The organism is Haemophilus haemolyticus (genome assembly GCF_003490935.1).
Lineage (GTDB): Bacteria > Pseudomonadota > Gammaproteobacteria > Enterobacterales > Pasteurellaceae > Haemophilus > Haemophilus haemolyticus_M.
The window spans coordinates 1-57,671 of the sequence record NZ_QQGD01000002.1; the positions used below are offsets into that span (position 1 = coordinate 1).

47 protein-coding genes, 1 rRNA gene and 1 other RNA gene (1 of these 49 running past the window's edge) are annotated in these 57,671 nt (G+C 39.0%); 19 read left to right on the forward strand and 30 right to left on the reverse strand.

The window, feature by feature from the left end; genetic code table 11:
- Window positions 1–433, reverse strand: a 16S ribosomal RNA gene (locus tag DV417_RS02335); the annotation flags it as partial.
- Window positions 434–783: 350 nt separating this feature from the next.
- The gene (gene birA, locus DV417_RS02345; protein ID WP_192878545.1) at window positions 784–1,692 is read right to left on the reverse strand and encodes a bifunctional biotin--[acetyl-CoA-carboxylase] ligase/biotin operon repressor BirA; all 909 of its coding nucleotides are present in this window, start codon (window positions 1,690–1,692) and stop codon (window positions 784–786) included.
- 129 nt (window positions 1,693–1,821) lie between these two features.
- On the opposite strand from birA, the gene guaB reads away from it, so the two are divergent.
- The 3 genes from guaB (at window position 1,822) to guaA (ending at window position 5,808) form a co-directional block, all read left to right on the forward strand.
- A complete protein-coding gene (guaB, locus tag DV417_RS02350; RefSeq protein ID WP_118878440.1) occupies window positions 1,822–3,288 on the forward strand; it encodes an IMP dehydrogenase in 1,467 nt (488 codons plus the stop codon).
- Window positions 3,289–3,388: 100 nt separating this feature from the next.
- Complete coding sequence (locus tag DV417_RS02355) at window positions 3,389–4,066, forward strand: hypothetical protein (RefSeq protein WP_118878442.1); 678 nt, start codon at window positions 3,389–3,391, stop codon at window positions 4,064–4,066.
- A 170-nt stretch (window positions 4,067–4,236) separates the two neighbouring features.
- A complete protein-coding gene (gene guaA / locus DV417_RS02360; RefSeq protein WP_118878444.1) occupies window positions 4,237–5,808 on the forward strand; it encodes a glutamine-hydrolyzing GMP synthase in 1,572 nt (523 codons plus the stop codon).
- Window positions 5,809–5,949: 141 nt separating this feature from the next.
- On the opposite strand, the gene rarD is transcribed toward guaA, so the two are convergent.
- A complete protein-coding gene (gene rarD / locus DV417_RS02365; RefSeq protein ID WP_192878533.1) occupies window positions 5,950–6,840 on the reverse strand; it encodes an EamA family transporter RarD in 891 nt (296 codons plus the stop codon).
- Between the two features lie 119 nt (window positions 6,841–6,959).
- Here rarD and DV417_RS02370 point away from each other — a divergent pair, with 119 nt between their 5' ends.
- Window positions 6,960–7,421, forward strand: a complete 462-nt coding sequence (locus DV417_RS02370) for an Lrp/AsnC family transcriptional regulator (RefSeq protein WP_046939028.1) — start codon at window positions 6,960–6,962, stop codon at window positions 7,419–7,421.
- Between the two features lie 159 nt (window positions 7,422–7,580).
- On the opposite strand, the gene rlmB is transcribed toward DV417_RS02370, so the two are convergent.
- From rlmB to yedE, 3 genes are all read right to left on the reverse strand, one after another.
- Window positions 7,581–8,321, reverse strand: coding sequence for a 23S rRNA (guanosine(2251)-2'-O)-methyltransferase RlmB (gene rlmB / locus DV417_RS02375; RefSeq protein WP_118878446.1), 741 nt, complete (start codon window positions 8,319–8,321; stop codon window positions 7,581–7,583).
- 54 nt (window positions 8,322–8,375) lie between these two features.
- Window positions 8,376–10,724 (reverse strand): ribonuclease R, encoded by a 2,349-nt coding sequence (rnr, locus tag DV417_RS02380; RefSeq protein ID WP_118878447.1) that lies wholly within the window; start codon window positions 10,722–10,724, stop codon window positions 8,376–8,378.
- Window positions 10,725–10,827: 103 nt separating this feature from the next.
- The gene (gene yedE / locus DV417_RS02385; RefSeq protein WP_118878448.1) at window positions 10,828–11,886 is read right to left on the reverse strand and encodes a YedE family putative selenium transporter; all 1,059 of its coding nucleotides are present in this window, start codon (window positions 11,884–11,886) and stop codon (window positions 10,828–10,830) included.
- Between the two features lie 228 nt (window positions 11,887–12,114).
- Between yedE and gss the strand changes: the two genes are divergently transcribed.
- Both gss and DV417_RS02395 read left to right on the forward strand, forming a co-directional pair.
- Window positions 12,115–14,004 carry a bifunctional glutathionylspermidine amidase/synthase gene (gss, locus tag DV417_RS02390; protein WP_118878449.1) on the forward strand — a complete coding sequence of 630 codons (1,890 nt, stop codon included), beginning with the start codon at window positions 12,115–12,117 and terminating at the stop codon, window positions 14,002–14,004.
- 207 nt (window positions 14,005–14,211) lie between these two features.
- The gene (locus DV417_RS02395) at window positions 14,212–18,729 is read left to right on the forward strand and encodes a S6 family peptidase (RefSeq protein ID WP_118878450.1); all 4,518 of its coding nucleotides are present in this window, start codon (window positions 14,212–14,214) and stop codon (window positions 18,727–18,729) included.
- 196 nt (window positions 18,730–18,925) lie between these two features.
- On the opposite strand, the gene brnQ is transcribed toward DV417_RS02395, so the two are convergent.
- Window positions 18,926–20,236: a branched-chain amino acid transport system II carrier protein gene (gene brnQ, locus DV417_RS02400; protein ID WP_118861731.1), complete on the reverse strand. Its 1,311-nt coding sequence runs from the start codon at window positions 20,234–20,236 to the stop codon at window positions 18,926–18,928.
- Window positions 20,237–20,462: 226 nt separating this feature from the next.
- On the opposite strand from brnQ, the gene nhaA reads away from it, so the two are divergent.
- The gene (nhaA, locus tag DV417_RS02405; protein ID WP_118861730.1) at window positions 20,463–21,629 is read left to right on the forward strand and encodes a Na+/H+ antiporter NhaA; all 1,167 of its coding nucleotides are present in this window, start codon (window positions 20,463–20,465) and stop codon (window positions 21,627–21,629) included.
- A 318-nt stretch (window positions 21,630–21,947) separates the two neighbouring features.
- Here nhaA and DV417_RS02410 read toward each other — a convergent pair whose 3' ends face one another.
- Window positions 21,948–22,265 carry a DUF4298 domain-containing protein gene (locus DV417_RS02410; protein ID WP_118801311.1) on the reverse strand — a complete coding sequence of 106 codons (318 nt, stop codon included), beginning with the start codon at window positions 22,263–22,265 and terminating at the stop codon, window positions 21,948–21,950.
- Window positions 22,266–22,547: 282 nt separating this feature from the next.
- On the opposite strand from DV417_RS02410, the gene DV417_RS02415 reads away from it, so the two are divergent.
- Window positions 22,548–28,199 carry a YadA-like family protein gene (locus DV417_RS02415; RefSeq protein ID WP_118878451.1) on the forward strand — a complete coding sequence of 1,884 codons (5,652 nt, stop codon included), beginning with the start codon at window positions 22,548–22,550 and terminating at the stop codon, window positions 28,197–28,199.
- Between the two features lie 361 nt (window positions 28,200–28,560).
- On the opposite strand, the gene clpB is transcribed toward DV417_RS02415, so the two are convergent.
- The 4 genes from clpB to DV417_RS02435 all read right to left on the reverse strand — a co-directional run bounded on the left by clpB (window position 28,561) and on the right by DV417_RS02435 (window position 32,583).
- Window positions 28,561–31,131, reverse strand: coding sequence for an ATP-dependent chaperone ClpB (gene clpB / locus DV417_RS02420; protein ID WP_118878454.1), 2,571 nt, complete (start codon window positions 31,129–31,131; stop codon window positions 28,561–28,563).
- 128 nt (window positions 31,132–31,259) lie between these two features.
- Window positions 31,260–31,823 (reverse strand): 5-formyltetrahydrofolate cyclo-ligase, encoded by a 564-nt coding sequence (locus DV417_RS02425; protein ID WP_116962839.1) that lies wholly within the window; start codon window positions 31,821–31,823, stop codon window positions 31,260–31,262.
- Window positions 31,824–31,837: 14 nt separating this feature from the next.
- Window positions 31,838–32,035, reverse strand: a non-coding RNA gene (gene ssrS / locus DV417_RS02430) — 6S RNA.
- 245 nt (window positions 32,036–32,280) lie between these two features.
- On the reverse strand, window positions 32,281–32,583 hold the full coding sequence (locus tag DV417_RS02435; RefSeq protein WP_005632126.1) for a cell division protein ZapA: 303 nt from the start codon (window positions 32,581–32,583) through the stop codon (window positions 32,281–32,283).
- Window positions 32,584–32,731: 148 nt separating this feature from the next.
- On the opposite strand from DV417_RS02435, the gene polA reads away from it, so the two are divergent.
- The 3 genes from polA to DV417_RS02450 are packed head-to-tail and all read left to right on the forward strand — an operon-like array spanning window position 32,732 to window position 37,188.
- Window positions 32,732–35,539: a DNA polymerase I gene (polA, locus tag DV417_RS02440; RefSeq protein ID WP_118878456.1), complete on the forward strand. Its 2,808-nt coding sequence runs from the start codon at window positions 32,732–32,734 to the stop codon at window positions 35,537–35,539.
- Between the two features lie 11 nt (window positions 35,540–35,550).
- Complete coding sequence (locus DV417_RS02445) at window positions 35,551–35,865, forward strand: cupin domain-containing protein (RefSeq protein WP_118878458.1); 315 nt, start codon at window positions 35,551–35,553, stop codon at window positions 35,863–35,865.
- A gap of 18 nt (window positions 35,866–35,883) precedes the next feature.
- Window positions 35,884–37,188, forward strand: coding sequence for an L-cysteine desulfidase family protein (locus tag DV417_RS02450; protein WP_118878459.1), 1,305 nt, complete (start codon window positions 35,884–35,886; stop codon window positions 37,186–37,188).
- 113 nt (window positions 37,189–37,301) lie between these two features.
- Here the strand turns inward: DV417_RS02450 and DV417_RS02455 are convergent, their stop codons facing one another.
- The 11 genes from DV417_RS02455 to DV417_RS02505 form a co-directional block, all read right to left on the reverse strand.
- Complete coding sequence (locus DV417_RS02455) at window positions 37,302–38,063, reverse strand: HugZ family heme oxygenase (protein WP_118878460.1); 762 nt, start codon at window positions 38,061–38,063, stop codon at window positions 37,302–37,304.
- 177 nt (window positions 38,064–38,240) lie between these two features.
- A complete protein-coding gene (locus DV417_RS02460; RefSeq protein WP_118878461.1) occupies window positions 38,241–39,884 on the reverse strand; it encodes an ABC transporter substrate-binding protein in 1,644 nt (547 codons plus the stop codon).
- 153 nt (window positions 39,885–40,037) lie between these two features.
- Complete coding sequence (locus tag DV417_RS02465) at window positions 40,038–41,426, reverse strand: MDR family MFS transporter (RefSeq protein ID WP_118878462.1); 1,389 nt, start codon at window positions 41,424–41,426, stop codon at window positions 40,038–40,040.
- On the reverse strand, window positions 41,423–41,938 hold the full coding sequence (gene mobB, locus DV417_RS02470; protein ID WP_118878463.1) for a molybdopterin-guanine dinucleotide biosynthesis protein MobB: 516 nt from the start codon (window positions 41,936–41,938) through the stop codon (window positions 41,423–41,425). Before mobB ends, DV417_RS02465 begins: the two co-directional genes overlap by 4 nt.
- Window positions 41,939–42,091: 153 nt before the next feature.
- Complete coding sequence (locus DV417_RS02475; RefSeq protein ID WP_053465596.1) at window positions 42,092–42,313, reverse strand: hypothetical protein; 222 nt, start codon at window positions 42,311–42,313, stop codon at window positions 42,092–42,094.
- Between the two features lie 111 nt (window positions 42,314–42,424).
- Window positions 42,425–42,859 carry a SoxR reducing system RseC family protein gene (locus tag DV417_RS02480; RefSeq protein ID WP_118878464.1) on the reverse strand — a complete coding sequence of 145 codons (435 nt, stop codon included), beginning with the start codon at window positions 42,857–42,859 and terminating at the stop codon, window positions 42,425–42,427.
- Window positions 42,853–43,626 carry a class I SAM-dependent methyltransferase gene (locus DV417_RS02485; RefSeq protein ID WP_118878465.1) on the reverse strand — a complete coding sequence of 258 codons (774 nt, stop codon included), beginning with the start codon at window positions 43,624–43,626 and terminating at the stop codon, window positions 42,853–42,855. The genes DV417_RS02480 and DV417_RS02485 overlap by 7 nt, the downstream gene beginning before the upstream one ends.
- Window positions 43,608–44,699 (reverse strand): tRNA (uridine(54)-C5)-methyltransferase TrmA, encoded by a 1,092-nt coding sequence (trmA, locus tag DV417_RS02490; protein WP_118878466.1) that lies wholly within the window; start codon window positions 44,697–44,699, stop codon window positions 43,608–43,610. Before trmA ends, DV417_RS02485 begins: the two co-directional genes overlap by 19 nt.
- Window positions 44,700–44,842: 143 nt before the next feature.
- A complete protein-coding gene (locus DV417_RS02495; RefSeq protein ID WP_005626449.1) occupies window positions 44,843–45,178 on the reverse strand; it encodes a MaoP family protein in 336 nt (111 codons plus the stop codon).
- A 61-nt stretch (window positions 45,179–45,239) separates the two neighbouring features.
- A complete protein-coding gene (dsbA, locus tag DV417_RS02500; RefSeq protein WP_118878467.1) occupies window positions 45,240–45,857 on the reverse strand; it encodes a thiol:disulfide interchange protein DsbA in 618 nt (205 codons plus the stop codon).
- A gap of 12 nt (window positions 45,858–45,869) precedes the next feature.
- Window positions 45,870–46,136, reverse strand: coding sequence for a YihD family protein (locus tag DV417_RS02505; protein ID WP_005631120.1), 267 nt, complete (start codon window positions 46,134–46,136; stop codon window positions 45,870–45,872).
- A gap of 64 nt (window positions 46,137–46,200) precedes the next feature.
- Here DV417_RS02505 and mobA point away from each other — a divergent pair, with 64 nt between their 5' ends.
- Window positions 46,201–46,791, forward strand: coding sequence for a molybdenum cofactor guanylyltransferase MobA (gene mobA, locus DV417_RS02510; protein ID WP_118878468.1), 591 nt, complete (start codon window positions 46,201–46,203; stop codon window positions 46,789–46,791).
- Between the two features lie 21 nt (window positions 46,792–46,812).
- Here mobA and DV417_RS02515 read toward each other — a convergent pair whose 3' ends face one another.
- From DV417_RS02515 to DV417_RS02535, 5 genes are all read right to left on the reverse strand, one after another.
- Complete coding sequence (locus tag DV417_RS02515; protein WP_118878469.1) at window positions 46,813–47,673, reverse strand: Dam family site-specific DNA-(adenine-N6)-methyltransferase; 861 nt, start codon at window positions 47,671–47,673, stop codon at window positions 46,813–46,815.
- A gap of 1 nt (window position 47,674) precedes the next feature.
- Entirely contained in the window at window positions 47,675–48,763 is a 1,089-nt protein-coding gene (aroB, locus tag DV417_RS02520; protein ID WP_118878470.1) for a 3-dehydroquinate synthase, read from the reverse strand.
- 19 nt (window positions 48,764–48,782) lie between these two features.
- Window positions 48,783–49,325 (reverse strand): shikimate kinase AroK, encoded by a 543-nt coding sequence (gene aroK / locus DV417_RS02525; RefSeq protein ID WP_005626436.1) that lies wholly within the window; start codon window positions 49,323–49,325, stop codon window positions 48,783–48,785.
- Window positions 49,326–49,611: 286 nt separating this feature from the next.
- Complete coding sequence (gene nadN / locus DV417_RS02530) at window positions 49,612–51,423, reverse strand: NAD nucleotidase (protein WP_118878471.1); 1,812 nt, start codon at window positions 51,421–51,423, stop codon at window positions 49,612–49,614.
- A gap of 24 nt (window positions 51,424–51,447) precedes the next feature.
- On the reverse strand, window positions 51,448–52,227 hold the full coding sequence (locus DV417_RS02535) for an amidohydrolase family protein (RefSeq protein ID WP_118878472.1): 780 nt from the start codon (window positions 52,225–52,227) through the stop codon (window positions 51,448–51,450).
- 310 nt (window positions 52,228–52,537) lie between these two features.
- Here DV417_RS02535 and rpsP point away from each other — a divergent pair, with 310 nt between their 5' ends.
- Genes rpsP through rplS form a run of 4 tightly spaced genes read left to right on the forward strand, consistent with a single transcriptional unit; the run spans window position 52,538 to window position 54,523 of the window.
- Window positions 52,538–52,786 carry a 30S ribosomal protein S16 gene (rpsP, locus tag DV417_RS02540; RefSeq protein ID WP_005626429.1) on the forward strand — a complete coding sequence of 83 codons (249 nt, stop codon included), beginning with the start codon at window positions 52,538–52,540 and terminating at the stop codon, window positions 52,784–52,786.
- Between the two features lie 44 nt (window positions 52,787–52,830).
- Entirely contained in the window at window positions 52,831–53,358 is a 528-nt protein-coding gene (gene rimM, locus DV417_RS02545; protein WP_005626427.1) for a ribosome maturation factor RimM, read from the forward strand.
- A gap of 37 nt (window positions 53,359–53,395) precedes the next feature.
- Window positions 53,396–54,136 carry a tRNA (guanosine(37)-N1)-methyltransferase TrmD gene (gene trmD, locus DV417_RS02550; RefSeq protein WP_118878473.1) on the forward strand — a complete coding sequence of 247 codons (741 nt, stop codon included), beginning with the start codon at window positions 53,396–53,398 and terminating at the stop codon, window positions 54,134–54,136.
- 36 nt (window positions 54,137–54,172) lie between these two features.
- Window positions 54,173–54,523 carry a 50S ribosomal protein L19 gene (gene rplS / locus DV417_RS02555; protein ID WP_005626422.1) on the forward strand — a complete coding sequence of 117 codons (351 nt, stop codon included), beginning with the start codon at window positions 54,173–54,175 and terminating at the stop codon, window positions 54,521–54,523.
- 51 nt (window positions 54,524–54,574) lie between these two features.
- On the opposite strand, the gene DV417_RS02560 is transcribed toward rplS, so the two are convergent.
- Both DV417_RS02560 and ispB read right to left on the reverse strand, forming a co-directional pair.
- Complete coding sequence (locus DV417_RS02560; protein ID WP_009500118.1) at window positions 54,575–55,312, reverse strand: epoxyqueuosine reductase QueH; 738 nt, start codon at window positions 55,310–55,312, stop codon at window positions 54,575–54,577.
- Between the two features lie 50 nt (window positions 55,313–55,362).
- Window positions 55,363–56,352 carry an octaprenyl diphosphate synthase gene (ispB, locus tag DV417_RS02565; protein ID WP_118878474.1) on the reverse strand — a complete coding sequence of 330 codons (990 nt, stop codon included), beginning with the start codon at window positions 56,350–56,352 and terminating at the stop codon, window positions 55,363–55,365.
- Window positions 56,353–56,565: 213 nt separating this feature from the next.
- Here ispB and rplU point away from each other — a divergent pair, with 213 nt between their 5' ends.
- The 3 genes from rplU to DV417_RS02580 all read left to right on the forward strand — a co-directional run.
- Entirely contained in the window at window positions 56,566–56,877 is a 312-nt protein-coding gene (gene rplU / locus DV417_RS02570; RefSeq protein WP_005626416.1) for a 50S ribosomal protein L21, read from the forward strand.
- A gap of 20 nt (window positions 56,878–56,897) precedes the next feature.
- Window positions 56,898–57,155: a 50S ribosomal protein L27 gene (gene rpmA, locus DV417_RS02575; RefSeq protein ID WP_005626413.1), complete on the forward strand. Its 258-nt coding sequence runs from the start codon at window positions 56,898–56,900 to the stop codon at window positions 57,153–57,155.
- Between the two features lie 80 nt (window positions 57,156–57,235).
- Window positions 57,236–57,671 carry the 5' end (the start) of a DMT family transporter gene (locus DV417_RS02580; RefSeq protein ID WP_118878475.1) on the forward strand. The gene runs 485 nt beyond the window's last position, so only the first 436 of its 921 coding nucleotides appear in the window; it begins with the start codon at window positions 57,236–57,238; its stop codon lies beyond the right edge, outside the window.

Here is a 57,671-nt window from a genome sequence, read left to right on the forward strand (position 1 = left end):
CTTTACAACCCGAAGGCCTTCTTCATTCACGCGGCATGGCTGCGTCAGGGTTCCCCCCATTGCGCAATATTCCCCACTGCTGCCTCCCGTAGGAGTCTGGACCGTGTCTCAGTTCCAGTGTGGCTGGCCATCCTCTCAGACCAGCTAGAGATCGCAGGCTTGGTGAGCCATTACCTCACCAACTACCTAATCCCACTTGGGCTCATCTCATGGCATGCGGCCTTGCGGTCCCGCACTTTCATCTTCCGATTCTACGCGGTATTAGCTACAGTTTCCCGTAGTTATCCCCCTCCATAAGCCAGATTCCCAAGCATTACTCACCCGTCCGCCACTCGTCAGCAAGAAAGCAAGCTTTCTCCTGCTACCGTTCGACTTGCATGTGTTAAGCCTGCCGCCAGCGTTCAATCTGAGCCATGATCAAACTCTTCAATTCAAGTTCAATCGCTCAATAAACTGCTTAGCTATAAATAAAACACTACTTAAAAAGTAATTATGAATTTTCAGTTAAGCACCTATTAAGACTTCAAAATTAAAATATTTTAAAACAAGTCAATCAACAAGTGCCCACACAGATTGTCTGATACATTGTTAAAGAGCAAAAAACAACGACGCACGTGGAAACTTAAATACTTCACAACAGTGCGTCGTTGTGTGCGGTGCATTATAGGGATTTTCAAATCCCTTGCAAGTACTTTTTTGTAAAAATATTTAAAAAAATGATCTTTTGATTGAAATATAAACATCTCATCAAAAATTGCGGTTGGAGTGCTCAAATTTTGACCGCTATAATTTCTTACGCAATGAAACTTCACCACCATTAAACATCTGGATTTTATTGCCACATAATACTTTTAAATAACCACGTTCATTTATGCCTTGTTCAATGCCTGAAATAGCACCTTGTTCAGTAAGCACATTTACTTCATTATTTGAAAACGCATTATATGATTGCCATGCCTGTTGAAATTCCGTATTAATACCATTTTTCTCAAAGATATTTAAACGTGTATATAAATGTTGTATGAGTTTTGGTAATAAAGTTTGTCGCTCTACATTAGGATCAATTTCACATACTTCCGCATAAGGCTGACTAATTTCTGTTTGTTTTGGCAACGACACATTAATACCTACGCCAATCACTAAATTGAGCATACCATTTTTATGGTTAGCAATTTCAACTAAAATGCCACCTAACTTTCTTCCATCAAACAAAATGTCATTTGGCCATTTCACTTGCACGTTTAACACCTCAGCAATCGCCAAACCAATGACCAAACTCAAGCCTTCGATAGATTTTCTCGGATCAAACGCCCAATAAAAACTAAACATGATTTGCCCTGCAAAAGGTGATAACCATTGACGTCCACGTCGACCGCGTCCTGCAGTTTGATATTCTGCCACACAAAGATCGCCTTTTTTTAAGGAAGGAATATTTTGTAGTATCCATTCATTTGTAGAGGAAATAATCGGCTGATAATGGATACTATAAGGAAAAAGTGCGGTTGAAATTTGCTGAGGATTTAATAAAGGAAGGCTAGGCACTAAGCAATAATTTTGGTCATCAGCGACAATTTCCAAGCCTAGCTCACGTAATTGTTTAATGTCCTCTTCAATATCTGGAGAAAACTTTTCCAATTCAAACCGCACTTTCGGCTGACAATCAGATAAATATGTCAATAAAGCGAAATTCATCATTTATTCCTTGTAGCAAACGGAGCGAAAATCATAGCACAAATCCAAAAATTTCGTTTTCAAAATCAAGTAAAATCTGTATAATCCCGCCGCAATATTTTTTAACCTCAACTTAGCGAGAATATTGCAATGTCATTACGCATTAAACAAGAAGCTCTTACTTTTGACGATGTTCTACTCGTCCCAGCACATTCAACTGTTCTTCCGAACACTGCCAACCTCTCAACTCAACTCACCAAAGAAATTCGCTTAAATATTCCGATGCTTTCTGCTGCGATGGATACAGTCACAGAAACCAAATTAGCGATCTCTTTAGCACAAGAAGGTGGCATTGGCTTTATTCATAAAAATATGGCGATCGAACGCCAAGCAGATCGTGTTCGTAAAGTGAAAAAATTCGAAAGTGGTATCGTTTCTGAACCAGTAACTGTTTCACCAAATTTAACGCTTGCCGAACTTGCTGAAATGGTGAAGAAAAACGGCTTCGCTGGCTACCCTGTTGTCGATAGTGAAAATAACCTAATCGGTATCATTACTGGACGCGACACCCGTTTCGTAAAAGATTTGAGCAAAACTGTTTCACAAGTAATGACGAAAAAAGAAGAGTTGGTGACAGTAAAAGAAGGAGCTAGTCGCGAAGAAATTTTGGAATTAATGCATCAACACCGTGTTGAAAAAGTATTAGTGGTTAATGATAGCTTCAAACTTAAAGGTATGATTACCGTTAAAGACTTCCAAAAAGCGGAACAAAAACCAAATGCATGTAAAGATGAATTCGGTCGTTTACGCGTGGGTGCCGCTGTAGGTGCTGGCCCAGGTAACGAAGAACGTATTGATGCATTAGTGAAAGCCGGCGTAGATGTGTTGTTAATCGACTCTTCTCACGGTCACTCAGAAGGCGTGTTACAACGTGTTCGTGAAACTCGTGCAAAATATCCAAACTTGCCTATCGTTGCGGGTAACGTAGCGACTGCTGAAGGTGCTATCGCACTTGCAGACGCAGGCGCAAGCGCAGTGAAAGTAGGTATCGGCCCAGGTTCAATTTGTACAACTCGTATCGTAACCGGTGTAGGTGTTCCACAAATCACCGCTATCGCTGATGCAGCGGCGGCATTAAAAGATCGTGGTATTCCAGTTATTGCAGACGGTGGTATCCGTTTCTCTGGTGATATTGCAAAAGCCATCGCTGCAGGCGCAAGCTGTGTAATGGTTGGCTCTATGTTTGCTGGTACTGAAGAAGCACCGGGTGAAATCGAACTTTACCAAGGTCGTGCATTTAAGTCTTACCGCGGTATGGGTTCATTAGGTGCCATGGCGAAAGGTTCATCAGATCGTTACTTCCAATCTGATAACGCTGCAGACAAACTCGTACCAGAAGGTATCGAAGGCCGTATTCCATACAAAGGTTACTTAAAAGAAATCATCCACCAACAAATGGGCGGCTTACGTTCTTGCATGGGCTTAACTGGCTGTGCAACCATCGAAGAATTACGTACAAAAGCAGAATTCGTTCGCATCAGTGGTGCTGGTATTAAAGAAAGCCATGTTCATGATGTAACCATTACTAAAGAAGCGCCAAACTATCGTATGGGGTAATCCGTAGGGTGGGCTCTAGTCCACCTTTTGTTGTTTTAAAGTGCGGTTGATTTTATAAAAGTTTTGGCAGAGTTGATCTCTTATGAAATAGGAAATAAATATGTTTTGCAATAAAAATAATTATTACAAGGGATATACTAAAGGATTTAAAGATGGAACTTCACATAATTCTAAAAAAAAATCTTTAATACCTAACTTAATAAATATTATTATTGCTATTCCTGCATTTATTACTGCATTTTTTGCATATAAAACATGGCAAGATGCTAGATTCATAACTAAAACAGATAATATTATTGACTCATATTACGAGATATTTATTCCTTCAATAGCTATTGGAGATATAACTTTGGAGATGCATCATACCTTCACGTCAATTAAAGATATTAATCTAAATCAGCTATCTAGAAATAAGGAACTTAGTAAATTTATTGAATCTTTCCCTAAAGACATTGATTTTAATGAATTGAAAGAAAAAAAGGCTGATTTTTATAGAACCAAAGTTATAGAAAAAATACATAAAGCTAATCCCAATTCAAGTAAACTTATTTCTTCGCTAGAAAAAATAAAACCTTTTTTATCTAATTTCATGATAAATAAAATAGAAGGTTTTATTGATTTAGTAAAACAAACTGAATTTATAATATATCAAATAAAATTTTCTCCTGATAGTTTGGAAGATAAAGACAATATCTACGCATTACTTAATCATATATATGAACAAGATGAACAATTTAATAATTTAATGAACGAAATAAGACATGAACTAGGAATGTAAACTTTTTTAACAAATCTTTCTACTAAAAAAACAGAGCTTCGATGCTCAAAGCCATCATCTTCGATATCAGAGGTGTAATAGAATCTGATTAAATAGCATTCAATATAATTGTCACCATGACGTATCAATAATCTATACAAATTAACTCGTTAATTTTAATAAGGCAAAAAATGACAAACATCCACAATCATAAAATCCTGATCCTCGACTTTGGGTCACAATATACTCAACTGATTGCACGTCGCGTACGTGAAATTGGCGTGTACTGCGAACTTTGGGCTTGGGATGTAACCGAACAACAAATCCGTGAATTTAACCCAGACGGTATTGTTCTTTCTGGTGGTCCTGAAAGTACCACTGAAGAAAACAGCCCACGTGCACCTGAATATGTATTTAATGCAGGTGTGCCAGTATTAGGCGTTTGCTATGGAATGCAAACTATGGCGATGCAACTTGGCGGCTTAACCGAAACGTCAGATCATAGGGAGTTCGGCTATGCTTCAGTTTCTCTTGAAAATTCCACCGCACTTTTTGCAAATCTTAATGATAACTTGACAGCAAATGAGCCGACTTTAGATGTTTGGATGAGCCATGGTGATAAAGTAACGCGCTTACCTGAAAACTTCCAAGTTACCGGTACAACTCCAACCTGCCCAATTGCAGCAATGTCTGACGAAAATCGTCGTTTCTACGGTGTGCAATTCCACCCTGAAGTAACACATACTAAAAAAGGCTTGGAATTATTAACCAACTTCGTAGTGAACATCTGTGGCTGCGAAACTAAATGGACAGCTGAAAACATCATTGAAGATGCCGTTGCTCGTATTAAAGAGCAAGTGGGCGATGATGAAGTGATTTTAGGCTTATCTGGTGGTGTAGACTCTTCTGTGGTTGCATTACTTTTACACCGTGCTATCGGCAAAAACTTACACTGCGTATTCGTGGATAACGGCTTACTCCGCTTACACGAAGGTGACCAAGTCATGGAAATGTTTGGCGATAAATTCGGCTTGAACATTACCCGTGTTGATGCTGAAAGCCGTTTCTTAGGCGAACTTGCAGGCGTATCTGATCCTGAAGCGAAACGCAAAATTATCGGTAAAGTGTTCGTGGATGTATTCGATGATGAATCGAAAAAACTCACTAATGTGAAATGGTTGGCGCAAGGTACGATCTACCCAGACGTAATCGAATCTGCGGCAAGTAAAACAGGTAAAGCACATGTGATTAAATCACACCACAACGTAGGTGGCTTACCAGACTATATGAAACTTGGCTTAGTTGAACCACTACGTGAGTTATTTAAAGATGAAGTACGTAAAATCGGTTTAGCATTAGGCTTACCGGCTGAAATGATCAACCGCCACCCATTCCCTGGCCCAGGTTTAGGAGTCCGAGTACTAGGCGAAGTGAAAAAAGAATACTGCGATTTATTACGCCGTGCTGATGCGATCTTTATCGAAGAATTACGCAACAGTGGTTGGTATGAAAAAACCAGCCAAGCCTTCAGCGTATTCTTGCCAGTGAAATCTGTAGGTGTGATGGGCGATGGCCGTAAATACGATTGGGTTATCTCACTACGTGCAGTAGAAACCATCGATTTTATGACCGCACATTGGGCTCACTTGCCTTACGATTTATTAGGCAAAGTGTCTAACCGTATCATCAATGAAGTGAACGGCATTTCCCGCGTGGTGTATGACATTAGCGGAAAACCCCCAGCAACTATCGAGTGGGAATAAAAAATCACTTTTCCAGATACTTTCTAATTATTTCAGTAACTTTAATAAGGTCTTGCATATCAAGGCCTTATTTATATTATCCTTACTCCAATGTCGTGATATGACTAAATAAGATGAAGATTCATAATGTGCGGTTAATTTTCACCGCACTTTATTTTTGTTTAAAATCCCTTCTATACCAATCACAATGAGACTTAACCAAATAGGCACATAAGTAAAATAGTCGCTTGTAGTTATTTGATTATCTAGCACAAAGACAGCTATTAAAAAAAGCAATATGGGTTCGATATAACTCAACACTGCAAAAATACTGACTGGAATTTGTTGGCTAGATTTTAAGTTGGCTGAAAGCGAAATCGCACTCACAATGCCAAGTGCTGGTAGCAATAACCAATAACGATATTCTTGCGTAACCAAAGAAAGCGTATCACTTTGAGAAAGAATATAAATAAAACAAGGAATCGAAATTAAAATAATATCCAATGTAATTCCTTGTAGAGCAGGGATTTTCATTAATTTACGGCTTAGATAATAAAATGGATAAACCGTGCAAACCCACAAGCTTGTCCATGAAAAACTTTGAGTGTGCCATAATTCATGAGCAACACCGCAGGCAGCCAGTAAAAGCGCGATTTTCTGAATAAATGATAAGCGTTCTTTTAACCAAGCCCATCCTAAAATAGCCATGATCAGCGGAAAAAGGAAATATCCCATCGCAATATTTATCCCTTCGCCATTTATCGGTGCCCACATAAAGAGCCAGAATTGACTTCCCGCATCTAATGTCCCCAATAAAAATAAAACCCAACGCGTCCAACTTTTTCCTAAAGTTATCATGATAAGAGACAAAAGAGAGCGGCAACCAATAGTCGGGAATAAAATTAAAAGTAGCCCAAAGATCATGGTTAACATACGCCACGCAAACACATCTGTTCCGCTAAGTGGTTGGAGCCATATGCTAAATAAATATAATATGCCAAATAAACATTGCGAAAAAATGCACAATAATACGCCTTGAGTGACTACTTTCATCTTGGACCTCATCTCATCAATATGATTATTATAAAACCCCAAGACAATAAAAAATCTCAACTTTATTTTTATTGTGATAATATTTTTCTCAATAGTTACACTTTTGAGGAAATTATCTTATGCAGACACTGGATAAATTAGATCGTAATATTTTGAATGTATTACAACAAGATGCCATGATTCCGTTAAAAGAACTGTCAGAAAAAGTGAATAGTTCCGTTGCAACCTGTCAACGACGAGTACAAGCATTAACTGATTCAGGCGTTATTACAAAACGAGTTGCAGTCGTTTCCCCAAAAGCCGTTGGGCGTACGATTAGCGTATTTGTCATGGTCGAAATGGATAATCAACACTCTTATTATCAAGAGCAATTTGAACGAAAAATGCGCCAAGAAGACGAAGTGGTGAGCTGTTACGAAATCTCAGGGGACTATGATTTTATGTTGCTACTCCATGCAAAAGATATGGAAAGCTATCACGCATTCACGCGTCGAGTATTGACGGGGGAATTTCATGTAAGAACTTATAAAAGTTTATTTATAATGAATTTTACTAAAGCAGATAGTGGAATTATCTTATAGAACAGCACGGTAAATTTTGGTCTTCCCCCACAGAGAGGGACTCAATAATTACTGATAAATTCAACTGAAATTAAAAGGACTGGGTTCAATACAATATCGTCGTCAGTCCTTAAGTAAATAGTCTAATTTTGAAGGTCAAAGAAAATTTGTCGCACTTTTTTATGAACCTAAACGCTGACGCACAATTTCAAATAAACATACCCCTGTTGCGACAGATACATTTAATGATGAAACTGAACCAGCCATTGGAATGCTAATCAGTTGATCGCAATGTTCACGTGTTAAACGACGCATCCCTTCGCCTTCTGCTCCCATAACAAGTGCTAGTGGCCCTGTCAGTTTGCTTTGATAAATGGTTTCAGTTGCTTCGCCAGCAGTGCCAACCACCCAAATATTATGATTTTGCTGTAAATCGTGTAGTGTACGAGAAAGATTGGTTACACGAATTAACGGCACGGTTTCTGCTGCGCCACAAGCAACTTTACGCGCGATAGATGTTAATTGTGCTGATTTATCTTTTGGTACGATCACGGCCACTGCGCCCGCTGCATCAGCTGTTCGCAAACATGCTCCCAAGTTGTGCGGGTCAGTCACGCCATCCAAAACTAATAAAAGCGGATTTTGTTTATTCGCAAGAATTTCATCAAGATCATTTTCATTAAGTTCTTTTGCCGCTTGTACTCGAGCAATGACACCTTGATGAACCTCACCATCGGCTTTTTTATCGAGTGTTTGTCGATTAACGAATTGCACACCAATTCCTAGGGAATAAAGCTCGTTTAAGAGTGGCTGTAGACGTTTATCTTCACGGCCTTTAAGTACGAAGACTTCAATTAAACGTTCTGGTGAATGAGTTAAAATACTATTAACAGCATGAATGCCGTAGATTTGTTCTGACATAAATTTCTCTTTTTCTTATTTGAATTTTTAATTCATTACATAATGGGAAGTGAATTATTTTTGTTTTCTAGATGTTTTCTTAGAAACTTCTTTCTTTTTTACCGCACTTTTTCGTTTCTTGGATGCTTTAGACGGTAGTTCTTTAAAGACTTTCTTGGCTTTTTCTTTCGCGGTTTTTCCAGCACGACGAGGCTTACGTTCACTCCCTATCAGCGAGAAATCGACCATTTTATTTTCTAAATGTACAGCTTCAACTTTGATGCGAACTTTATCGCCTAAGCGATATTGCATTCCGCTATTCTCACCGATTAAACGTTGTTTTGCTGCATCGAATTGGTAATAATCATTTTCTAAAGTCGAAATATGGACTAAACCATCGATGAATAAATCATCTAAGCGTACAAATAAACCAAACCCCGTCACAGATGAAATAACACCGCTAAATTCACCGCCAACATGATCTTGCATATATTCGCATTTCAGCCAATCTGCCACTTCACGAGTGGCGTCGTCAGCACGGCGTTCCGTCATTGAACAGTGATTGCCAAGTAAATCCATTTCATCAAAAGAGTAATGATAACCGCCTGTCTCGGTGGTTTTACGTTTAGCGCCTTGTTCTTTAGCGAGTAAATATTTGATGCCTCGATGAAGTGTTAAGTCTGGATAACGGCGAATTGGCGAAGTAAAGTGTGCATATTCTTCCAAAGCTAAACCAAAGTGCCCGATATTATCAGCATGATAGACAGCTTGGCTTAATGAACGTAGCAACATTGTTTGAATAAGTTCATGATCAGGTCGTTCTTTAACTTTTTCTAAGAGAGCAGCATAGTCTTTTGTGGTTGGTTTTAATCCGCCTTCTAAAGTTAAACCAAACTCACTTAAGAAAGTGCGGAACGATGTTAATTTTTCTTCGCTCGGGGTGGCATGAATACGATATAACGCAGGCTCTTTATGTTTTTCCATAAAATTGGCAGCTGCGATATTCGCAAGAATCATACATTCCTCAATGATTTTGTGAGCATCGTTACGAACAACGGGTTCAATGCGTTCAATTCTTCCCATTGCATTGAAAATAAACTTAGTTTCAATGGTTTCAAAATCGATCGCACCACGTTGATGACGCGCACCAAGCAAAGTCTGATAGAGTTTATAAAGTTCTTCTAAATGAGGCACAAGCGTAGAATAACGAGTGCGTAATTCTTCATCGCCTTCAAGCATTTTTGCTACTTTAGTATAAGTGAGGCGGGCGTGAGAATTCATCACCGCTTCATAAAAGCGATAATCTGTGAGCTTACCTTTGGCAGAAATTTGCATCTCACACACCATACACAAACGATCCACTTGTGGGTTAAGAGAGCATAAGCCGTTTGATAAAATTTCAGGTAGCATGGGTACAACTCGATTCGGAAAATAGACCGAGTTACCACGATTATGCGCTTCTACATCCAAAGCAGAACGTAAACGTACGTAATAACTGACATCCGCAATCGCGACCCAAAGGTTCCAGCCTTTGCCATGTTTTTCACAATAAACAGCATCGTCAAAATCGCGCGCATCTTCACCATCAATGGTCACAAGCGGCAAATTGCGTAAATCCACACGACCTTTTTTTGCTTCTTCAGGGACTTCTTCAGTGAATTTTTTTACGTATTTTTCTACCGCACTTGGAAACTTATGGGGAATATCGTGGTTACGCAAGGCGATTTCCACTTCCATTCCTTTCGCCATATTATCGCCTAGGATCTCAGTGATTACGCCAATTGGTTGGTTAAAACTAGCAGAACGTTCTTGCAATTCGACAACGACAACTTGTCCCATACGAGCACCATTACGATGTTCATTTGGCACGAGAATATCTCGGCCAATTCTGCTGTCATCAGGCACCACATAGCTAAAACCGTTTTCTAAGAAAAAGCGACCCACAATTTGTTTTTTACGACTTTCCAATACGCGCACAATTCGCACTTCACGTCGACCACGACGATCTAAGCCTGCAGGTTGCGCTAAGACAAAATCCCCATGCATGACTCTTTGCATTTGATGGTTCGGAATAAATAAATCATCTTTTTTGCCATCGACCTGTAAAAAACCAAAACCTTCTCGATGACCAATTACCGTGCCTTTAAATAAATCTAATTTTTCTGGTAAGGCATAGCGTTTACGTTTGGTGAACACTAATTGTCCGTCATTTTCCATCGCTCGTAATCGGCGACGCATCGCTTCTATTTGATCTTCATTTCGAATGGAAAGTGAGGTCAAAATTTCATCCCGATTCATTGGCGCATTATTGTCTCGAATAACACTTAAAATGAACTCACGGCTCGGGATTGGATTGCCGTATTTTTCCAATTCTCGTTTGTAATGAGGATCTTGGTTGATTAAGTTTTTACGTTTTTTTGTCATTATTTTTTACAGTTTTAAAAAGTGCGGAGAGTTTGACACTGTAAGGGGGATAATGCAAGGAAAAGAAAATCTGCACTCGTGATGAGTGCAGATAGAAAGTGAATTAAGCCGATTTTTTGGTAAAGCCAATATAGACACAGAATATAAATCCAAGAACTAAAGCGTAAGGGGTGAATTCACCAATGCCAGAGCCTGAAGCTGCAAGGCTTAAACGATGCGCAGCAGCTGCACCTAAAAGCATACCAAGCACAAAAATAGCGGAGTCATTATCGCCTTCACCAAGATGAACTAAATGTTTGCCAGGACAACCACCGCCAAGGGCGAAGCATAAGCCGCAAAGTGCCATGCCGAGGAAGTTCCAAAGATACTGATTATGTGCACCAGGTTGTTGTTCAAACCCTAAATGGAATTGGCCAAGTAAAGCATTGGTAATAGCAGCAAATACCACTAGAGCGATGACACCGTTCAATAACGAAGAATCACGGAATAAAATAAAATTACGGAATGCGCCAATTGAGCAGAAACGTGATTTTTGCATTAATACGCCTATGATTAGCCCGCCTGATAAAGATAACGCCCAAAATGCATGTTGTGTGCCAGGGCCTTTTTGTGAGAAATAAAGCGGTAAACCTTCGCCAAAACTAAATTGGGTGATAACGCCAATAAGTAATAATCCCGCAATAATGACAGAAATCCAACCTGTAGCAGGGGCTTGTTCTTTTGCTTTGCCGAGCGAAAATCCTCGATTGCTAAAGAAAATTCCACCTAGTACGCCGACAAATAAACCGACAATCCCTGCAATCGCAGATAAATCGCCGCCGCCTAGACGCAAATATGCGCGCCATGGACAGCCTAAGAATGTTAGGGCACCAATCATAGCAAATGCCCCTAAAATTAAGCGAATGAATGGCGATGAGCCACCACGAGCACGGAATTCTTTTGCAAATAACGCACTCGCTAACGCACCGAAAATTAATCCGATAAGTTCGGGGCGGATGTATTGAAGTGGAGCGGCTTGATGTAAGCCAATGGAACCAGCTGTATCGCGTAAGAAACAGGCTGCGCAGAATCCCATGTTGCCAGGATTTCCGCTATAAGTAAGTAGTGGAGCGATGATACCAAGTGCAGCACCTGCAACCACAGGCCATTTTGATCCTTTCATAATGAAACCCTTGTGATATCTAAAGTTAAACTAAATTGTGTACTCTCGAATACTCGAAAAGCACGTTCATTTTAATCTAAGAAGTTAAATGGTAAAGAATGATTTGATGAAAAGATGAGATAAATCAAAAATTTGCTACGAAAAAAGTGCGGTAAAAATTTTATTGATTTCCGTAATAAAAATAAAAGATCTATACTAACCGCATTCATTTTTTACTCGGAAGATACTATGACAGAACGTTCAACCAATATCATTACCCACGATCCTTTTGGTAGCTTGCTTGGATATGCGCCTGGTGGCGTGGCAATTTATTCCTCTGATTACAATACTGCAGATGATAAAGAGTTCCCGAATGATGCCGCATTTCGGAGTTATCTAGGGCGAGAATATATGGGCTATAAATGGCAGTGTGTGGAATTTGCACGTCGTTATTTATATCTCAATCATGGCGTTGTGTTTGCCGATGTCGGTATGGCGTACGAGATCTTTTCTTTACGTTTTTTACGCCAAGTGGTGAACGATGCCTTGTTGCCCTTGCAAGCATTTGCTAATGGTTGCAAACGAAAACCTCAAGCAGGCTCCTTATTAATTTGGCAAGAAGGGGGAGAATTTAAACACACGGGGCATGTGGCAATTATCACCGAGGTATTGCCTGATCGCGTTCGAATCGCCGAGCAAAATGTGATTCATTCCCGCTTGCCAAGCGGTCAGCAATGGACACGAGAATTGCCGATGATTGTTTCAGAACAAGGTTATTTTCTACAAGATACTTTTGATGATACTAAAATTCTTGGCTGGATGATTCAAACAAACGATACTGAATTTTCAGAACCCCAACCTTTCCCAAAATCAACCGCACTTCGGTTACAAGCTCATCATGTTGATAATCACGGTCAATTTAATGGGAAATGGTTAAATGAAAATGAGCCATTTGACGCGGCATATATTAAGGCTATGCACGGGCACAAAGTGAGTCATTCTGATCAATATCGCTATTTTGCTATGTCCGAAAGTGCTCAACAAGAATTGATTCACGCCACTAATGAACTGCATTTAATGTATTTACATGCGACAGACAAGGTACTTAAAGATGATAACCTGTTACAGTATTTTAATATTCCGAAGCTCCTTTGGCCACGCTTAAGACTTTCTTGGCAAAATCGCCGTTATCAGACGATTACAGGTCGTTTAGATTTCTGTATGAGTGAACGAGGTTTGAAAGTCTATGAATATAATGCCGACTCAGCTTCTTGCCATGCTGAGGCAGGCGATATTATGAATCGCTGGGCAAAACAAGCTGGTGGCGTATTGGGAGAAAATCCGTCCGATGGTTTGCGTAATGCGTTAGCTGATTGTTGGCAACATAGTCAAGCCTCAAAATTAGTTCATATTTTGCAAGATCACAATGATGAAGAAGATTATCACGCGATGTTTATGCAACAAGCATTAGTGCAAGCAGGTTTTCAAGCTAAAATTATTCACGACACAGAAGGATTGCATTGGGATAATCGAGGTCAATTAATTGATGATGAAAATAATCAAGTTCAAACTGTTTGGAAAACTTGGGCTTGGGAAACAATGTTGGAACAACTTCGTGAAGATGCTACAGAAATGGAAGTGGCTCCGCCTATTCGCACAGGTTATCCTGAAGATAAAGTGCGGTTAATTGATGTGTTACTTCGCCCAGAAGTGTTAGTTTATGAACCACTTTGGACGGCAATTCCAAGTAATAAGGCGATTTTGCCTGTGCTTTGGTCTTTATTCCCTAATCATCGTTATTTGTTAGAGGCAAGTTTTCATCTCACTCCAAACTTAATTCAAAACGGCTATGCACAAAAACCAATTGCAGGTCGCCGAGGTGATAACGTTAAATTGATTGGTGAAAATAATTCCATGCTAGACACAACCGATGGGCAGTTTGGTCAGCAAGATAGTATTTATCAACAGCTTTGGTGTTTACCACAAGTGGAAGATCAATATTTGCAAATCTGTACTTTTACCGTTGGAGGGCATTATGGCGGCACTTGCCTACGTTCTGATTCGAGTCGTGTCATTATGGGAAACAGTGATATGCAGCCTTTGAGGGTGTTGAAGGATAAGCAGTTCTTTGAACAGTAAAAATATGATTTAATTATTTAATAAAAGAGCAATTGAATCATTTTACATGAGTGAATTAAAATTATTTGTGTGCATTATTGCTTCAAATTTATTATTATCTGAGCATAACTAAAAAACTCTCAGACTTTCACTGTACTTTACTCAATTTTATTTTCTCTAAAACATTAGCACAAAGGTCTCCTTGTTTTATTTTATTAAGGAAACTTTATGCATCAAATTCATTTTTTTTGTCCAACGCTATTAGCGTTAAGCCTTGCTTTAGCTGGCTCAAATGTTCAAGCATCTATGGTTCGCAATGATGTGGACTATCAATATTTTCGTGATTTTGCTGAAAATAAAGGCGTATTTTCGGTGGGAGCGCAGAATATTCCAATTTTTAATAAACAAGGTCAGCAAGTTTCAACTATGTTGCCCCATTGGGCTATGCCTGATTTACATGTAGCAAGTCGGGTAAGCGGCGTTGCGACCTTATTTAATCCTCAATACATTGCCAGTGTAAAGCATAACTTAGGCTATGGTTCAGTACAATTTGGTGAAAATAGCAACAATGCAGATAATCATCACTTTAATTATCTTATTACAGAACGTAATAATCACCCTACCCTTGATTTTCATGCACCACGTTTACATAAATTAGTCACCGAAGTTGCGCCAATTTCGCTAAATAATATTGCTTTTGATAATGCTAGAAAGACTGGACCATATAATAATGCATTCTTAAATAAGAATCGTTACCCATATTTTGTGCGAGTCGGCTCTGGTACTCAATATTTACGAAGTAAGGACGGAAAAGTAAAAACGTCATTAACATCTGCGTATAACTATCTTACAGGCGGTACACCACTTAAACCTAATAGCTCAATGGATAATTGGGTGCTATTTAACGGTGATCTTTATGATACGTTAGGAACCTATGGATTGCCAGGAGATAGTGGTTCTGCGCTTTTAGCCTATGATGCTAAAGAACAACGTTGGGTATTAGTAGGAGTATTATCAACTTATGCAGGTTATGATAGTTCAAATAATATCTATACAATTATTCAGCCCGATACCATTGAAAAAGCATTCAAGGATGATGAAACAACCGTCCAGCTAAATGCAAAAAGAATAACTTGGGATAATAAGAATAATGGAATAAGTATTTTACAAGTTGGTAATCAGAATATTACCTTGCCAGTTGCTGACTTGACTAAAAAATCTCAGGATAATAATCAATTTCGCCCTTCATTAGAAAACGGTAAGACAATTCATTTCCAAGGCGGAGAAGGCTCAACATTGATATTGAAAAACAATATTAATCAGGGTGCGGGGGCGTTACATTTTAATCAGAATATGACCGTTCAAGCTGATAACAATGATTATACTTGGCTTGGTGCAGGCATTGTGGTGAATGGTGATAAAACTGTTCATTGGCGCGTAAAAAATCCTATTAATGACCGTCTGTCAAAATTGGGAACAGGTACGCTATATATTGATGGTCAAGGTAAAAACCTAGGCGATATTAGTGTGGGGGATGGTACAGTTGTTCTTGATCAAAAAATGCTGAATGGACAGCAACAGGCCTTTAATCAAGTTGGAATTACCAGCGGCCGGGCAACTGTTGTACTGGCAAATAACAAACAGGTTAATCCAGATAACATTTATTTTGGCTTCCGAGGAGGACGTTTAGATATAAATGGTAATAATCTGACTTTCCATCGAATTCAAAATGCAGATGAGGGTGCAAAGATTGTTAATAATAACCGCACTCAATCTGCCTACATTCACATTATTGGTCGAGATGCTCTTACTGAACAAAATATTGAATGGGTAAAATGGGGACAAGAACCAACATCATCATTAGCTATTTATGAATACAAAAATAATTATAGAAATAACCGATTAGATTATTTCCGTCTAAAAGAAGGAAAAAATCCACATGCTTATTTTCCTTGGGATATGGAAACAACAAATGATTGGGAATTCTTAGGTAACGACAGACAACAAGTTATAAAGAATGCACTTGTTCAAGAAAATGCAAAAAAACATTTAGATACCTTTAGTGGTTTCCTTGGTGAGTATGATTCTCAGCGTTATAACGGTGCATTAACGTTTAATTACAACCCGAATTATCACAATAGTGTGCTTGTTTTGAATGGAGGTACTAACTTAAATGGCAATTTAAACATATCTGCGGGTCATTTAGTGCTTTCTGGCATCCCAACTCCGCATGCTTACGATCATTTAAACCAAAAAGAAGTCATAGATGAAAATAGTTGGATTAATCGTCAATTCAAGGCTCATGAATTTAATGTTTCTGGTAATGGAAAATTAGAAAGTAGTCGTAATGTGAGCTTGTTAGAAGGGAATTTTAATGCTCGTCATCAAGCTCAAATCCAACTCGGTTTTACTCAGAATAAATCCAATGAGTGTATCCGTGCCTCATATACAGGAATAACGAGTTGTACTGAAAATAAAATACTAAGTCAGGCAGCCTTTGATAGTGTTCCTGTAACAGTAGTAAGTGGTAATATCGATTTAAAAGAAACGAGTCAATTTAATCTAGGTAAAGCGCATTTAGTGGGGCGTGTAAATGCAACACCGATGACTCAAATTCGTTTACAACCCTATAGCCAATGGATGCTAACAGGTAATAGTACGGTGGGAAATCTCGAATTTTCGCCCAATAGTCAAGTTACATTAAATACGGGCTATGATGAGCTAAATAAGGATTATCGTAGTTGGGTACAATTTAATGAATTGACAATAAATGGAAAATTGACGGGTAATGGGCATTTTCGTTTTTTAACTAATATTGCTGAACGTCGTGGCGATCATATTACAGTAAATGGACTAGCATCAGGAGCATATCTTCTTTCTGTGAAAAATACGGGGAGAGAACCCAATGAGGTAAACCCATTAAGTTTAGTTAAATTAAATCATCCTGAACAAGCTATTGGGGATGCGCAATTTTCTCTTGAAAATGGCTATGTCGATTTAGGGGCTTATCGTTATATTTTAACAAATCGTAGCAATGATTATCGATTATATAACCCGTTACGTGATGCAGAATTACATTCTCGGGATAACAACCAATTAATATTAAATAGTCAGCGTGAATTTGAATCGGTTCAGAATAAACTAAATAGCAAAAGACTAGAGCTTGCTAATTTAACTCGTGAATATAGTCACGCACAAAAACAAAAAACAGAAGATGATGCTCAGATTGAGCGTTTGTTAGCTGATATTCGCCAAACTAATAATCAAATTGATAATGTTTTTTATGAATATAATCGTACTTGGCGTATTCGCTTTATTAAACGTCGTAACTTATATAACCAATTTACTCAATATAAAGCACGTTTGGAAAATCAACGTAATGAGTATCGAGGCTTAAGAGCTCAGGCAGAAAAGAGTGAAAATCAAGCTCAAAAATTACTGCAAATGCTAACTGGTATGAGAAATACTGTGAATACGCTTTCGACTCAATACGATAAGTTACAAGCAGAATTTAATCGTTTGAAAAATGATTCACAAATGAATAAGGCAAGTTATGCACAGTGGCTCTGTGAAGTTCAAGGGCTTTCTTCTGATATTTGTCGTAAAGTTGCAAAAGTGGCAGATGAAAGTAACATTACTGCCTTTGAAGCGGAAATTGATGCAAACATTACACGTGTTGAATCAGCTCAACAAACTTTAATTAATGCTCAAACTTCTGGCAATCAAAGTGCGGTTAATTCTGCGCAAGTTTCCTTGAATGAGGCGGTATTAGCATTACTGAATAGCCTTGAAAAGGCTTATCAAACTGATCAGGAAATTCAGCAATTTTTAAGTTCTCAATCTTCGACTGTTGCACTGCCAGTGCAAGCTCAGCTTATCAGCCGTTATTCCAATACAGCTTTATCAGAGCTTTCTTCAAGTGTTAATTCGGTATTACAAATTGGACGAAACTTAGATCGTCATTTATTAAGCCAAGATAAATCGAATGTTTGGGTGAATACGGAAGCAAGCCAGAGAACTTATCGTTCCGACTATAATCGTCCATATAAGCAAAATTTAACATTAACTCAAGTTGGCGTCGCTCAGGTATTAAATTCGAACATGCAAATTGGTGCAGTGCTTTCTCATTCTCGTGCGAATAATGAGTTTAATGAAAATGTATCGGGTACAAACCGACTAACTGGCATAAATGGTTTTGTTAAAGGCGAGTGGAATAATGGTGTCTTTGCAAGTTTTGACTTAGGTTATGGACACAGCCGTAACAATGTAAAATTTGACGAAGAAAACAAAACGTTCCACCGAAATATTTTTAGTGTAGGTGGAAATATTGGGGCTTCTTTGGACTGGGGAATTAATGTCACACCTTCAGTTGGTATGCGCTACCACCGTCTATCTAGCACAAACTACCACTTAGACGGTGCAAATATCAACAGTAAAACCTTACATTTAACCACTTACCGTGCTGGTGTAATGTTAGATAAAACGTTTGATATAAATGGTGTAAAATTCACCCCAAGTTTCTCAAGCAATTACTATGATGCCACTCAAAGAAAACTTGCCATTGACGGTGTATTAAGCGTCAATGATGTCACATTAAAACAACAATTTGGACGTTATTTTACTCATGAACTTGGTTTTAGTGCTCAGATGAAACAGTGGAATATAAGCACGAATATTGGAATGCTTAAGGGTTCTGATGTTGCACCACAGAAATTCGCTTCATTAAAGATTGGTTTTACTTGGTAGAAGTGCGGTAGAAATTTAGAGCAAAATAAATACGAGCTTTAAGGACTGATGACGATATTTATCGGACTCAGTCCTTTTTATTTTGTATTTTTTAGGGTGAGGTTTCTAGATTGGAATAAAAAATCAGCCATCAAACAGTGGTTGTATAGTTCTATGTTTGATGGCTGATGAAAATTAGTTTTAATTTTTTTGAATATTAATGACTTGCTTTAGGCAATGCTTTTCCAATTAAAATGCTTACAACTAACATCACTAAAGTCGGAACCAACCAAGCCATTCCTTCAGATGAAAGAGGGAAGTGTTCCAATAATGAATTAATGCTTTCTGGTAACATTTTAACGTTATTTAAGCTGTCACATAAACTAAAACAAACAGTTACGATTAATGTGCTGTTGTATGTAAATTTTATTGATGGAAGTTTTTTGCGTAAGAATTGCAATAATACAAGCACAATAGCTACTGGATAAATTAATAACAAAGCTGGTATCGTTATGCGAAGTAGATCAGTTAAACCATATTGTGAAACAGTGATTGTCATTGCGGTAAAAAGTGCGGCCCAGAATGGGTAAGAAAAACGCACAGAGAATTTTGAAAAATAATCAGCTGCGGCACTCGTTACACCAACAAGTGTTGTTAAGCTTGCTAATATAATGATACCCGCCATAATCCAAGTGCCAGCAGAACCAAATAATACATTTACATAACGAGAGAAAATTTGTCCGCCATTAGTTGCACCTTCTGCAACTGCAGCACTAGTCGCGCCTAGATAGAAAAGCGAAAAATATAAACCCGCAAGTAAGATGACTGAAACAAATCCAGCTGAGATAGTGTATTTCACGATATCTTTGGGTTGAGTTACATTTTTTGCTGCAAGTGCGCGAGCGACGATTCCACCGAAAGCAATAGCTGCGAGTACGTCCATGGTTTGATAACCACTGGTTAAGCCGATTAATAAAGAATGGCCATTTTCATAGGCTTTACTTGGCGCTTGAATTTCAGATAAAGGTGAAATGAAGACAGTGACGGCTACGGCAACTAATAACACAAGCAATGCCGGTGTCATGAATTTACCAACACTTGAAATAATGGTATTTGGGCGAATCATAAAGCCCATCGCGATTAAGTTGAAAATTACTGAAAAGAGGAAACGAACACTCGCATTATCTTCGACTAAGCCTAAAGGTAACCAAGCCATTTCGTAAGCGACATTCGTGATACGTGGCATTGCAAAGGTGGAGCCAATGGTTAGATAAAGTATAACGAGAAAACCAGTGCCCGCCCATTTAGGTAAATCTTTCGTGAGTTCTTCACCACGACCTAAAATAGATACAATAACAAGTGTAATAAAAGGCATTAAAACGCCGGTTAATACAAAACCGAAGGATGCGCCAGCCCAATGCTGTCCTGCAGTGAAGCCTTCCATTGGAGGAAAAATGATGTTACCTGCACCTAAAAATAAGGCGAAGATCATCATTCCTAAAACGATAATATCTTTACGTGAAAACATAATTTTTTGACTCTAAAAATAAAAAGGCCTGCATTCTACTACAAAGTGTAGAAAATCCCTATTCTGTAAAACTAAAAATGTGAATTTCGTCACAATATGAAGAATCTTATCGACAATTCGATAAAAATCCCTGCAAAATCCACCGCACTTTTCCCTTTTAGGGCAAAAATATGCTAGGATTCAGCCTTTGTTAATTTTTTGTTATTTATTTTTGGAAGGAGTTTGCATGGTACAACTGATTCAACGCTTTTTAAAATTAGAATCCGCTGGTGGTATTTTGTTGCTTTTTTCTGCTGCAGTAGCGATGTTGCTGGCTAATTCGCCATTAAGCAGTCAATATAATGATTTTTTGAATTTGCCAGTCAGTTTGCAAATTGGCAGTTTCTCTATTAATAAAACCTTAATTCACTGGATTAACGATGGTTTTATGGCGGTGTTTTTTGTGTTAGTGGGAATGGAAGTTAAAAAAGAATTATTCGAAGGCGCACTTTCTTCCTACCAACAAGCTATTTTCCCTGCTATTGCTGCGGTGGGTGGAATGATCGTACCCGCGTTGGTTTATTGGTTTATTGCAAAACAGGATCCTAGCCTTGCAAACGGCTGGGCTATTCCTATGGCGACAGATATCGCTTTTGCGCTTGGCATCATGGCATTATTGAGTAAGCAAGTGCCATTGCCTCTCAAGATTTTTTTACTCGCACTTGCTATTATTGATGATTTAGGCGCGATTGTTGTAATTGCTCTTTTCTTTTCTCATGAATTAAGTGTGCAGGCTCTAATTTTCTCTGGTATTTCGATTTTGACTTTGGTCTTATTAAACCGCTTTAGAGTTAGCGCGCTTTGTGCCTATATGGTGGTTGGGACAATTTTATGGGCATCTGTTTTAAAATCTGGTGTTCATGCGACGTTGGCTGGTGTGATTATTGGTTTTTGCATTCCATTAAAAGGTAAAAAAGGTGAACGACCATTGCACGATTTTGAGCACATTCTAGCGCCTTGGTCATCCTTCGTTATTTTACCACTCTTTGCATTTGCTAATGCAGGCGTTAGTTTTGACGGTATTGATGTGAGTATGATCTCATCACCATTATTATTGGCTATCGCGTGCGGTTTAATTATTGGTAAACCAGTCGGCGTTTTCGGATTTAGTTATATTTCCGTTAAGTTGGGATTAGCTAAATTACCGGATGGAATCAAGTTTAAACAAATTTTTGCCGTCGCAGTTTTATGTGGTATCGGCTTTACGATGTCAATGTTCTTAGCAAGCCTTGCTTTTGACGCAGATGCTGGAGAAAGTGTTAATACGCTTTCTCGTTTAGGAATCTTACTCGGTTCAACGGTTTCGGCAACGCTTGGGTATTTATTCTTGAAACAAACGACAAAACGAATCTAATCATACACAAAGTGCGGTAAATTGATCTGTAGCCCTAAAAGTTGGACTAAATAATCGACCGATGACATACAAAGTATGTCAAAAAAAGAAAACTATTTAGACAATGCGGAAATGGAAAGTTTATTTGGTCGATTAAAAACGGAATGTTTTTATAGTTGAGAATTTAACTGTAGCGAGGAGATAATTGATACAGTAAGATATTACTATCATTACTACTCCTTAAATGAACATTCCTTTTTAGCAGATCAATTTACAGAACTTTTGTTTTATAAATTCAAGCAAAATTAGATAATGCAATTTCTAATTTATTGGTTGCAATTATTTCGTTGGTTCGAGAATTTTAGTCACCACCTTCAAATACTCAATCGCCAAGCTCTGTTGCGCAACACTGGCATTAAAAACTAAGTCTTCGGAAAGTACGCCACAAGGTTGCGCTTTCGGTACCTCGCCATTTTCGTAAGCCTCGAAATCCTCTCGCCAATCCCCTTCGAAGTAATAATGTTCTAAGCGTTTCATCTTGGGCAAAAACGCCTGCCATTTTTCCAAAAACTGCTCCGCCTCTGCAAGAAAACCATTTGCCTCATCTAAAATACTTTCCATTTCGACAAGTTGAAATAATCGTTCTTTTGATAGCATATTTTTCTCCCATTCAATCAAAGTGCGGTTAAATTTTACCGCACTTTGCTCCTCTTGATATCTTACTAACTCTCGAAAGGCATAGCATAAATAATCTATATTGAATGTAAAGAATGTAAAGATTGTAAAGTTTGGTAAAGATACTTTTCATTTATTGTTGTTCTCTATAGAATCTGCGCTCTATAGTCTTAAACAGGCTGCTTTTCAACATAAGTCTTTTATTATTTTTCATACAACAAGCAACGGATTGCTCATTTATTTGAGTTTAGGAGAAAGAATCTAATGAACAACATTTTTAAAGTAATTTGGAATCACGCCACGCAAACTTGGACAGCTGTGGGGGAATTAGCCTCAGCCAAAGGTAAATCAAAATCTATAAAATTAGCGGCAATTTCTACCGCACTTTTGGGAAGTGTTAGTGGAGTTCAAGCCGCCACACATACGGCTGCGGACAGCCTGATTGCCATATCGGATGATTCGGCGGCAGGTACAACAGCCATTCCGACCGACGAACAAGCCAAAACAACCGGCAAAGATTCCATTGCCGTAGGCAAAAAAGCGGCAGCAGGAGAAAATAGCAATGTTGAAGGTGCAACGGCAATAGGTCATGGTGCTAATGCAGAAACCAACGACTCGCTTGCGATTGGCTCGGGTGCAAACGTCATCATGAGTGCTAATAAGGCTCTCAACAAACGCAGCATTGCCATCGGCGCGCAGGCACGTGTCGAACCAAGACCGGACGGCGGCGTATCAAATGACGTACATGATGCGATTGCCATCGGCACCCGTGCGACGGCAACGGCGGGCAGTTCGGTGGTTATCGGCCAAGATGCCAGAAGCAAGCGGGGATTGGTTGCCACTTTCCAATCAGGTGAAAACACCGTTGCCATCGGCTCCAACGCCAGCGCAGACTGGGGCAGCAGTATTGCTATCGGTGCAAACTCAAGAACCATTGTAGGAAACGGTATCGCCATCGGCAGGGATGCGACTGCCATGTATAAAATAGATAGGCTGGCGAACGATGGAGAGGGACGAATCTTTACCTCCATGGCATTGGGAGAAAAAGCCACCTCTATCGGCGGTGCATCGATTGCCGCAGGTATCGAAGCCAAATCGGCAGGGGTGAAATCCGTTGCAGTCGGTAACAAAGCCTTTGCCAACGGTTTGCAAAGTATTGCGATTGGCGATAAGACATACAGTTCGGACAGATCCTCTATCGCAATGGGTGCATATGCCGAAACCGGTTGGAACAGTGCGCAGCGTGCCATTGCTATTGGCCGACAAGCACACGCTGCAACAACTGATGCTTCTGCCTTCGGTGTTCAAAGCTTTGCCGGCGGTGTCCGCAGTACGGCGATTGGCACAAAGGCTAATACCTATGGAAATCAGACATTAGCTGTGGGATCATCTACCCAAAACGGGGTTGGTCCAATGGCAATTTCTGAGAATGCAATGGTATTCGGCACAGATTCACGGTCAATCGGTAGTAGCACTATTGCACTTGGTAATGAAGCGATTGCAGGGGTAACAGAGACTGATGCCAATACAATCAGGGAGGCTTACAAAACATACCGCTCCGCCTACAACACATACAGCAATTTGAATAAAGCGGTTAATAGTGCGGATGCCGACGATTATGCGGCAAAAACCAATTTATCTACCGAAGCGCAAAACCTTAGACTCCTGATTAACAGATACGCCGAAACCGGCACGATTTATCAGGCTGAAAATAACAAAATTCAAAACGAGTTGACTGCGGCAGGCATTACATTCAGCGAATTGACCACGCTGGCGGGAAAATTAACGGCAAGCGGTGAAGCAGATATGGTAAATGCACAACCGATGCTTGATAACGAAGCGCTGATTAACAAAATCGCCGCCATCAAAAATACCGAAACCGGTAAAGCAAACGAGCATCTGGCTTATTTGGTCAACCTGGCAAAACGGTTGCAAAACGGCATCACCAAAGCAAAAACAGCACAAACCGCTTTAAGCACTGCCAAAACAGCTCAGACATCTGGTAAAGCAGCATACGATGAAGCCAAAAAAGTATTTGAAGCAACATACGGCAGCGGCAAATCCAAAACCGGTGCCATTGCCATCGGTCGTTCTTCCGTTGCAGCGGCAGAAAAATCCGTTGCATTGGGCGATGATGCGGAAGTGTTAAGCAAAGATTCAACCAACGCCTTTTCCGCTGCGAAAAATGCCAAGGTATATGGCACATCGCCTAATGCGGTAGTAATTGGTGCAGATGCAAAAGCAGGTTTAACAGGTTTTTCTACCATTGAGGGCGTTAGACGATACGGTTCTGCTGATGCACCAAATGCAACCGCTGTCGGCTCATCTAGCCATGTTCTTTTTGAAAAGGGCTCTGCTTTTGGTTATAACAATAAAGTAAGAGGGAAAAGCGCAGGGGCATTTGGTGTAAACAATATTGTCGGAGAAAATCCGGTATGGACTGCTACGGGTGACAATACTGCCTCAGTCTCGCCTAAAGAAGGCCAAAGCGGAGAGAATTCTTTCGTTGTTGGTTCAAACAACTGGGTATGGGCAAAAAATGTCATGGTGTTGGGTAATAATGTCAGAGTCTATGGCATAGGCCGCCGCCTGGAAAACCGTGAAAACGCCGTTGTATTAGGTAACAACAGTGATGGTGAGCCAACGGTGAAAAAAGTAAACTCTGCTAACGTAAACGGACTGGTTTATAGCGGCTTTAAAGGTAATTTAGGTGCAACCAAAATAGACGGTTCTGAAGCAGAAAAAGCCGATTTGGCATTGCAAGGACGTTTTGTTTCTATTGGTACGGAAACTACAGATAAAGACGGCACTACCGTTTACGGCGAACGCCAAATCAAACACGTTGCATCGGGCGAGATTTCTTCAACCTCAACCGATGCGATTAACGGTTCACAACTTTATGCCGTCGCTTCCGGCTTGCGTGATGCGTTCCCGGTGGTTTATACCGATTCAGACGGCAATAAAGTCGTGAAATACCCTGACGGCAAATATTACCCGGAAGGTACGGTAAACATTGACGGCCAATACTATCCTGCCGGTACAGTAAAAATCGGTGATAAATATTATCCTGCCGGTACAATGGAAGATAATGTTGGTGATGCAACGGAAGTAAGTCAAATACAACCAATTGCTAATGTGATTGCGTCAATGAACAATCCAACGAATACCGAAGCAGGCAAAGCCGGCAATAACGTAACCCTGACCAACGTGGCGCAGGGTGCAAATACTATTGCTTATGATAAAGATGGTAATCAGTTGGTAAAAGTAGGTGATCAATATTATGCTGTTACCCAACTGAACGATGGAAAATTAATTCTAAATCCATCTGTTTCAACAGCAGCAACTGAGGCAGAATTAACAGCACTAGCAGCACCAGATACGACTAAAACAGCAGAAGAAAATTTAGCGAAAAAACTAGATGGCACAGTAAAAGCGAAAAAAACAGGTTTGGCAGATTTAGAACATTCTGTTAATAGTAATGCTATTACTGTTACTGATGCTAAAAACTTAGGCTTTGTAGTTTCAACAGGCAATGATGGATATGCTGATAAAGTTACCAACGCAAATGAAGTTCGTTTTAATGGTAAAGATGGCATTAAAGTAACAGGTGAAACAGATGAAAAAGGTATTCGTCATATCAATATTTCTCTTGAGAAAGGTGAAGTAGTTAAAAAAGGCGAATATAACATTGGTGGCACAACTTATGTTAATCTTGGCGGTAAACTCTACAAAAGAGAAGACGTAGATTTCAGCGGTGAAACTCCAACAGCAAAACAAGGTAAACAGCCTTCAAATTACACGGTAAATGCTGATGGAAAAGTGGTAGATAACACCACAACAACCCCTGTTGAGGTAAGTAATGTTGATAAAGGTAATCACTTTGTTGATGGCAACACGGTTTACAAAGCGATCCAAGAATCAGGTTGGACGGTAGGTAAAGCCAAAGATGCTTTTGCAAACGATAAATTCCAAAATGCAGATGAAAAAGTTAATCCAAATGATGAACTCCGTTTCGCCGATGGGAAAGGCATCACGGTAAAAACTGCAACAGTTAAAACGATTAATTCAAATGGCGAAAAAGAAACTTCAACCGTAGTGAAATTCGACACTGATTTGCCTATTAATTACGCAAACGTGAAAAATTCAGCTGGTGATAACTTAAAACAAGCGAATGATGGTAACTGGTATAAAGAGGCTGATGTTAATAATGATGGCACGGTTAAGTTAGACAACAACGGCAACAAACCTACACCAGAAACTGCGGTGAAATCGGGCGCTACTTTATCTGATGCCAACTCAAATATGGGCAAAAATCCATACCGCACTACAATTGAAGATAAAGCAATAGCTGCGGCTATTGAAAAAGTACGAGGCGAGAATCCAACTGCAACCGTAGAACAACTTTTACCAAAAGTCTTGGAAGAGGCTGCGAAGCAAGTTGCTGAATTGGAGAAAGCTGAAAAAACTGGCAAAGACAAAGATGTGATTAACGCAGGTAAAGACGGCGTTCAACTGAATAACGTCGGCTGGGCTGAAAACCCAGATCAAGCAGTGAACAAAGACCAACTCGATCAAACTGTGAATAAATCGGGCTTCTTTGTTCAACAAAACGGTAAAACAACCGTAGAAAACGCTGCGAACAAAGATGAAACTGATCCGGCGAAATCTGAAAAAGTAACGCCTAACGATGTAGTCAACTTTGTAAATGGTAAAGGTACTATTATTAAAGCAGTAACTAAACGCGATGCTGCTACAGGTGTAGATACGACGACAGTTTCTGTGGATGTTGATACCAGCACATTAAGTTTACCTAAGGGGGCAAATACCATTGCTTACAATAACGACGGTGAGCAAATCGTAAATGTAGATGGTACATATTACAAAGCTGGCGACTTAACAAATGGTAAACCAAACACTGGTGCCGTAGCACAAACACCAGTTACTCCAGCAACGGATAAACCTGTTGAGAAAGCTAAAAATGGTTTAGTCGATTTAGATAACTCTAATGTCGGAAACGCAATTACCATTTCTGATGCGAAAAACTTAGGTTGGGTGGTTTCAACCTCTGACAATAACGTCGCTACCGCCGTGAAAAATGCGGATGTAGTTGACTTTAAAGCAGAGGCAGGTACTGGACTTACCGTAAAAGGCAAGTCTGAAAACGGCAAGATGACTGTAACTGTAGGCAACGACTACCTCAAAGCAAACGCTACCGGCGAAGCTGCGAAAGCAACCGCACCAAACAGCGTGGCAATTGGTGGAAACAGCAATGCAGCCGTTGAAGATGCAGTTGCTATTGGCAACGGTGCTACAGTTGGAGCAGAGGCAACCAAAGGTTCTGTCGCAATCGGAGCTGGTGCGAAAGCCGGTAAAGCAAATGTTGGTAGTTATAGTATTGATCCTTCAGCTACTGTTGCTGGTAAAACAGGTCCAGACACTCGTGTAGTTTCTGTAGGTGATAAAGGTAACGAAGCGCAAATCCAAAATGTTGCAACAGGTGTAATCTCTGCAACTTCAACTGATGCAATAAATGGTAGCCAATTACATGCAACCAATGTTCAAGTGAATAAAAATACACAGAATATTAATCACGTTGAAGGTAAAGTAGATAATCTTAGTCAAGTTATTAACAACCATGCAGGTGAATTTAACCGCCTAGACAGAAAAGTTAATAAACAAGGCAAAGAAGCCCGTGCTGGTATCGCGGGTGCAAATGCAGCGGCAGCATTACCACAGGTTTACAAACCAGGTAAATCAATGGTTGCGGCTTCAGCAGGTACCTTCAAAGGCCAAAATGCTTTAGCTGTGGGTTACTCTCGTGCAAGCGACAATGGTAAGGTGATCTTAAAACTTCAAGGCAACGCAAACACCAGTGGTGATGTCGGTGCTGGCGTAGGCGTGGGTTACCAATGGTAATAGCGTAATCGTTTATGATGGGATGATCTGCACCCCAAAAAGTTGGACTAAATAAACCAACAATTGAGGTGCAGATTTTACTATGGGTAAACAAGCCAATGGAATCATTTTATATTCAGACCAAGACTCTCGTATCTGATAATAGCTTATCGTCTAATTTTGGCTACAAATCGCATCATTCCAAAGTATGTCTAGAAAAGGAGATAGTTAATACCATAAAGGATTATTGGGATTACTATAATCACTAACGAATTCAACTGAAATTAAAAAGGACTGAATACGATACAATATCGTCATCAGTCCTTAAGTAAATAGCCCAGTTTTTTTGGGCTCAGATCAAATTTACCGCACTTTTTAACACCTATTGTCTAGCTTGAACTTCTGCGTTGGCGTAATCAATGGTAACAACCTTACCAGGTAATAACGCACCAGATAGAATTTGTTGTGCCAAGCTGTTTTCGATCTCTTGTTGAATTGCACGTTTCAATGGACGTGCACCATAAATTGGATCGTAACCCACTTCAGCAATGAAATCTAATAAAGCGTCGGTAAACACTAATTCGTAGCCACGAGTTTCCATACGTTTTGCTAAGCGCTCTAATTGAATATTTGCAATCGCACGAATATTCTCTTTACCAAGTGGATGGAATACCACTGCCTCATCAATACGGTTGATAAATTCCGGACGGAAATGTTGGCTAACAACCGACATCACTAAGGCCTTCATTTCGCTATAGCTTTCCTCTTTGTTACCTTGGATTAAATCAGAACCCAAGTTAGAGGTCATAATCACCACGGTGTTACGGAAGTCCACGGTACGACCTTGCCCATCAGTTAAACGACCATCATCCAACACCTGTAATAAAATGTTGAATACATCCGCATGGGCTTTTTCAACTTCATCTAATAAGATCACTGAATACGGACGACGACGAACAGCTTCAGTTAAATAACCGCCTTCTTCATAACCAACATAACCTGGAGGCGCCCCCACTAAACGAGAGACACTGTGTTTTTCCATAAACTCTGACATATCAATGCGCACCATGGCATCTTCACTATCAAACAAGAATTTAGCCAAAGTTTTGCAAAGCTCTGTTTTACCGACACCTGTTGGCCCTAAGAACAAGAAAGAACCAATTGGGCGATTAGGATCGGAAAGACCTGCACGACTACGACGAATCGCATTTGCTACCGCATCTACCGCTTCTTCTTGGCCAATCACTCGTTTATGTAGTTCATCTTCCATGCGCAAGAGTTTTTCTTTCTCGCCTTCCATCATTTTTGATACTGGAATGCCAGTGGCTTTAGAAAGTACTTCTGCGATTTCTTCATCTGTGACGCGATAGCGCAAAAGCGTCATTTCTTTTCCTTCGCTGGTTTCAGCTTGCTCAAGTTGCTTTTCAAGAGCAGGGATGCGGCCATATTGCAACTCAGACATTTTAGCTAAATCACCCGCGCGACGAGCTTGTTCTAGTTCGGTTTTTGCAGTATCTAATTCTTGTTTAATATGTTGAGAGCCAGAAAGTGTCGCTTTTTCAGATTTCCACACTTCTTCAAGTTCAGCATATTCACGTTCTTTTTCAGCCAATTCTTTCTCTAACATTTCTAAACGTTTGCGACTTGCTTCGTCTTCTTCTTTTTGTAACGCTTGTTGTTCCAATTTTAATTGGATAATACGACGTTCAAGGCGATCAAGCGGTTCAGGTTTAGAATCTATTTCCATACGAATGCTAGACGCTGCTTCATCGATCAAATCAATCGCTTTATCTGGTAACTGACGATCGGAAATATAACGATGTGAAAGCGTTGCTGCAGCGACAATCGCAGGGTCAGTAATATCTACATGGTGGTGAATTTCATAACGTTCTTTCAAACCACGTAAGATAGCAATGGTATCTTCTACACTTGGCTCGTCCACAAATACTTTTTGGAAACGACGTTCAAGTGCGGCATCTTTTTCGATATATTGACGATATTCATCTAAAGTGGTTGCCCCCACACAATGTAATTCACCGCGTGCTAAACTTGGTTTTAATAAGTTACCCGCATCCATCGCACCATCGGTTTTACCTGCGCCGACCATAGTATGAATTTCATCAATAAAGAGAATCACTCGACCTTCTTCTTTCGAAAGTTCATTGAGCACCGCTTTTAAACGTTCTTCAAATTCACCACGATATTTCGCACCAGCAATCAATGCGCCCATATCTAATGAAAGGACGCGTTTATTTTTCAAACCTTCAGGCACTTCACCATTTACAATACGTTGTGCCAAGCCTTCTACAATCGCCGTTTTTCCCACACCTGGTTCACCAATTAACACAGGGTTATTTTTGGTACGACGTTGTAATACTTGAATCGCTCGACGAATTTCTTCATCACGCCCAATAACGGGGTCAAGTTTGCCACTTTCTGCACGAGCAGTTAAATCAATCGTATATTTTTCTAATGCTTGTCTGCTTTCTTCTGCATTTTGATCATTCACGTTTTGTCCCCCTCTAATTTGCTGAATGGCTTGCGAAATTTGTTCTTTTTTCGCACCGCACTTTTTCAAAATATCGCTGATCGTTCCTCGTTCTTCTAAAGCTGCAAGTAAAAACAATTCGCTCGAAATAAATTTATCTTGGTTTTGCTGTGCAAATTTATCGCATAGATTAAGTAAATTAATAAGCTGACGTGAAAGTTGGACATCACCGCCATTGCCAATCACTTGTGGCAATTTATTTAGTTCAGTCTTTAACTCATTACGCAATAACGCCACATTTACGCCACTTGCAGTTAAAATTGGCGCAATGGAGCCGCCCTGTTGATTTAAAAGTGCGGTCAATAAATGCACGGGTTCAATAAATTGATTGTCTTTTCCGATAGCAAGTGATTGTGCTTCGCTTAAAGCTTCTTGAAATTTTGTCGTAAATTTTTCAATGTTCATACAATTTCCTCAATTTGGTTTTGGCTTTCGCCGTTTGCCCAAATTAAGTAAGATCGTTTGAATGGATTTCAAGAGAAAAATTGAAATATTTTTGATTTTATCTATCAATAAAAATTTGATGATAGGTTTCAACCCACCAAAATATCGAATAGAGGGACATCCCAATGCTCGGTGGGAAGATTTTCTACTTGCTGACATTGATGTGCTAAACCAACTGGAATAAAAGACTTATTTTGCCAATTCTGTAACATGCGATCATAAAATCCACCGCCCATGCCAAGTCGGTTTCCCTGTTTATCAAAAGCCACCAATGGCGTAAATAAAATATCCAGTTCATTTAATGGCAAAACATTTTGAACATTCAGCTTAGGCTCCCAAATACCAAACTGATTTTGTCTCATTGGCGTATCAGGTAAATAGTGTAAAAACAATAAATGATGTTGAGTAAAAGGATGTAAAACAGGCAAATACACATTTTTGTTTTGTATCCAAAGGGATTGGATTAAGGCTTTTGTAGAAATTTCACCATCAAAAGAAAAATATAATGCAATATTTTTGGCTTGTCGTTGAACGATAAGATTTAACGCCTGTTGAGTCACTGATTGTTCAGCTTGTTGCTGTTTAAGTGCGGTTAAATTTGCTCGTATTTTTCGAATTTCAGTGCGAATTTGCTGGCGTTTTTGAATATTCATAGAAATGAAAGAAGATAGGACCCAGAGTGCCGCTGCGGGCAGTAGTCCTTGAACCCGACGGTTCAAGGAAATCAGTTGATACCGTTTTCAGGTTTCTTAGCCCAATGAACGAGTCAAAGGTTAAGCCTACACACCAACGATAGGAAACCAATTTATAAGATTTAAAGTATCGGCTCAGGGACATAGCCTACTGACGAACACTCTAGGTAATTCTTATGGGTTTATACTAGCCCAAATTCTCAGTATTGACTAGCATTTATTTGTCAATTTTCACGAGTTGATTATAAAACGACAAAAGAGTGTGATAACACAGATTAGTTTTAGGTATTTATTGCTCTTGGAGAGAAGAATCTAAAGAATATTGCGGTGACTTAAGTGATTTTTAACTAATTGCACTGAATTAACTACATCTTTTAATTTGAAAAAATCTCAGCCCTATTTCACCGCACTTTCCAATTTAATATTGTTCTTTATTGACACGGATATTTTCTAACGAATGATCTAATTGTTGGATACCCGTTCTCAATACCTCTTCAATTTTAGCCGCTTTATTTTTTTCTTGGCTTAATTCAAAACTCAAATTGAGTGCCACAATTGAAAGAACGCGATCAAGCTGAATGAGGCCTGTCTTTTCTTTCATTTCGGAAACCAATATATCTAAATTACGCGCAGCTTGGCGCAGTAATTCTTCTTGTTCAACGGGCACGTTTAAACGCAAGACCTGACCCAAAACTAAAATTTCGACCAATTTTAACGACATTTGATTTCCTTAAATTAAATATTTGAGTGGCTGATATTATGCCATAGCAAAAAACGTTCGTCACAAATTTTACATTTAATCCGCCGTTCGCTCATCACCATAAATTACGCTATAATGCCCGCATTTTTCAGTTTAAAACGAGATTTTTATGGCCCAAATTGCAGCAAATCCGCTTATATTAGTGGATGGTTCTTCTTATTTATATCGTGCATTTCACGCCTTTCCTCCTTTAACCAATGCCGCAGGTGAGCCTACAGGTGCGATGTACGGCGTTTTAAATATGTTAAAAAGCCTCATCTCACAAGTGCAGCCCACTCATATAGCTGTTGTTTTTGATGCAAAAGGGAAAACATTTCGTGATGAAATGTTTGAACAATATAAATCTCATCGACCGCCAATGCCTGATGATTTACGCAAACAAATTCAGCCTTTGCACGATATGATTCGTGCACTGGGGATTCCGCTTTTAGTAGTGGAAGGAGTTGAGGCTGATGATGTGATCGGCACACTCGCACTACAAGCCTCTCGTTTGGGTAAAAAAGTGCTCATTAGTACTGGCGATAAAGATATGGCACAGTTAGTTGATGACAATATTATGCTCATCAACACCATGAATAATAGCTTATTAGATCGCGAGGGCGTGATTGAAAAATACGGTATTCCACCTGAACTCATCATTGATTATCTAGCACTCATGGGCGATAGTGCAGATAACATTCCGGGCGTTGCTGGCGTTGGCGAAAAAACCGCACTTGGTTTATTGCAAGGCATCGGAAGTATGGCTGAAATTTATGCCAATCTTGAGAAAGTAGCAGAATTACCAATTCGTGGTGCGAAAAAACTAGGTGAAAAATTATTGGCAGAAAAAACCAATGCCGATCTTTCTTATACATTAGCAACCATCAAAACGGATGTTAAACTTAACGTGACAACAGATGAATTGTTGCTTGGAGAAAGCCAAAACGATCAACTTATTGAATATTTTGCTCGCTACGAATTTAAACGCTGGCTTAATGAAGTGATGAATGGTGCTGATTCTATTACTCAAACCACTGAACAACCAGTAAAAATAAACCAGTATCAGGTGACCTCACCAGCTCAAAATTCGATAGAAAATAGTGCGGTAGAAAATACGCCTAAAATTCAAATTGATCGTACTAAATATGAAACCTTACTCACTCAAGCGGATTTAATGCGCTGGATTGAAAAGCTGAATGCAGCAAAACTCATTGCAGTCGATACTGAAACAGACAGCCTTAATTATATGTCTGCGAATTTAGTGGGTATCTCTTTTGCTCTTGAAAATGGCGAAGCCGCTTATTTACCATTGCAATTGGATTATTTGGATGCACCAAAAACACTCGAAAAATCGACCGCACTTTCTGCAATCAAACCTATTTTAGAAAATCCTAATATTCACAAAATTGGACAAAATATTAAATTTGATGAAAGTATTTTTGCCCGTCATGGCATTGAATTACAAGGTGTTGAATTTGATACGATGCTGCTTTCTTATACGCTAAACAGTACTGGTCGTCATAATATGGACGATTTAGCTAAACGTTATTTAGGGCATGAGACTATAGAATTTGAAAGCATTGCAGGAAAAGGGAAAGGCCAGCTTACGTTTAATCAAATTCCATTAGAACAAGCCACAGAATACGCGGCAGAAGATGCAGATGTGACCATGAAATTACAGCAAGCACTGTGGTTGAAACTGCAAGAAGAACCAACGCTTGTTGAATTGTATAAAACAATGGAATTACCATTACTTCATGTGCTTTCTCGCATGGAACGTACAGGCGTTTTGATTGATAGTGATTCCCTCTTTATACAATCTAACGAAATTGCCACGAGATTAACCGCACTTGAAGAACAAGCTTACGCATTAGCGGGGCAGCCATTTAATTTGGCCTCCACCAAACAATTACAAGAAATTTTGTTTGATAAACTTGGGCTACCTGTTTTACAAAAAACACCAAAAGGTGCGCCATCAACGAATGAAGAAGTATTGGAAGAATTAGCCTATAGCCACGAATTACCAAAAATTTTGGTTGAACATCGTGGCTTAAGTAAACTTAAATCCACTTACACGGATAAACTGCCTCAAATGGTCAACTCACAAACGGGCCGAGTGCATACCTCTTATCATCAAGCAGTTACGGCGACAGGGCGTTTATCATCAAGTGATCCAAACCTACAAAATATCCCAATTCGGAATGAAGAGGGTCGTCGTATTCGACAAGCATTTATCGCGCGTGAAGGTTATTCGATTGTCGCCGCTGACTATTCTCAAATTGAGTTACGCATTATGGCGCATCTTTCCGGCGATCAAGGTTTAATTAACGCCTTCTCTCAAGGCAAGGATATTCACCGCTCCACGGCAGCTGAAATCTTCGGTGTATCATTAGATGAAGTCACCAGCGAGCAACGTCGCAATGCTAAAGCAATTAATTTCGGCTTAATTTATGGAATGTCCGCGTTTGGACTTTCACGCCAACTGGGTATTTCCCGTCCAGATGCACAAAAATACATGGATTTATATTTCCAACGCTACCCTGGCGTACAGCAATTTATGACTGATATCCGTGAAAAAGCGAAAGCACAAGGCTATGTGGAAACGCTATTTGGTCGCCGTTTATATTTACCTGATATTAATTCTAGCAATGCAATGCGTCGTAAAGGAGCAGAACGCGTAGCGATCAATGCACCGATGCAAGGCACGGCTGCGGATATTATTAAACGAGCAATGATTAAACTTGATGAAGTCATCCGTCACGATCCAGATATTGAAATGATTATGCAAGTACACGATGAATTAGTGTTTGAAGTGCGGTCAGAAAAAGTAGAATTTTTCCGTGAGCAAATTAAACAACACATGGAAGCCGCTGCTGAATTAGTTGTTCCATTGATTGTGGAAGTGGGTGTTGGACAAAATTGGGATGAAGCGCACTAAGGAATTTAGCCATGAATAAAGTTATTCAAAGTCGCCACTTTACGGCAGAACGTGCCTGGGGAGCCCTTGATATTACCAATATGAATGGTATTTCGGTGCGTCTTCACTGGACAAATAAACCTTACAAATGGCATATCAATGACGGTGAAGAAGTCTTTGCGGTGATGGATGGTACGGTGGAAATGCGCTACAAAGAAGATGCTCAAGAGAAAGCCGTATTGCTCCATACGGGTGATATTTTTTATGCGGGTATCGGTACCGAACATGTTGCTCATCCACAAGGTGAAGTGCGTATATTAGTCATAGAGAAAGAAGACAGTATTTAACAAATTAAAAAGAATTTTATGAATCAAGAAAGACTTAACGAAATTGAAAAACCATTACTCCACATCGTTAAACATGATGTTGTGCCAGCCCTAGGCTGTACTGAACCCATTTCTCTTGCGCTCGCATCTGCTACAGCGGCTAAATATTTAGGAAAAACGCCTGAACGCATTAAAGCCAAAGTTTCACCGAATCTGATGAAAAATGGCTTGGGTGTTGCTGTTCCAGGAACTGGCATGGTCGGCTTACCTATTGCTGCAGCAATTGGTGCATTAGGCGGTAATCCAGATGGTGGTTTAGAAGTATTAAAACATATTACGCCAGAACAAGTTATTGCCGCTAAATCTATGCTTGAACAAAAATTAGTGAGTGTAGATATTCATCAAACCGAACATATTTTATATTCAGAATCAACATTATTTGCCGATAATGATTACGTGAAAGTAGCCATTCAAGATCAGCATACTAATATTATTTTGATCGAAAAAAATGGTGAAATACTTTTTCAAAAAGTGGAGGATGAATGTGCTAATTGCGATCCTTACGAAGTTTTTAAACAAATTAGTGCACGAGAGATTTTTGAATTTTCCAATGAGGTTGAATTAGAACAAATTCGTTTTATTCGTCAAGCCGCTGAGCTTAATCGAGCGCTTTCAGATGAAGGTTTGCGAGAAAATTATGGCTTGCATATTGGTCGCACGTTGAGAAAACAAGTGGGTAGTGGTTTAATTTCTGATGATTTGCTAAGCAAAATTATGATTGAAACTACAGCCGCATCAGATGCAAGAATGGGCGGGGCAACCTTGCCAGCGATGAGTAATTCTGGTTCGGGCAATCAAGGAATTGCTGCAACGATGCCTGTTGTCGTTGTTGCAGATTATCTCAAGGTGAATGAGGAAAAAAGAATACGTGCACTTTTCTTATCTCACTTAATGGCCATTTATATTCATAGTAAATTGCCAAAACTCTCCGCACTTTGTGCTGTAACTACGGCATCAATGGGAAGCTGTGCAGGCATTGCTTATTTACTCACAGGCAAATTTGAAACAGCGAGTATGGGAATTTGCAGTATGATTGGCGATATTAGTGGCATCATCTGTGATGGCGCAGCCAATAGCTGTGCAATGAAAGTCTCCACCAGCGTTGCTTCAGGCTATAAATCGGTACTTATGGCAATGGATGAGACCCATGTTACTGGTAATGAAGGTATTGTCGAACATGATCTTGATCGAACCATTGATAATCTCTGTGCTATCGCATCAAAAAGCATGCAACATATCGACAGACAAGTTATTGAAATTATGGTGAGTAAACCTTGTCCTTAATGAAAATAAAGTGCGGTAAAAATAAAGAAATTTCAATTCCATTGGCTTTATCGTAAACAAAAGGGTTGAATATGAATCTATACTCACCCCTTTACCTTCATTAAGAGACGATATTATTTATCGCTTTCTTTTTCGTGTGGATTGCCTTTGACGCCAATATGAGAAATTTCCCCATTAGCATCAATCAAATAAGCTTGGCCAAAACCTCTTACAAAACGGCCTGTACCAAATGTAAGTTCAACTAAATCAAAATCAGTAAATTCACGGATCGTTTTAATTCCGCCTACATCATTCATAGTTTCGGCTAATTTATCTAAGACTTGTTCAACAATTGGATCTTCACGAGGAATAAAACGTGCACTTGCTTTATAACGTAAGCGAGTACGCACAATAATTGATTTCGCTTTGTTTTCATCTTCTAAAAACATCACCTCCGCTTGATTCGGATTGCGTTTCAAATTGTCATAATGCTCTGCAATGGCACTGATATAAATATAATATTTTCCATCAAGCAAAATAATTGGCGCATAAGATGCCATCGGTAAGCCATCTTTATCTAAAGTAGCAAGCACACAGCTTTTAAACTCTTGACGAAATTCATCAATTTTAGCTTTGATACGATCGTAATTCGCAACTGGTTTATTTTCTACACAAAGATTGATGATCGCTTGTTTAATTGAACCTGCGTCAGCTTGTTGTGGAAATTCCACGCGTAATGTTTTGCCACCATTATATTTAAAATCTAAACCACCAAAATCTACATTAACTAATGTGACATCCGTGATTTCATTTACGCCACCAAATTTTTTACAAAGAGCAGCCATATCATCTTGGTGATGATCATTCATGTGAGTGATAATTCTATTGAAATCCATTTTTGTTCCTTATATTTACAATTAATCTCATTATTCTACGGATTCTATTCCGTTAGGAATAATGTTGAGCATTATACTCAAGTAAAATATATTTAACATATTTTTCACAAAATAATAATATTTAAAAGAAAAAGGCCCTTAAGAAATAAGGGCCCAAAAGAACTGAAATAGTATTAATTATTTACCATCAACACTCACACCATAGAACGCATCATAGCCAAATGGGCTTTGAACATAGCCTTTTACGCGTGGACTAAGTGGTGCAAAACCAACAGAATGTGCTACCGGAATCCAAGGTGCTTGATTATGAATGATAACTTGCGCTTGTTTATAAAGTGCGGTGCGTTCTTCCTTATTTGTTAATCCAATTGCTTTATCTAGTAATGCATCAAATTCTGGATTTTTAAAACGAGCCATATTGGAATTACCCGCATTAGAACTTGCCAATAATGGAGATAAGAAGTTATCAGGGTCACCATTATCACCAGACCAACCAAAGATACCAGCAGTTAACTCACCCGCTTTCGCACGTTTTTGGTAATCCGCCCATTCATAGGTAACTGGGTTAGTTTTTACACCAACTTTTGCCCAGTCCGCCATGATAAGTTCAGCCATGCGTTTTGGATTTGGATTAGAGGCACGTACAACAGGTTGAATCCAAAAATCAGTTTCAAAACCATTTGGGTAACCCGCTTCTGCTAAAAGCTGTTTTGCTTTTTCTGGATCGTATGGATAATCTTGAACTTCATCGTTGTAACTCCAAATTGTTGGAGGAAGTGGATTTTTAGCTGGTGTGCCTGCGCCTTGGTAAACAGCTTCAATAATCGCTTTTTTATCCACTGCGTAGTTCAATGCTTGACGAACTTTGACATTATCAAATGGTGCTTTTTCGGTATTGAATGCGATATACGCCACGTTCAAACCTTTTTGTTCCAAAAGTTGTACTTTTGGATCTGTTTTCATTTTTGCTAAATCCGCTACATTCGGGAATAAAATTAAATCACAAGAGCCAGCCTGTAATTTTGCATAACGTGTTGTCGCATCTGGCACAATATTGATAACTAAACGATCCAATGGTGTTCTACCCTTCCAATAGTTTTCGTTTGCTACATATTGAGCGGCTTGATCCGTTTTGTAATCAACAAATACAAATGGTCCCGTCCCTACTGGGCGATTATCAATTGTTTCTGGCTTACCTGCTTTCAGCATTGCATCAGCATATTCTGCGGAATAAATAGAAATAAAATCCATGCCTAAACTTGCCAAGAAAGTTGCATCTTTCTTGTTTAAGGTAATACGAATTGTATTGTCATCTACTTTCTCCACTGATTTCAACAATTCAGGGAATTTCATTGCTTTGAAATATGGATAAGTCCCTTTAGATACATTGTGATATGGATGATTCGGATCTAACTGACGTTGGAATGAGAATACAACATCATCCGCATTAAAATCACGTATTGGGGTAAATTCTTTTGTTGTATGGAATTTAACACCTTTTCTTAAATGGAATGTGTAAGTTAAACCATCATCGCTAATTTCCCAGCTTTCAGCTAGGGCAGGTTCAATATCTGTTGAGCCTTTTTTAAATTCAACTAAGCGGTTATACACTTGTTGTGAACTTGCATTATAAGACGTCCCTTCCATCACAAGTGCAGGGCTAAATCCTAAAGGTGCTTTTGCTGTACAGTAAACAAAAGTATTGTTAGATGCAGATTTGGTTTCAGATTGTACGGTCGGTTTATTTGCTGAACCTGATTGATCGCAGGCTGCTAATACAAGAGTTGCAGCCGCAAGAGTTAGTGTTGATTTTAGCTTCATGATAGTTCCTCACTTTGTTGGCAGAGATTTATTAGAGCCTTGTCATATAACCAAGATGCTAGATAAATCCTATCTAAAATAAATGTTTAATAAGATATAAGCAAATGCTGCTTTTTTTAAATAAAAAAATTCTATGGATTATAACAAATTAATCTAAGGATCCTTCCGTAAATGATCGCCATCATTTTTATGTAATTTTATAAGCGACCAAACTAAGGCGATTGTAAAAAGTGATGAGGTTAAGAAAGTATAGCTAAATGCCTGTTGTAAGCCATCACTCGAGCTAAAGAAATGTCTATAAAGATTTAGAATTATCGATGAAATGGCAATACCAAATCCAATCCCAACTTGCTGCACAATACTTAATACTGTAGAACCTGTGCCTGCCTGTTGTTTTGAAAGATCACCAACAGTCAACGTATTAATTGAAGTGAAAATTATCGACATGCAAGCGCCATACCACATGAGATTACAAATAATCCAAGTCAGAGAACTTTGTTGATCTAACCAAGCCATTGAAATTACAGAGCCAGCCATCAAAAGTGCGGATGAAATTAGCGTTGTTTTATAGCCCCAATGATTTAAAATTCGTCCAATTAATATTTTCAAAATCACAGAAATTAGTGCAATCGGCGCTAATAGCCAACCTGACATTTCAGCACTGTAACCGAAAGATAATTGAAACATCAAAGGCAATAAAAAGGGAACGCCAGATGCAGATAATCGGATAAAAATATTGGCAATAATGCCTAATCTGAATGTACGAGTGCGGAAAAGGGATAAAGGTAAAATAGCATCTTCATTATTTTTGGCATAACTAGAATAAGCCACGAGTAACAAAACACCAACAACTAATACGCTATAGGTTGTAATTGGGCTATGTTGGCTTTTACCGAGTAAATCCAAACCAAGCGTAATGCCAACTAACCCTAATGCAAAGAGTAAAAAACCTGTCCAATCCAGTTTCTCTGACTCGCCTTTGATATTGTTCATCACGCTGCCTGATGCCAAAATTCCTAGTGCACCAATTGGAATATTAATTAAAAAAATCCAGTGCCAACTGGCGTGAATGACTAACCATCCACCTAAAATAGGCCCTAGAATTGGCCCAATCAAACCTGCAGTTGCCATTAAATTCCAAGCATTAACTAATTGTTGTTTAGGAACAGCTTGAATAATAGCTAAACGCGCCACTGGCATCATAAAAGCACCGCCCATCCCCTGAATCACTCTGGCTAAGATTAAACTTTCTAAATTAGGGGCAGCTGCACAAGCGATAGAACCTAAAATAAACGTGAAAACTGCACCACGAAAAACGCTCAATGTCCCAAATTTTGTCGCCGCCCAAGCGGTAAGAGGAATAAATAATGCAACGGCTAAAGAATAAGCAATAATCGCCATTTGCATTTCAAAGGCGGGTTTATGTAAATCGGAGGATATCGCCGGTAGGGCGGTATTAAGAATGGTGGCATCTAGGCTTTGCATAAAAAGTGCCATTGCTGCTACCCAAGCTAAACCGCGATAGGCATTGGATTCAGTCATCGTGCTCCGTGAAAATGGTGCAACCAATTTTCAATAAAATCGGCAATTTGCGGAATGCGGTTAATATCCAACAAAGTGCGGTCAATTTCAAGAGGATAATTCGTCGCAACCGCCACAACATATTCGTCAATTTCGGGTAAAGGTTTTGTCATTTCCTGACGATGGAGCAAAATCTTTTGAATTGGCTCTTGTTTAAAGCCTTCTACCAACACTAAATCTGTTAAAGTGCGGTCAAATTGTTGTGCTAAATAATCCAATGAAACAGGTTTTGGCGTTTCCGTCATGATCGCCCAGCGTTCATCATTCGCTAAAATGACCTGAGAAGAACCTGCCTCTTTCATACGCCAACTATCTTTTCCTTCTTTATCAACTTGCATATTGTGATGGCTATGTTTAATCACTGAAACGCGAATGTGACGAGCGATAAGCTCTGGGATAAGTTTTTCTGATAATGTTGTTTTACCACTACCGCTGTAACCGGTAATTCCAAGTAAAGGAATCTGATTGTTCATAAAAATAACCTTAAAAATAGCCGCACTTTAGATACGGAAAACCCCGAAATACCGGGGTTAATAAATTAAGAATGTTTTGCTGCGTAAGTTGCAAAAATAAAAGCAGCAATGGATATGAGAGCAAGAATGCCAAGACCAATTGTAAACCACATATTATTTCTTCTCCGATAGTTGACGAAAAATACGCCCAACAGCTAGGCAAAAGTAAGTGACAACAAGTAAGGAAGCAATATTCAATACTTTCAATAAAAAAACTGTTTCTCCGTAAAGTATAACAGGCATTGCTAGAATAGCAACTTTTGCCACATCATCACTAAGTTTTGACCAAGCCTCTAAAGAGCTTTTCTCAATGGGTAATTTAAATAAATTCAGCATAGTTTCTCCGATGAATAAAAGAGAAATTTTGCTGAAATAGAAAGGGAATTTCTCAACTAGCTTTATAGTTTGCGATCTAGATCGCAGAAATAATAAAAAGCGAATAAAAACTTAAGATAATATGCGCAATAAAACGGGCTGAAATTCTGTTTGTTGCCCTAATTTTCTGCTATAAGATTTTACAAAAATGAAAGAAAGTGCGGTTAATCCGAAGATTAAAATTGCACGCAGGATTTCATTATCGCTGATGTAATCAGACAACATAGTCGCAATTAATAAACTCAAAAGCGGTACAACATACATCAATAATGCCGACAACAACATCGACTTTTCTTCTAATCCAATTTCAACAATTTGACCTTCGCGTAATGGCATTAATGTTTCCACATTAAAAATATGCTCGCCACGTTTGCCGTTTAATTCGGAAAGGCTTGATGTTCCACAACTGTTTTTAGCTGAGCATTGACCACAGGAACTTTGGGATTGGCATTTCACTTTGGCAATGCCATTTTCATAGCTAATAACAACCGCACTTTCTCTTAACATTGGGATTCTCCCATATAAATATCAAAGCGATGATTTTTCGTTTCACGGCTAAAGTGTGGTTGTTTTCCACAAAGAAACTCTGCATAGTCAGGACGCTTCACGACCACACGTTTTTTAGCTAATCGTAGTGCAGGTAAAAGCAATTCATCGGCATCTAAATCTGCTCCAACTAAATGCTGGAATACGCGCATTTCTTTTTTTACTAGCGCAGATTTTTGTTTATGCGGATACATTGGATCGAGATAAACCACATCGGCATAATCAGTATTAGGATCAAGTTCATTAATATGGTGAACATTCAGCAAGCATAAATTTTGTTGCAACATCTCGCCGATTTCCTCATCTTGATAAGCACGATTTAAACCATCTTGCAGAAGTAAAAAAACAACAGGATGGCGTTCCACTAAACGAACTTGACAGCCAATCGAGGCTAGCACAAAGGCATCTCGTCCTAGACCAGCTGTGGCATCAATAACCGTTGGCAATTCCGAACCTTTAATCCCTACTGCTTTCGCTATGGTTTCTCCTCGTCCACCACCGAATTTACGACGATGAGCCATTGTGCCGCCTACAAAATCAACATAAACCGCACCGAGTTTAGGTTCGTCTAATTTACGAAGCTCTAAACGTTCATCAGTTTGAACAAGTGCAAGTGGGCTTTGTTCATCATGAATAATGTTATGTTCAGCACAAAGTGCGGTCAATTCTGCTAATGTTTTTTCTGAAGATTCAGAAATCAGCTGAATTCCTACTTTCGAATGAGCCATACGCCGCTTTCCATGTGGTCAGTGTAAGGGAATTGGTCAAATAACGCTGCTTTTTCAATGCGGTGCGTTTTTGAAAGTTCAACAAGATTATCGCACAGAGTATGTGGATTACAGGAAATATACAAAATGCGATCGTAATTTTGTACAAGTTTCACTGTATCAGGATCAAGCCCTGCGCGAGGTGGATCGACAAAAATGGTATTACATTCGTAAGACTTCAAATCAATCCCTTTCAAGCGGTTAAAGGCTCGAACCCCATTCATAGCCTGCGTAAATTCTTCTGCCGACATACGGATAATTTGTAAATTATCTACTTTATTTTCAGCGATATTAAACTGTGCGGCGGCTACGGAAGGTTTCGCGATTTCGGTTGCCAATACCTTACGGAAATTTTGTGCAAGTGCGATAGAAAAATTACCATTACCGCAGTAAAGTTCCAATAAATCACCTTCGCTATTTTGGGTACAATCAATTGCCCATTCAAGCATTTTGCAGTTTACCGTTGCATTTGGCTGGGTAAAACTATTCTCAACTTGGCGATAGACATAATTTCTGCCATTCACAAGTAAAACTTCATCCACATAATCTTGTTCAAAACAGATTTTTTGTTTACTTGCACGCCCGATCATTTGCACATCAAAACCTTGCTTTTCGAGTAAATCTTTCAGATTTTTAGCCGCACTTTCCCATTCTTCAGTGAGTGTTTTATGATAAAGCAAGCTCACAATAATCTTATTACTCAAGGTGCTAAGGTAATCAATTTGGAATAATTTTTTGTGCAGCACCTCTTGTTGTTTTAACAAAGGTAATAAGGTTTGCATCATACGATTAATCAGCGTGCTAGCGATTGGAAATTCATCCACGCGATAACGCTGTAGCGTCGCTTGATCAAACATAATATGGTAAAAATCATCTTGCTCATGCCAAATACGAAACTCCGCACGCATACGATAATGGCTTGTTGGAGAGTCAAAAACTTGAATATCCGGCGCATTAAAAGGGCGCAAAAGTGCGGTTAACTTTTCAAGTTTTTTTTGTAGCTGTTCGTTGTATTGAGAAATCGGTAATTGCATAGAAATTAGTATTCATAGGGCGTATGAAGACGAATCGTTCATACAAAGATAGGAGAATAAAGTTATCAGCCGTGAATTACGCGTGATTTCACAAGCTATTCAAAAACAAAAGGCAGACTTCCGCCTGCCTTGTTCAACATATCTTATTCGCCGGAATAATCTTCACCGCCAGAGGCAGCTTCACTCACATCACCAGATAAGGTGTAAACACGTTTTTTAGTGTTAATACGAGTACGATATTTATTCCAAGTTTTTTCAAAGAAAGTCTCTGCTGCGCGCTCACCACGGCAAAAAGCGACGAAATCTTTTTCTTCTTTAGTCGCTGGCTCACGTTCCCCTAAGTCTAATGCTTTGAACGCTTGGCCATATTGCTCAAGCACCTGTGATTCTTTGATTGTGTAATCACCATGACGGGAAAAACCACGTGGGTAGTTTTTGTCGTCAAAGAAACGACGCGTTACGCTAAAACTTGCAGCCATAATATTCTCTCTTCTTTCATTAATATTTACAAAATAGGGCAGGCATTAAACCAATTTTTCGTTATTTTTGCAATAAACCTTTTACGGTTTGCACATAATCTTTCACGAAATCATCGTAATTTAAACCTTCAGGGTTTACACGGAATTTTCCATTTACATAAAAATCAGGTACGCCATGCACTTTAAATTGTTCTGCGGCATTTACTTGTTTATTGACTAAACCATTCACTGCAAAACTATTAATGCCACCATCAAATTGCTCGGCGGTTACACCATTCGACAAGAAGATAGCTCGAATATCATCCATTGATTTTAAGGCATCCTTTTGAGCCGCTTCAAATAATGGTGCCTTTACTTTACTTTCTGCACCTAATGCCATAGCTAACGCCCAAGCACGCGTTAAGTTTTCAGACTGGCGACCTAAGAAATTCACATGATATTGTTTAAATTTCACATCTTTTGGTAAAGCATCTGCGACTTGTTGTGGAATTTTGTATTCCATTTCAAAGGCATAACAATGCGGGCAGTAGAATGAGAAAAACTCAATCACTTCTTTTTGCTGTGAAGCCTGTTGACTTACTTGAACATATTGTTTGCCTTCTTGTAAATCTACGGCAAAACTATTTGCAGACATAAGCGTGCTGATACCTAAACCTAACGCAAGTAATACTTTTTTCATTTGCTTTCCTTCTTATTTAATGATACCGCGAGCACGAAGCAATGCGGTTTTAAAATCTTCTTCGTAATCTTTTTTGAGACCAGGAATTGGCTCATGTTTATCGGTACCATCCATTTTTAACTGATAAATAATCACTTCATCAGTTAATTCATTTAATGGCTTTTGGAAACCTGATTCATTGGCAATTTTTTGCAAAATTTCCATTAAGCTCAAATCCGGGTCTTTAGACCAATAAGGCTGTAAAAGTTCCAAAACTTCATTTAAACGCTTACATTTCATTGCTATTTCCTTTTTAATCGTAAAAAATAGGCAAATGATACTTGAAATAACGATAGATTAAAATATGGCAATCACAATAAGCGCGGTAATTTTGGCTGGTGGCAAAGCACGCAGAATGGGCGGGCAAGATAAAGGATTACAGATTTTAGGTAAACAATCTTTAATTCAACATGTTATTTATCGCTTGCAACCACAAATTCATCAGATTTCAATTAACGCTAACCGAAGTCAAACAGAATATGCAAAATTTGGCTTTCCTGTTTTTTCCGATGAACTGCCCGATTTTCAAGGGCCATTGAGTGGCATGCTAACAGCCCTAGAAAAGACAAAAAGTGACTTTATTCTTTTTACACCTTGTGATACGCCTTTTTTCCCTACGAATCTTTTAGATAAACTCCAAAGTACGGTTAAAAATGACCGCACTTTAATTGCGTATGCTTGCGATGAGGAACGTGAACATCCCGTTTTTTGTTTGATGTCCGTTCAGCTAAAGGAAAAATTACGACACTATTTAGCATCGGGTGAACGACGCCTTTTGCAGTTTATGAAAGAAAATGGCGGGATTTCAGTAAAATTTACGAAAAAAGAAGGCAACTTTGAGAATTTTAATACGCTGGATGATTTAAAGAAAAACGGTAATCTAATCGAACACTAACAAAAGTGCGGTTTATTTTTATTATTTACGAGCACCAAATATCGCAATCAATTCTTTCACTTTTACGCGTTTTTCTGAATTCTGACTAATAGAACGTTGAACTTTGACCCGTTTAAATTTTGCGCCGTTATAAATTTCACGCGTAAATTTAGTATCGTGATTCGAGATCAATATCAGAATCTGTTTTTCTTTTTGTATAGATTTCGCTAAATCAGCTAAAGCACGTTGCTGCGCCAAGCCAAACTCATTCCCCGCATAACCAGTAAAATTAGTATCCTGTTGTAGCGGAGCATAAGGCGGATCGCAATAAATCACCGAATCCTTATCGGCAAATTCAAAAGTCTTTTGGAAATCACAACATAAAAACACCGCTCTTTGCGCTTTATGAGCGAAATAACGTAATTCATCTTCTGGAAAATAATGAGTTTTGTAAGCCCCAAAAGGTACGTTAAATTCATTTTTGCTGTTATAACGGCATAATCCATTAAAACCAAAACGGTTCAAATACAAAAAAATAATCGAACGTTCGAAAGGATCCGTAGAAGCATTAAATTGACGGCGTTTAGCGTAGTAATAATCGGGTGTATTGGCATCATCAGCGAAGAAAATTGGCTTGCAAGCTTCAATATAACCATCTACATTTTCTTTAACAATATTGAATAGATTGATTAAATCTGGGTTGATATCTGCCAAAATATAGCGTTCAAAATTAGAATTAAGAAATACTGCTCCAGCGCCCACAAATGGCTCAATTAAGCAGTTTTTTTTGTTTGGAAAGGCTTTATTTATATCGTCCGTTAAGCGAAATTTCCCCCCCGCCCATTTTAAAAATGGACGGTGTTTTAACTTAGGTTTTAAAGATTGTTTTTTCGGACGTAACATCTTAATCCATTTGAGTACAACGACGAATTGCGTTTAACACGAGGGTATGATCGGTATCATTCGCCACATAAGCTTGGCCTAGAGATTTGAGTAGCACCAGACGCAATTTACCCGCTAGAACTTTTTTATCACGCATCATATGCGGTAAATAGTCCTCCGGCTGCATCGTATCCGGTGATACGGTGGGCAAATTGGCACGAGCAAGTAATTTTTCAAGGCGAGACACATCTGCAATAGAAATATCTCCAAGCTCTTCCGAAAGTGCCGCAGCCATCATCATTCCCGTAGAAACAGCTTCGCCATGAAGCCAGTTTCCATAACCTAAGTGAGTTTCAATGGCATGTCCAAAAGTATGTCCAAGATTGAGCAATGCACGATCGCCCTTTTCTGTTTCATCTCTCGCAACCACATCCGCTTTAATTTGACAACAACGAGAAACACAATGTTGAAGCGCCTCAGGATGCAAAGCGACAAGTTCATCAATATGTTGTTCTAGCCATTCAAAAAATTCGTAATCTAAAATGGCGCCATATTTGATAACTTCGGCAAGACCCGCGTTTACTTCACGTTTAGGAAGGGTATTAAGCGTGAGCGTATCAATAATAACCATTGATGGCTGATAGAATGCGCCAATCATATTTTTGCCTAATTCATGATTAACCGCCGTTTTACCGCCCACTGAAGAATCCACTTGTGAAAGCAATGTGGTTGGAATTTGAATTAAACGGACGCCGCGCTGATAACTTGCCGCAGCAAATCCAGCAACATCGCCAATTACACCGCCACCCAATGCAATAATCGTGGTATCTCGTCCATGATTACCTTGCAAAAGTGCGGTGAAAATTAAGTTTAAAGATTCAAGCGTTTTGTATTTTTCGCCATCTGGCAATAAAACATGATCAACCACGCAACCACGTTTTTCTAACGCAGAGATGATGGTATCAAGATAAAACTGTGCGACCGTGGGATTCGTTACAATCATCACGCGATCCCCTCGTTTAATCGGGTAACTACGTTCATCTTGTAACAATCCGCTACCAATTAAAATAGGATAGCGACGCTCTTGCAATTCCACGTTGACGCACAGCATAATTTATCCTTAGGTGTGTTTAAAGTGCACCATTCAATCCATTCATATTATCAATTAAATCAACTATTTGATTTACCATTACTTTGGCATTTTGCTCATCGGTTGGCAAAGTGATGTCCGCAATTTCTTCATAAAGCGGATTGCGAATTTTTGCTAAATCTTCCAATACTTGACGAGGATTCTCTGCATCTTGAAGCAATGGACGTTTTTTATCACGTTGAGTACGTTGGAATTGTTTTTCCACCGTTGTTTCCAAATAAATCACAATGCCACGTGCAGATAGATAATTACGACTTTCTTTAGAAAGTACCGCGCCACCACCAGTTGAAAGCACAATGCCTTGCATTTGAGTAAGCTCATTAATAATGCGTTCTTCACGCTTACGGAAGCCTTCTTCACCTTCCAAATCAAAAATCCAGCTAATGTCCGCGCCAGTACGCTCTTCAATCACGGCATCGGAATCAATAAAATCCATATTAAGCTGTTGTGCTAATTGACGACCGATAGTGCTTTTGCCTGCACCCATTGGCCCCACTAAAAAAATATTACGTTTTTCCGCCATTGTTCTTTTCTAATTAAATTAAAGGTGAAATAAAAATTTGATCTTTCTAACAAAAATACACAGTCTAAAACAAATTTGACTACTTGAAAGATCTCCCAAAAAATGGCCTAGATTATCGCAATAAACTACCCTATATTTCAACCTTTCCAGAGAATTTATTTTCCACGAGAAACCATTCAGGTGTGAAATAATCACGATTCTCAATCATCTACGGCATCTTAAAGCAGCAAACTCATAACAAAAATAGCGCGTTAAATACGCGCTATTTTTAGTCTATTTTTCAATTTTATTTTTTAGGTAACGCATCAGTTGAAGCATTAAATTTCACGTTTGATGAAGTGTAAGCCTCAAAGTGCGGGTGTTTTTTCATAAATTTAATGAAACTTTCCGCATCAGGCAAGTATGTATCAACGCCTTCATATTTTGGATCGTTAAATAATTTACCAAAGGTTTTGTAACCGTCTTTACCGCCTGCAACATAAGCATTCGTTCCGACAAGATAACGTTTGTTATCATCAATTGGTTCCCATTGTTGGGTTTGTTTATTCAATACTTCCACACTCACTAAACGTTTACCCTCCGCATTCGGTGTTTCATTCGCTTCATAGCGAATACCCGCACCATAAGGGAATGCACCAGTTGAACCATCAACTAAAGCAAACTGCATTGCATCTTCAAGCACTTGTTTCACTAACGAACCTTCCATTTTATAGGTATATAAGGTATTCCCGAAAGGCAAGAAAGTATAAGCATCATTAAAGGTCACGTTGCCCGGTAAAATATCTGCGCGTACACCGCCCGCATTTTGAATAGTTAAATCCACTGTTTTGAGTTCGTTATACATTGTTTCTGCAATAAAACGTGTTGCAATAGAACCCTCTGGATTTGAACCTGCTTTATTTGGGATACGATTTGCTGAACCACCAGGCATTGCAGAACCAGTGATGACGCCCACAATTTCTTGTGCTAAACGATCTTTTTCACTTTTATATTTAGCAATAATCTTATCGGTTTTTGCATCGTGATCATCAAGTGAAATACTTTTCATTGATTTTAAAGTATCAAGTGCTTTTTTACGTTCATCGCCAGCTAATTCAGCCCATTTACCTTCCGCATTTTTCACTTGAAGTTTATGAGAACTCATTAACACATGAGGAATTTTACGAGTAATAGACGCAATACCTTCAGGACTGAATTTCACACCTAAGTCACCCACCACAGCAGAATAAGCCCAACCTTCCATTACAAATACCGGTTCGCCATTCGGATTTTTAAATTCAAGCGGATATTCATAGATTACTGGCAATTTTAAACCACGTAATTCATCATTTCCGTATAAATAATGTGAATCCCCAGTAACGATCACATCAATGTCATTTACTTTTTGAGCAATTTCGATATTTTTTTCACTTCCTGCATGTGAAAGTAAAATAATTTTATTAATACCTTGTTGTTTTAGCGCATTTGCCATAATTTGTGCGGTAGCAATTTCATCATAGAACTTCACATCCTTACCTGGTGAAGATGAATTAACCGTTTTATTCACGGTATCTAAACCGATAATAGCAATTTTTTCTCCATCCACAGTGAAAATATCGTAAGGTTTCCATTTGTTATATAAAATTGAATTTTTATCAGGAATAACATTGGCTGAAAGTACTGGAATTTTTAATGGCTCGAGTAGTTTTAATAAACCTTCATTACCCGCATCAAATTCATGATTACCCAAAGTAAAATAATCAAAATTACCTGCATTCATGACAGCCGCATCAGCGGAACCGCCAAAAAGGGTGAAATACAGCGTACCCGTAATCGCATCACCAGCATGTAGCACTAATGGATTTTTATACTTTTTGCGTAACTCATAAAGTTTTCCATTCACAGCAGAAAAACCACCAATATCAACCTTTGTTTGTTGACCATTTAAATTAATTCTCGCTTCGTGCGGTTCCAAGTAAGAATGGTGGTCATTAATATGTAAGATACTTAACTCCACCGCTTTATGTGCTTGCGGTGCTTCTTTAGCAAAGATGGCACCAGAGCAAAGCATTGCTAACGCACTAACAGCAAAGGTAACTGATTTTTTAGATAAAAACATAATGGCTCCTTATGAGTAAACAGATTAATTTAAGCCTTCAAGCATTGCTTGGAAAGTCTTATAACGAATAGCATAGTTATTGTGTTGAAGATTTTCACGTGCTTGATCTAAATACGAAAAATCATCAACCTCCACCCCGTTAAATTGGCGAGCAAACATCATATTAGCTAGAGCGAGACGGGGCTTAATTTCAGAAGAAGGGGTTATCAAACTCACTCGATTCTCAGTAATAGAAAAAGTTGTTTGATTAGGAAAATCTTGATGTATCTGTTCAATAATTTTTTGAAATATGCCTTTAGCATCCAAAGACAATAATATGATTTGATCTGCTTTTGCTCCCCGTTCGAGTAAAGCCTGAACAAATTGCTCCGAATTATCTGTTTGACGAATATAAATTTTTGCCTGCTCATTCGCTAAAAAAGACACCAGTAAGTTTTTCTTCATTTCCTGAATTAAATTAGCATCCCCAGTATTTACCGGCTCAAAGTATAAATAATCAAGAAATTTAGGGGTGAGATTTTTATCTGTTTTAAAAATTCGAGTGAGGATTTTTTCGCTTATCTGGATCTGATTATCAAGAAATTGAGGAGGTAAAGAAAAAAGTGCGGTAAGTTTTTTCTGTAAAATCGAAACTTGTTGTTTTTCTTGTTTGGCTAAAGCGATTGAAAATTGTTGCTTTAAAGCCTCAGCGGACTCAGTAGATATTGATTGGTGAGAAGATGGAGGAGGACTTGCTATCACAGATTGTTGAATGCCAATACATGACGCTAATCCAATTAACACAGAATGAAAACCGATTTTCATAATAAACCTCATTTAACTGATATTTTATCAATATAAAATACTGCTTAACGCGTAAACTTGACCTAAAACTGTTTAAGAGTTTCTTAGATTATACGTAAAACAAAATTGCATGTGAATGATAATGTTTACTTTTTCAAGAGAATATAACGTACTTATTAGAATGCTCATCCAAAACTTGCAATTTTGCTCAAAAAGTATAAAATTCGCAGGCTTTTTGTCTATATATACAGAGAAAAAAGTAAGCTATATTCTTAAATCGCTTTCGAGTTTAGGAATATTCTTTTAGCAATTAAACATTTAGAGGAAGGTTATGGTAACCATTCGTTTATCTCGTGGCGGAGCTAAAAAACGCCCATTTTATCAAATCGTAGTAGCTGACAGCCGTTCACCACGTGACGGTCGTTTCATTGAGCGTGTAGGTTTCTTCAACCCAATCGCACAAGGTAACGCAGAACGTGTTCGTATCGACCTAGACCGTGTTAACCACTGGGTTGGTCAAGGTGCATCACTTTCTGATCGTGTTGCGAGCTTGGTAAAAGAAGCACAAAAAGCAGCATAATTTTGCTTTTTGATTTAGTTCTTAAACTAAGATAGGTGAGAAATATGGAACAACAACGTATTGAAGTTGTGGGCAAATTAGGCTCAACCTACGGTATTCGTGGGTGGTTACGTATTTATTCATCAACAGAACAAGCTGAAAGCATTTTTGAGTATCAACCTTGGTTTTTAAAAATCAAAGGTGAATGGCAGCCAACAGAATTAGAAAACTGGCGTCATCATAATCATGAAATCATCGTGAAATTAAAAGGCGTTGATGACCGTGAAGCCGCACAAATTTTAGCAAATGTTGAAATTGGTGTGGATTTATCTGTTTTCCCAGAACTGGAAGAAGGCGATTATTACTGGCACGATTTAATTGGTTGCTCAGTCGTAAACCTAGAAGGTTATACAATGGGAACGGTAACAGAGATGATGGAAACTGGTTCTAATGATGTGTTAGTGGTGAAAGCCAATACGAAAGATGCTTTTGGAAAACAAGAGCGGTTAATTCCGTTTTTGTATGAACAAGTAGTTAAAAGAGTCGATCTCACCACGAAAACAATTGAAGTGGATTGGGACGCTGGTTTCTAATCTCAAGTATGCACAAACGTAATGTAGTAGGCTTTTTATGTGGATAGGGGTGATTTCATTATTCCCCGAAATGTTTAAAGCGATTACGGAATTTGGGGTTACAGGAAGAGCCGTAAAACATAATCTTCTGCAAGTGGAATGTTGGAACCCAAGAGATTTTACATTCGACAAACATAAAACCGTGGATGACCGCCCTTATGGTGGTGGCCCAGGAATGCTGATGATGGTGCAACCTTTACGGGATGCGATTCATGCTGCAAAAGCAGCGGCAGGAGAAGGCGCAAAGGTGATTTACCTTTCGCCACAAGGACGTAAACTCGATCAAGGCGGCGTAACAGAGCTTGCTCAAAACCAGAAATTGATTTTGGTATGTGGACGTTACGAAGGTATTGATGAACGGTTGATTCAAACTGAAATTGATGAAGAATGGTCAATCGGCGATTACGTTCTAACCGGTGGGGAATTACCAGCAATGACATTAATTGATGCTGTTGCGCGTTTTATTCCCGGTGTATTAGGCAAACAAGCCTCCGCAGAAGAAGATTCTTTTGCAGGTGGTTTATTAGATTGCTCGCATTACACCAGACCGGAAGTGTTAGAAGGATTAACTGTACCGCCCGTGCTGATGTCGGGACATCACGAAGAAATTCGGAAATGGCGATTAAAACAATCGCTACAAAGAACATGGCTCCGACGCCCTGAGCTCTTAGAAGGCCTAGCTCTGACTGACGAACAACGTAAACTGTTAAAAGAGGCGCAAGCCGAGCATAACAGTTAGTTTCAGTTACATCTAGGATCAATAAAGGATCAAACAATGTCTAACATTATCAAACAACTTGAACAAGAACAATTAAAACAAAACGTACCTAGCTTCCGCCCAGGTGATACTTTAGAAGTTAAAGTATGGGTAGTTGAAGGTAGCAAACGTCGTTTGCAAGCATTCGAAGGTGTGGTTATTGCAATTCGTAACCGTGGCTTGCACTCAGCATTTACTTTACGTAAAGTATCTAATGGCGTAGGCGTTGAGCGTGTATTCCAAACTCACTCTCCGGCTGTAGATTCTATCGCTGTTAAACGTAAAGGTGCAGTACGTAAAGCTAAACTTTACTACTTACGTGAACGTTCAGGTAAATCTGCTCGTATTAAAGAGCGTTTGGGCGAATAATTTCGCAAAGAAAAAGGCTTGGAATTCCAAGCCTTTTCTGCATTCATTATATTAATCAGCACTATAATACAATTTTCCGATTTCAATTTTTTGGCGACCAGTCTCTTCTCGCCATTTATTACTATCACGTAAAGAATACACACAGCCGCAATATTCCTGTTGATAAAACCGCTCACGCTTACTAATTTCAATCATACGTTGCGAGCCACCTTCTTTTCGCCAGTTATAATCCCAATAAATAACATCATCATATTTTTCCGCAGCGCGATGGCCACAGCCATTGATTTGATTCATATCCTTCCAGCGAGAAATACCCAAGCAACTAGTAAATACAGGGAAACCATGTTCATGAGCATATTCAGCAGCTTTTTCAAAGCGCATATCAAAACACATAGTACAACGAATTCCCCTCTCTGGCTCCCATTCCATTCCTTTGGCTCGATCAAACCAATTTTGACGATCGTAATCTGCATCAATAAATGGAATGCCAAATTTTTTGGCAAAACGAATATTTTCTTCTTTACGAATTAAATATTCTTTGAGTGGATGAATGTTTGGATTGTAAAAATAAATCGTAAATTCAATGCCTGATGCAAGGATTGCTTCCATCACCTCACCCGAGCAAGGAGCACAGCATGAATGTAAAAGAAGTTTATTATGCCCATCTGGCAACTCAAGTTTTTCACGAATAAAAGGTGCATTAGGATCTTTGCGTACTTTTTGTTTACGAGTTTTACCTTGAAAATTAACCGCACTTTGCTCAGGTTTAGATTGAAGTTCTGTATTCATAAAGTTTAATTAAAATTAATGGGTATAAAGTATATAAACTAAATTAAGGACTAATAATTTCTATCAACTGACAAATACGCTAAAGAAATTAATGCCTTCTTATAATCACTGTCTGGCAACATTGCAATTGCATCTACAGCTTTTTGAGCTTCTTCTTTTGCACGATTCATCGCGTAATCTAAAGACTTATGCTCAGCCATAATAGCTAATACTTCATCAATAGCTTCACGTTTACCGCCTTGCTCAATCGCTTCGCGAATTAAAGCCGCCTGTTGAGCATTACCATGACGCATAGCATGTAGTAGAGGAAGGGTTGGTTTTCCTTCAGCTAAATCATCGCCTACATTTTTACCTAGAGCTTGTGCATTTGCACTATAATCCAATACATCATCCACAAGCTGAAATGCAGTTCCAAGATAACGCCCATAATCTTGTAAAGCCTTTTCTTGAGCTTCTGTTCCACCCGCGACAATTGCAGCCGCCTGCCCCGCCACTTCAAACAAACGCGCAGTTTTGCTATAAATTACACGCATATAATTAGCTTCGCTCGTTTCGGGATCATTAACATTCATTAACTGCTGAACTTCACCTTCCGCTAAAACATTAGTCGCATCGGCCATAATTCCCAAAATCTTCAATGACTCTAATTGTGCAACTAATTGAAATGCACGCGTATAAATAAAGTCACCTACCAGTACACTTGCAGCATTCCCAAATTCTGAATTCGCCGTAGCGCGCCCACGACGCATATCGGACTCATCCACCACATCATCATGTAATAAAGAGGCAGTATGAATAAATTCAACAAAAGTAGCACAAGTAATCGCCTTAGCACCATCAAAACCTAAAGATCGAGCTGTAAGAACGGCGATCAATGGACGGATCCGCTTACCACCACCTTGAACAATATAAAAACCTAACTGTCCTATTAACGGAACATCTGAATTAAGCTGAGCAAGAATATTTTGATTAACTTTTTGCATATCGGGATCTGCAAGTTTCTGGATCGCGTCTATGCTCATAAGAGCTTGTTTCTTCATTTTTTCATCAATTATTAGTCAAAAGTGCGGTGTATTTTACCCGAATTTTCAGACTTTCTGAAATCAATCCGCAAATGAAGGGAATTTTTTTATTTTATTGTAAATAAATTCTTGCCATAGGTAGGATTTTTCCGTAGAATTTGCGACCTATTTATATGAATTTTTAAGTGTGGACTGCTAAAGAGCAGGGAAACACAATTAAGCGGAGTATTTATGTACGCAGTTTTCCAAAGTGGCGGTAAACAACACCGTGTGAGCGAAGGTCAAGTTGTTCGTTTAGAAAAACTTGAACTTGCAACTGGCGCAACAGTTGAGTTCGATTCTGTGTTGATGGTCGTTAATGGTGAAGATGTTAAAATCGGTGCACCAGTAGTTGCTGGCGCAAAAGTAGTGGCTGAAGTAGTTGCACAAGGTCGTGGCGAGAAAGTTAAAATCGTTAAATTCCGTCGTCGCAAACACAGCCGTAAACAACAAGGTCATCGTCAGTGGTTCACAGAAGTGAAAATCACTGGGATTCAAGCATAATTTCAGAGGAGATCAAGTAGATGGCAACTAAAAAAGCTGGTGGTTCAACTCGTAACGGTCGCGATTCTGAAGCTAAACGCCTTGGTGTTAAACGTTTCGGTGGCGAATCTGTATTAGCAGGTAGTATCATTGTTCGTCAACGTGGTACTAAGTTCCACGCGGGTAGCAACGTAGGTATGGGTAAAGACCACACCTTATTCGCAACTGCAGATGGTAAAGTTAAATTTGAAGTAAAAGGCGAGAAAAGCCGTAAATACGTAAGTATTGTTACTGAATAATTTAAAATCTATTCGATTGAAACGCCCTACAATTTTGTGGGGCGTTTTGTCTTTTTTAATTTCATATAAGCGAGCAAGCAATGAAACAACAACCTTTATTAGGCTTTACCTTTGCGCTTATTACCGCTATGGCTTGGGGCTCCTTACCTATCGCTCTCAAACAAGCTTTATCTGTAATGAATGCGCAAACTATCGTATGGTATCGTTTTATTGTAGCGGCAATCTCATTATTAGCCCTACTTGCTTATAAAAAGAAATTACCTGAACTAATGAAAGTCGGCCAATATGCTTGGCTTGCTCTTATTGGGGTAATTGGTCTTACTGGCAATTTTCTATTATTTAGTAGTTCGTTGAATTATATTGAACCTTCGGTTGCACAAATTTTTATTCATTTATCCTCTTTTGGAATGCTTATCTGTGGTGTACTGATCTTCAAAGAAAAATTGGGGCTGCACCAAAAGATCGGACTTTTCTTATTGTTAATTGGTTTAGGCTTATTCTTTAATGATCGTTTTA

What these genes read in the sequence shown, in the direction of transcription:
- birA (WP_192878545.1), bottom strand. Translation starts at nt 1,692, where the DNA reads ATGAATTTCGCTTTATTGACATATTTATCTGATTGTCAGCCGAAAGTG.
- guaB (WP_118878440.1), top strand. Translation starts at nt 1,822, where the DNA reads ATGTCATTACGCATTAAACAAGAAGCTCTTACTTTTGACGATGTTCTA.
- DV417_RS02355 (WP_118878442.1), top strand. Translation starts at nt 3,389, where the DNA reads ATGTTTTGCAATAAAAATAATTATTACAAGGGATATACTAAAGGATTT.
- guaA (WP_118878444.1), top strand. Translation starts at nt 4,237, where the DNA reads ATGACAAACATCCACAATCATAAAATCCTGATCCTCGACTTTGGGTCA.
- rarD (WP_192878533.1), bottom strand. Translation starts at nt 6,840, where the DNA reads ATGAAAGTAGTCACTCAAGGCGTATTATTGTGCATTTTTTCGCAATGT.
- DV417_RS02370 (WP_046939028.1), top strand. Translation starts at nt 6,960, where the DNA reads ATGCAGACACTGGATAAATTAGATCGTAATATTTTGAATGTATTACAA.
- rlmB (WP_118878446.1), bottom strand. Translation starts at nt 8,321, where the DNA reads ATGTCAGAACAAATCTACGGCATTCATGCTGTTAATAGTATTTTAACT.
- rnr (WP_118878447.1), bottom strand. Translation starts at nt 10,724, where the DNA reads ATGACAAAAAAACGTAAAAACTTAATCAACCAAGATCCTCATTACAAA.
- yedE (WP_118878448.1), bottom strand. Translation starts at nt 11,886, where the DNA reads ATGAAAGGATCAAAATGGCCTGTGGTTGCAGGTGCTGCACTTGGTATC.
- gss (WP_118878449.1), top strand. Translation starts at nt 12,115, where the DNA reads ATGACAGAACGTTCAACCAATATCATTACCCACGATCCTTTTGGTAGC.
- DV417_RS02395 (WP_118878450.1), top strand. Translation starts at nt 14,212, where the DNA reads ATGCATCAAATTCATTTTTTTTGTCCAACGCTATTAGCGTTAAGCCTT.
- brnQ (WP_118861731.1), bottom strand. Translation starts at nt 20,236, where the DNA reads ATGTTTTCACGTAAAGATATTATCGTTTTAGGAATGATGATCTTCGCC.
- nhaA (WP_118861730.1), top strand. Translation starts at nt 20,463, where the DNA reads ATGGTACAACTGATTCAACGCTTTTTAAAATTAGAATCCGCTGGTGGT.
- DV417_RS02410 (WP_118801311.1), bottom strand. Translation starts at nt 22,265, where the DNA reads ATGCTATCAAAAGAACGATTATTTCAACTTGTCGAAATGGAAAGTATT.
- DV417_RS02415 (WP_118878451.1), top strand. Translation starts at nt 22,548, where the DNA reads ATGAACAACATTTTTAAAGTAATTTGGAATCACGCCACGCAAACTTGG.
- clpB (WP_118878454.1), bottom strand. Translation starts at nt 31,131, where the DNA reads ATGAACATTGAAAAATTTACGACAAAATTTCAAGAAGCTTTAAGCGAA.
- DV417_RS02425 (WP_116962839.1), bottom strand. Translation starts at nt 31,823, where the DNA reads ATGAATATTCAAAAACGCCAGCAAATTCGCACTGAAATTCGAAAAATA.
- DV417_RS02435 (WP_005632126.1), bottom strand. Translation starts at nt 32,583, where the DNA reads ATGTCGTTAAAATTGGTCGAAATTTTAGTTTTGGGTCAGGTCTTGCGT.
- polA (WP_118878456.1), top strand. Translation starts at nt 32,732, where the DNA reads ATGGCCCAAATTGCAGCAAATCCGCTTATATTAGTGGATGGTTCTTCT.
- DV417_RS02445 (WP_118878458.1), top strand. Translation starts at nt 35,551, where the DNA reads ATGAATAAAGTTATTCAAAGTCGCCACTTTACGGCAGAACGTGCCTGG.
- DV417_RS02450 (WP_118878459.1), top strand. Translation starts at nt 35,884, where the DNA reads ATGAATCAAGAAAGACTTAACGAAATTGAAAAACCATTACTCCACATC.
- DV417_RS02455 (WP_118878460.1), bottom strand. Translation starts at nt 38,063, where the DNA reads ATGGATTTCAATAGAATTATCACTCACATGAATGATCATCACCAAGAT.
- DV417_RS02460 (WP_118878461.1), bottom strand. Translation starts at nt 39,884, where the DNA reads ATGAAGCTAAAATCAACACTAACTCTTGCGGCTGCAACTCTTGTATTA.
- DV417_RS02465 (WP_118878462.1), bottom strand. Translation starts at nt 41,426, where the DNA reads ATGACTGAATCCAATGCCTATCGCGGTTTAGCTTGGGTAGCAGCAATG.
- mobB (WP_118878463.1), bottom strand. Translation starts at nt 41,938, where the DNA reads ATGAACAATCAGATTCCTTTACTTGGAATTACCGGTTACAGCGGTAGT.
- DV417_RS02475 (WP_053465596.1), bottom strand. Translation starts at nt 42,313, where the DNA reads ATGCTGAATTTATTTAAATTACCCATTGAGAAAAGCTCTTTAGAGGCT.
- DV417_RS02480 (WP_118878464.1), bottom strand. Translation starts at nt 42,859, where the DNA reads ATGTTAAGAGAAAGTGCGGTTGTTATTAGCTATGAAAATGGCATTGCC.
- DV417_RS02485 (WP_118878465.1), bottom strand. Translation starts at nt 43,626, where the DNA reads ATGGCTCATTCGAAAGTAGGAATTCAGCTGATTTCTGAATCTTCAGAA.
- trmA (WP_118878466.1), bottom strand. Translation starts at nt 44,699, where the DNA reads ATGCAATTACCGATTTCTCAATACAACGAACAGCTACAAAAAAAACTT.
- DV417_RS02495 (WP_005626449.1), bottom strand. Translation starts at nt 45,178, where the DNA reads ATGGCTGCAAGTTTTAGCGTAACGCGTCGTTTCTTTGACGACAAAAAC.
- dsbA (WP_118878467.1), bottom strand. Translation starts at nt 45,857, where the DNA reads ATGAAAAAAGTATTACTTGCGTTAGGTTTAGGTATCAGCACGCTTATG.
- DV417_RS02505 (WP_005631120.1), bottom strand. Translation starts at nt 46,136, where the DNA reads ATGAAATGTAAGCGTTTAAATGAAGTTTTGGAACTTTTACAGCCTTAT.
- mobA (WP_118878468.1), top strand. Translation starts at nt 46,201, where the DNA reads ATGGCAATCACAATAAGCGCGGTAATTTTGGCTGGTGGCAAAGCACGC.
- DV417_RS02515 (WP_118878469.1), bottom strand. Translation starts at nt 47,673, where the DNA reads ATGTTACGTCCGAAAAAACAATCTTTAAAACCTAAGTTAAAACACCGT.
- aroB (WP_118878470.1), bottom strand. Translation starts at nt 48,763, where the DNA reads ATGCTGTGCGTCAACGTGGAATTGCAAGAGCGTCGCTATCCTATTTTA.
- aroK (WP_005626436.1), bottom strand. Translation starts at nt 49,325, where the DNA reads ATGGCGGAAAAACGTAATATTTTTTTAGTGGGGCCAATGGGTGCAGGC.
- nadN (WP_118878471.1), bottom strand. Translation starts at nt 51,423, where the DNA reads ATGTTTTTATCTAAAAAATCAGTTACCTTTGCTGTTAGTGCGTTAGCA.
- DV417_RS02535 (WP_118878472.1), bottom strand. Translation starts at nt 52,227, where the DNA reads ATGAAAATCGGTTTTCATTCTGTGTTAATTGGATTAGCGTCATGTATT.
- rpsP (WP_005626429.1), top strand. Translation starts at nt 52,538, where the DNA reads ATGGTAACCATTCGTTTATCTCGTGGCGGAGCTAAAAAACGCCCATTT.
- rimM (WP_005626427.1), top strand. Translation starts at nt 52,831, where the DNA reads ATGGAACAACAACGTATTGAAGTTGTGGGCAAATTAGGCTCAACCTAC.
- trmD (WP_118878473.1), top strand. Translation starts at nt 53,396, where the DNA reads ATGTGGATAGGGGTGATTTCATTATTCCCCGAAATGTTTAAAGCGATT.
- rplS (WP_005626422.1), top strand. Translation starts at nt 54,173, where the DNA reads ATGTCTAACATTATCAAACAACTTGAACAAGAACAATTAAAACAAAAC.
- DV417_RS02560 (WP_009500118.1), bottom strand. Translation starts at nt 55,312, where the DNA reads ATGAATACAGAACTTCAATCTAAACCTGAGCAAAGTGCGGTTAATTTT.
- ispB (WP_118878474.1), bottom strand. Translation starts at nt 56,352, where the DNA reads ATGAAGAAACAAGCTCTTATGAGCATAGACGCGATCCAGAAACTTGCA.
- rplU (WP_005626416.1), top strand. Translation starts at nt 56,566, where the DNA reads ATGTACGCAGTTTTCCAAAGTGGCGGTAAACAACACCGTGTGAGCGAA.
- rpmA (WP_005626413.1), top strand. Translation starts at nt 56,898, where the DNA reads ATGGCAACTAAAAAAGCTGGTGGTTCAACTCGTAACGGTCGCGATTCT.